This window comes from Arthrobacter sp. Y3221157, from assembly GCF_059089865.1.
The window spans coordinates 1-55,718 of record NZ_JBNHFD010000006.1 but is presented as its reverse complement, the minus strand read 5'-3'; the positions used below and the strand labels follow the sequence as shown (position 1 = coordinate 55,718).

The window sequence follows — 55,718 nt, the reverse complement described above, 5'->3', positions numbered from 1 at the left end:
CAGTTCCTCCAGCAGTTCGGCCTTCCGCTCGTCGGATGCGAAGGACGAATGGATGGAGTTCGCGGCCAGGCGGGCCTTGTCAAAGTCTGAGAGATCGAAGACTGCCTTTAGCTGGGCAAAGTTGTCGTCCACGTAGCCGCCGAAGTATGCGGGATCGTCAGAATTGACCGAGACGTTCAGCCCCGCGGCGAGCATGGCCGGCAGCGGGTGGTCGGCGAGGGTGTCCACGGCACGGAGCCGGACGTTGGACAGCGGGCAGACCGTGAGCGGGGTCCGCGCATCCACCAGGCGCTCCACCAGGTCGGGATCCTCCATGCAGCGGATGCCGTGGTCGATGCGCTCCACGCCCAGGACGTCCAGGGCTTCGATGATGTACGACGGCGGCCCCTCCTCGCCTGCGTGCGCGGTCAGCCGGAGGCCTGCTTCGCGGGCCTTGGCATAGAGACGTTCGAATTTGGCAGGAGGATTGCCCACCTCGGCGGAGTCCAGGCCGATGGCCCCGATGGGCGCCTCCATGGCGAGCAGTCCGTCCAGTACCTCCAACGCCGAGTCCTCGGGGAGGTCGCGCAGGAAGGCGGCGATCAGCATGGTGGAGATGCCGAAGTCCTCCTGGGAAGTGGCCAGCACCGATGCCACACCGTTGACGCAGGTCTCCAGGGGAATACCGCGCGAAAGATGTGCCTGCGGGTCCATCATGATCTCGGCGTGCCGGACGCCGGCGGCAGCTGCGCGCTCAAGGTAGGCGTGGGTCATCGCAGCAAAGTCCTCTTCGGTCTGCAGCACGGCCATGTTGGCGTAGTACAGGTCCAGGAAGGATTGCAGGTCAGTGAACTCGTACTTTTCCCGCAGCTCGTCCAGCCCGGAGTACGGCAGCGTGATGCCGTTGCGTTCGGCCAGGGCGAAGATCAGCTCCGGCTGCAATGTTCCCTCGATATGCAGGTGCAGTTCGGCCACCGGGAGGACCCGGGCCGGGGCGCCGCCTTCTGATTCGTCAGCTTCAATTCCGGGCGCGGCGGTGCCGCCGGCAATGTTATCCATCCGGTCAGGATAGTGCCCCGGCAAAATTTCGCCCACCGCCGGATCACCGGCAGTCCGACACTCCCGGCAAGATCTCGATTTGATAACCCTCCGCCCATGTCCTAGCGTGAAATGCATACCCGCCCAGCGGGTGCATGAATGCCCGGTGCTGCCTCCACCAGAACTGCCCAGCGGCAGCCACCGAAGTTGACCTCTATTTGTCAGGGGCGGGCAGTGGCGCGACGATCTCCGGGGACGGAACCAGCGCCGGTGGCCTTCAGGAGCATCACCACATGAAAAACACCACCTTCCGTACTGTCGCGCGCCGTGGAGCCACCGTGGCAGCTATTTCCGCCGCAGGCCTGGCACTCTCCGCCACGGCAGCCAACGCGACCACCAGCACTTCCACGTGGGACGCTTTGGCTCAGTGTGAAAGCGGCGGCAACTGGGCCACCGATACCGGGAACGGGTACTCGGGCGGCCTGCAGTTCAGCCCCAGCACCTGGTCAGCATACGGCGGCACCGGCTCGGCGGCGGACGCCAGCCGCGAGCAGCAGATCGCCGTTGCGGAACAGGTCCAGGCCTCCCAGGGCTGGGGCGCCTGGCCCTCCTGTTCCGCGCAGCTCGGCCTGAGCGGCGGAGCCACCGGGACCGCACCGGTCCAGCAGGCACCGGTGCAGCAGGTGCCGGTCCAGCAGGTGCCGGTCCAAGCCGCCCACGTCCAGGCCGTTCCGGCAACCCAGGTTCCTGCCGCGAAGCACGCAACAACGGTGGCGCTCAGCGGAGAAACCTACACGCTGCAGGCCGGGGACACCCTCAGCATCGTGGCGGACAAGCTGGGCATCCAGGGCGGCTGGCAGCAGCTCGCGGACGCAAACCTGGACACCATCTCGGACCCGAACCTTGTCTTTGAAGGACAGGTCCTCCAGCTTCCCGCATAGAAAGCTGCCCGGCAGCCCATAGCTGCCCCAGCCCTTCGAGGCTTCCTAATCAGGTCGGCGATAGACAAATTCCGTTGACCAAAAAGACGACGCCGGCACGCCCCCACGAGGGGAGTGCCGGCGTCGTTCCCTTAATCCAGCAGCAGGCCTTAGCTGGCAGGCAGCTCGCGGACGATCCGCACCTTCCAGGCGGAGTCATCGCTCGTGTCCAGCAGGGCCACGGTGCCATGGGCCAGGTTCAGCGCCACCCGCTTGACGGCGAGCAGCTCCAGGTAGAGGTGCTCGTTCATCCGGCTGGGGGTATCGATCATGTACTTCACGGCGTCCCGGACCTTGCGGTAGTTGGCACTGCGTTCCCGGTGCATGTGCAGTTCCAGGGCCGACTTCTGCTTGATCCGCGGTTCGTGCCGGTTCAGCAGGGTGACGGCGGTGTGGACACCCACCACGAGGGCCAGCGAAACCGCATAGATCCACCATCCGCTCGAGAGCAGGAACAGCGGCAGGTTGCCGATGGCCACAATGGCGATCACCACGCGGAGCGCTGCGATGCGGCGCATGGTCTTGGCCACTGCGGCAATGCCGTCGCGGAAGCGGTGCTGCTCTTTGCGCGCGGCGTGGGGATCGATGGTGAACTCATCGAGGACCAGGATGCCCTTTGCTTCCGGAGCCAGCATCTGCCCGAAACGGGGCAGGCTGGGGGAGGAGTGTGCGGGGGTCTTTTCAGGTGTTAGTGTCATGAGGGAACTTCCAAAACGCGGGGGTGGTTGCGGAGATCTTAGTGGTTTCAACCTGCGCCCGTATGCATGCGTCCACTATTTGGACACCCGCAAGGCTCCCGCTGTGGCCGGCGGCACTGCAATTGGAACATCCGCCGGGTGCCGTCAGACTGAATGAATGCAAACCTTCCTCCCGTACCCTGACTTCCGGCAGAGCGCCGCAGCCTTGGACACCGCCCGGCTCGGCAAACAACGGGTCGAGGCGCTCCAGACGCTCCGCGCCCTGGTCATTCCCGGATACGGCTGGCAGACCCACCCGGCCATCCGCATGTGGATGGGCTACGTCCCGGCGCTGACCATGTACGGGCTGGCGATGGTGGATGAATGGACCAGGCGCGGGCACCCGGACAACACGCGAGCGAACATCACCGAGTTCGCACCGCAGGCGGCACACCCGGACTACGCCGGAAAGATTCCCATGCCCCCATGGCTGGGGGATCCGGAAGTCCACCTCAGCCACCGTTCCAAACTGGTCCACAAGGAACCCAAGTTCTACAGCCCGGTCTTCCCCGACGCGGTGCCCGACATGGATTACGTGTGGCCGGAACCCCGGCATGAGTTCTTGCCACGGGAGCCCGAGGGCGACATTCTTTGGATCCTCCGCGACCCGCACGACGCCGTCGATCCCCAGACGCTGGACACGGTGGCGCTTCCGCCCGTGGGCGGCAGCATCGGCGCGCCCGACCCCGACGACTACTCCCCCGTCTATCTTGAGGAGACTTCACGCCGCCCCTCCCGGCAACCACGGAAGGCCCCGGCCAAGCCGCAGGCGAAGAAGCCCACCCGCAAACGCCTGGCGCAGGAGGAGGCCTTTTCCACTCTTCCGGGCAAGACGCCGGTGGCTGTCCCGTTCGAACACGGACAGAAGTTTGCCGTGGGACAGGTGGTGGGGCGGCCCATCACCCTTGAGGACGGCAGGTTCGGCCGGCACTTCGAGGTCACGGAAATTATTGACCGGTCCGCGTTCGCCTACCCGGCCCTCCTCCAGGATCCGCGCGTGTTCTTCGCCGTTGAGGCTCCCTAGCCATGACCATCCTGCTGGCAGGCTGCGGCGACCTCGGCACGGAAGCGGGCCTTCGGTTCGCCGCACTGGGACACCCGGTGGTGGGCTGGCGCCGCTCCCCCGGGAAACTGCCTGCCGCCATCGAAGGTGTGGCGGCTGACCTGGGTGCCCCGGACCTGCCGAGCGTCCCCAGGGACACCACCGCCGTCGTCATTGCCGTTGCTGCCGACGCTCCCACCGAGGACGCGTACCGGGCGGCCTACCTGGGCGGCGTCACGCACGTGCTGGACGCTTTGGAGCGCGACGGCGTGCGGCCGGCGCGGGTGCTGTTTGTCTCGTCGACGGCGGTCTACGGGGACGCAGGCGGGGGTTGGGTGGACGAAGGCACTGCCCCGGCCCCGGGCGGATTCTCCGGGCGGGTGCTGGTGGAAGCCGAAGATGCGCTGCGGGCGCGGCTGGCAGGAACCGGAACCGCGGCTGTGTCCCTTCGGCTCGGCGGCATCTACGGCCCGGGCAGGACGCGGCTGATTGACCAGGTGCGCGGCGGTTCGGCCGTTGTCCCGGAAGATGTCCGCTACACCAACCGCATCCACCGCGACGACGCTGCCGCCGCGATTGTCCACCTGGTGTCGATGGCCGCCGATCCTGCTCCCGTCTACATCGGCGTGGACGATGACCCCGCAGACCTCGGCAGTGTGCTGCGGTTCCTGGCTGCCGCCATGGACCTGCCGGAACCGCCAGTGGGTGGTGCCGGACCCGCGCGCGGCGGGAACAAGCGCTGCAGCAACAGCCTGTTGCGGGGCACCGGCTTCACCTTCGCGTTCCCGTCATTCCGTGAGGGCTACCGGGACATCCTGGCCGGCAACGGCATCCGGCATCCGTAAATGCCGGCCGCTCCCCCGGCTGGCGTTTAGGCTTGCTGCTCAGGGACACGGCGGAGAGCGGAACGGGCAGGCATGGATTTTCGGCACATCATCGAGACGGTCGGCGAGTTCGTCGATTTCGCCGGGGTGGCCGTCATGGTCATCGGCGCCCTGGTGTCCATCCCCCTGGCGCTTCGCGGATACCGGCCGCGACGCCTCCGTGCCGGCAACGAGGAACTGAGCCTTTACCGGCTGTACCGGCAACTGCTGGGCAGATCCATCCTGCTCGGGCTCGAGCTGCTGGTGGCGGCCGACATCATCCGGACCGTGGCCGTCACCCCCACCTTCGAGAGCGTGGGCGTCCTGGCGGTCATCGTCCTGATCCGGACGTTCCTCAGTTTCTCGCTCGAACTGGAGATTACCGGGCGGTGGCCGTGGCAAAAGGAGTCCCCGAAGCCTGGCGATCCTGCCGCGGCACGTGCAGGCTAGGACCCCGTGGCCGGGTGCCAGTACCGCAGGCCACCGCTGGTGGCGCCGCCGGGCGCCACATCGATCATCGCGTACGGGAACGCCCGGCGGTCCGACTGGTCCGGTCCGCGGCCGCGGACGTCCGAACACCACGTGCCGGTGTTGATGTACCGGGTGGAGCAGTCCTCCAGCGGGGACTCCAGGGCCCTGTGCGTGTGGGCTGAAATGTACCAGGCCACCCCGGAACCGTAGGCCTCGAGGGTACGGGCAAACCGGCCCGCAGCAGCGGGCGCTTCCTCGCTGGCGATGCTGCGTCCGGCGGCCGCAAGAACCATGCGGGTGGCGGTGCGCGGAACCGCCGACACCGTCCGGAACCTGGACAGGCGCGCCAGATCACGAACCGCCGCCTCGTCCAGCGCAAGGCGCCGGGACTCGGTCTGCAGCAGCACGTCGTAGGCGCCCGACCTGACGCGCCGTTCCGCCCGCTCTGACGCCAGGCAGGCCCGGGCAACGGCGCCTGCACGGCTCAGGCGCGAGCCTGACGGTTGGGCGTGCCAGGCGGCGAGCGGCGGGAGGTCCAGCTCGTCGGTGCCGTTGACCGCTGTGCGGAGCACCTCCGGGATGCGGTGCAGGGCATGGTGCTGGTGCCCGTGCTCCGCGACGAGCACGTGGGGCACGTGCAGGAACCAGGGGTGGACCCGGACGCGCGTGGGCTCCAATGGTGACAGCAGTTCCGACAAGCTGGCGGCAACGGAGGGCCGGGCCAGCTCCACGTCATGGTTGCCGCACACGAAATGCAGCTGCACGCCGAGGGCCGCGCACTCCTGCAGAGCCCGGAACGTGCCATCGTGCCGGGCAAGGATGGCCTTGAGCCGTGCCAGGCTCTGGTCCTCACTGAAGCCGGCCAGCTCGAACGTGTCACCGACGAAGACCACGTGCCGCTCCGGCCCCGCAGCCGAAAGCACCTCGTTCCGCAGGAATCCGGGCAGTTCCCTACCGGGGTGGCGGGGATCGTCATCCGCAACACCCAGGTGAAGGTCGCTGAGGAGCCACCACCGCGCCGCGCGGCTCATGTGATCAGCTCCCACAAGCGCGGAACGAAAAGGAGCAGGAAAACCGTCCAAACGGCTGCGAGCGCGGCGCGGCTGACCGTCCGGCTGACCGTTCGGCCGAGGAGCCTCGCGCGTGCGGGCTGCCCTGAGTCCTGTCCGGTATGACGCACCTCGAGCGCGACCAGGGTGGTGAGCAGGACGGCGGCAGCAAGCAGTCCGGGAAGATCGATCATGCCGCGGCCTCCTTCCGTGCCCGTGCCAGGCAGGCGAGCACAGTGATGGCGCCCATCGCGATCACGCACGCCTGCCATGACCACACGGTGAGGTAGAACATCGCCGCGGAGACGGCCGTGAGCACGGCGAGGCCAAGCGCCAGGACCAGCAGCGCGAAGAACGCGGCGTCGGTCACCGGCGTGAGCCGGGCCAGTGCCTGCCCCGGGAGGAGAACGAGGACCGCAATCGCCACCAGCGCCTGCAGCGGTGCGGGCAGCCCGACGAGGGTTACCAGTGACAGCGCGATGGCTGCGAGTGCGAGCGCCAGGGTGGGCCGGCTGACTCCGCCGATCATGGTGTCACCCGGTACACGCGTGCGTCGGTGTTGCTGAACACCAGCTCCACGCCATCCTGCGCTTTTAGCCACTCTTCCATCTCCTGCATGTTGTGGGTGGTGCTGTCGCCCTGAAGCACGAGGCTGGCCTCTGCAGAACGCATGAGAAGCACGACGGCGCCGGCTGGGTTTTCACGGGCGTAGCCATAGAAGATCGGACCGCAGGTTGCCGCGGTCAAATCCTGCCGGCACAGGTCTTCGATGGCCCGGTAGGGGTGCTCGAGGTAGGTCTCGGTGCGCCACGGCGTCGGGTGGGCCGCCGAAAGAATTGCTGCTCCAGGCGGTGCCAAGCTCTCCGCTGTGGCAACGGCTGCCATCTCATCGTCCGTGAAGACGTCATACTCCGCGTTCCCGAACCGGCCTGTCACCGTCATCGCGGCCAACAGGCAGAAGGTGACGACAAGGACCCCAACCATCCGGAAAGAGGGGCGCATGTTGCTGCTCTCTTGGGGAAGCAGGGCTGAACAGACCAGCAGGGCAACGAAGGGCAGCGCGAACAGGGAGACGCGGATGAGCATCTCCCCTCCGTACATCTGCGCCGGAAAGAGCAGCAGGGGGCCTGCGGCGAAGAGGACGACCCTGACATCAAGCCGCCGTCTACGCCACTCGCGCAGGGCGCCCACCGCTGCGAGGACCCACAGCAGGACGGTGAGCACTACCCGAACCTGCACCACAAACACGTGGCCGGGAGTTCCGCTCACGCGCTCAGCGACGTTCGATTCCACCGCGGCGGACAGTCCTGCGTCCTCCATTGGGGGGTGCCCAATGAGGTAGGTACTGGCGGGATAGACCAGCCAAAGCACCAGGACAATAGCGGTGATAAGGGGCAGCCGGCCGGGCCACACATGTCCGCTCAGGGTAAGAACGGCGACGACCAGGAGCAGCATAAAGGGCGTCAGCTGGTGACTGGCACAAATAACTGCGATGAGCAGGAGTGCTACCGCGAGTGCACCCACCCGGAACCCCCGGCGGGGGTCGACGGGGGTTCGTTCCCGCCACCACACCGCAAGGTTGGCCGGCCGAAAACCCCGGAACCGGGAAGGACGCGCGCCCAACGGGCCGATCAGCAGCACAGCCAAGACGAGGTACAGGAAGAAGCCGAAGGCCTGGGGCGACAGGTAGTCCTGGTCCTGCCAGTTTCCGAGGCAGAAGATCCAGAGCGCGAGCCACCGCCGTCGCGGGTCCTGGGTCAGGTAGCTCAACAGCACGGCCACGGCAAGGAGCCACAGCCCCACGTTGAACACGGGTGCCCAGAGGGCAACAGTCACCGGATCAAGACCGCTTGCCTCAAATATCGTAGCCAGGAGGGCGAAGAACCCGGGCCAGTTAAAGTAGGCGTCGATGTTCGGGTTCACCGCCTGCATGTCCGCGAGTGCATCGGTTATCCCGAGGTGACGGAACGCGACCTCACCACGCGGAACGTCGGTCACGAACGCTGCGGTCCCGAAGAGCACCAGTACCTGCACCGCGAGGAGCCACATCATGACCAGGCGGCCCGCCGGGCCCGTCGCATCCCCCCGCAGCGCCACCACGAACGTGACGTTCAGAAGCAGGACCCCAATCCAGTACGGGTACGGGAGTTCGGCGGCGAGCCCCAGGTCGCTCTCCACTGGCAGGACCACAGCGGAGGCCGCCCCTACGGCAAGTGCCAGTGACACGAGGCCGGCCAGGGCGCACCACACGTCCCGTGGCTTCCAGCGTCCTTCAGTACGGCTGGTGGCTTCGATCGTGCTCGTCATGCCACCTCCTTCTTAACGCGCCGGAGGATGGCGAGGAGCCTGATACCCGCTGCCGCGGCTCCGGTGGAGAGAACCACCAGCCACGCCAGGGCCATCGCGCTCGAGCCCCTGTCGGCGGCCCAGAGCGCCGCGGTGCAGAGTGCAACCGCGAGCGTCGCGCCTACCGCGATGGCCTCCACATACCGGCCCCGGGCCCGGCACACGGCGTTGTATGCCTGCAGCACGGCGTACGCGACCACGCCGGCCGCCAGCAGCCGAAGGGCACCGGCAGACGCGTCGGCGTACTGCTCCCCCAGCAGGTGGAGCAGCGGGCGGGCGAAGACAACAAGGACTACGGCGGCCAGTCCGCCCACGGCGAGCGACCACCGGAGGGTGGACCAGGTTGTCGCGACCAGGCGTTCAGGCTCCCGCACGCCCTCCGCAAACTGGACGATGCCCATCAGCATCGGGGCTGTGTAGGCGGCCCATGCCATCATCCAAGCCGGATACCAGTAGGCGGCGGCCTCCGGTGCCACCATATGCGCTAAAAGAAGCGGCAGCAGCAGTCCGGGGGCACGCTCGCTCAGGGTCAGGAGCTGGTTCGGAATGCCCAGCATGAGCACGGCACGGCCATGTGCCGGACGCAGCGTGGGCCGCGGCCGATAACCGATAAGCTTTCGCAGCTGGACCGCACCGATGACGGCTGTCACGGCAGTCCCCAGGGTCCAGCAGGCCATCAGCAGGTCCACCGGGGCGGGATGCGCCTGCCAGGCCACAACGGCCACAGCCGCGAGCGAGACCACGCCGCCCACGGTGTACCTCAGGGTGGCGCTGGCACCTCGTCCCAATGCAACGAGCGCCTGGTCCAGCACCGTGCCCATTGTCCCTGTCACGGCGGCAAGGAGGAACATGAGCCAGAAGAGAGCAGATACCGACGCCGTTTCCGGTGCAACGGTCAGCTCCAGCACGAGGTAGCCGAGGGCCAGCACGGTACTGGCCAGCGCCACGATACCGAATGCGGCGTCCAGTACCCGGGCCGGCGGCTCCCCCCGACCCACGGAGACGATCACGGCCGAGCCCGCGCCAAGCACAGCGAGCTGTGCACAGATCAGCACCGCCGAAACTGCTGCCGTGGTGAGCCCCACCTCCCGCGCTGCTGCCGCGTGCGCGGCCACGATCCAGAAAGCGAAACCCGAGCCGGTCTGGGCGGCCTTGGCCAGGATGAGGCCGAGCGAGCTGCGCAGCGCGGAGTGCCGGACGACTGTTGAGACGTCCGTTGCAGCACCCCGCTGATCGCTCACGATGCGAAACCCTTCACCAATCCCGCGTAGTTGTACCAGCAGAAGGCGGCGTAGTACCGCAGCCACCGGGGCTGGCCGGAGGCGAGGCTCAGGGCGCTGCCGCGAACCGCGGCGGCGGCGGGCAGCAGAGCCAGCCTGGCCCCGCGCCAGCCATGCTTGCGGATCATCTTTCCCAGCCCGGTTCCGTCCATGAGGAACTGGTCCAGCGCGAAGTCGAAGTCGTCGGCGGCAAAACGGTGCTCGACGAAGACTTTCCGCGATACACCCGTCCGCAGCCCCGACTGCCGCATCCGCCAGCGCAGTTCGATGTCCTCACCCGACTTGAACGAGTCGTCGAAGCCCACGCCCATCATCAGTTCCCGGTCGACGATCGTCGCGACGAGCCCGAACCAGTTGCGGCTGCGGCCAGTGCGGTGGTGGTGTGCCAGTGCCTGCCCCCAGTAGCCAGGTCCGGCGACGCTTTCCAGGCCTGCCTGGAGGGCGTCGTAGCCGTCCTCCACCAGTTCCTGGAGCAGGTCGGCCACCCCCGACGGTCCGAAGACGACGTCGGCGTCGACAAGCAGGACCCAAGGCGTGTTGCTGCTACGGACCCCAAGCGTTCGTGCCCAGGGCAGGCCGCGCCCCTCGTCGCTCACCACCCGGGCTCCTGCTGCCCGGGCGATCTCGACGGTGCGGTCGGTGGAGAGTCCGTCCACCACGATGATCTCGGCGACACCGGACTTGCGCAGGGCTTCCAGGCAGCGCGGGAGCAGGTGTTCCGCGTTGCGCGCCGGAACAACAGCGGTGACGTCGGCAGTGCTGTGACCCACGGCCGCCACCCCTTATGCCTGCTCGTCGAGGACCGCGGGCAGCAGCTCCTCGAGATGGCGGACAATGTCATCGGATGCCTGGTCCGCCGACCACGCGGCCGGCACCTGCAGCAGATGGCAGGGGCGGCCGTCGAGGGCCTTGTTAAGCACAAGGCCCTTGGCCGCGAAGTGCTCGCGCCAGGGGACGACGGACGTGGCCGCCAGGCCGGTCACGACCCGCTGGGAGAAGCCGGCCATCTCGATGTGGAAGTTGCCCATCATCCGGTCGACCATCCAGTCGGTGGTCTTCTCAAGGATCCGCGTATGGCTGCCTTCGTACCGCTCGATGTAGATGGAAGCCGCGAGTGGTGCCGATGTAGTCACTTCCCGGCCGGGAAATGCCGCTCCTGCGTCAACCATGCGGTGCTCGGGGGACCACTTGCGGGAGAAGTCCGCGAGCCTCGGATAACGGATGACGTACGGGTGTACCAGTGTTGTGAGGCGGCCGACGCTCTGCGAGAGCGACGACGGGACGAGGGGTTTCCGGACACCTTCAAACAGGTGCGGATAGATGTTCCGGTGGTGCGGCTTGATGAACATCGGCTTTGCGTAACCGAGCAGGGTGGAGTCCTCGGCGAGGAAGGCCCAGTCGTCGCCCATGAACGACCATCCTTCGCGCCGCATCAGCTTTGCAGCGGTGCTCGTCTTGCCGGTCCCACCGGCCGCGGGAAGTGCAATCGCGTGACCCCGGTAGGCCATCGTTGCCGCGTGGATCATAGCGGCTCCCCGCTCCACCATCGCAGCATCGAGGACAGGCACTACCGACGTCAGCAGTTCACCCGCACCGTGGATGCGCCACTGCTCGGCGTCCCGGACCACCTGGACCCGGTCGGCATTGAAGCGCACGCTGTTGTCCGTGTACGCGAGCTCGTGCTCAAGGTGGCCTGCATCCGGCATCGGCTCCGGCCGGCCATCCACGATGATGTGGGCTGGCCGTTCGGCGTCGGTGGCGAAACACGCCAACATGGTCTTGAGCTGGTGGGCTGCCGGTGCCTGTGCATCAACGCTGATGTTGATGCGGCCGTGGATGTCAAAGTTGAGTGCTTTGTTCTGTCTAGTGCGCATGTTCGTCCCCTGTCTGGATGGTGTGTTGGTCGGATCGTGTTGCTTGACTGGACGGTGTCGGCCCCCGAGCCTTGCCGACGACGTTCACTGCACGTCCCGCCATGGACTCACGCCGGCCAGGACGGGCCGGTTCAGGGGGCGACCAGGCACATGGGCAAGCTGGCGTCCGCGGAGGTAGCCTGCCGATGTATAGGCCACGACCGCCACGAAGGCAGCCGCGCGGCCAAGTCCGGAACGATCTCCGCGGGTCCAGTCATAGATCCCTGAGAAGAAGGCCTTGGGCAGGACGCTGCGGACGTACCGGCGTTCCGGGCCGAGGGCCCGCTTGTGCCCCACGACGTGGCTGACCTGGGCCTTCGAAATTCCCTCCGACCAGGACCTTGAAAGCATGTAGCGGACGGTTCCCCGGCTTGCAGGCACGTGGTGGCGCACCAGCGCTGCCGGCTCGTAGACGATCCGGCTCCCGGGGGAACCCATCGTGGACCGGATGCAGATCTCGGTCTCCTCGCACCCCAATGGAGTGGAGCCGCGCCGGCCCAGGGAGTGGTTGAAACCGCCCACGGTTCTGATGACATCAAGCCGGAAGGACATGTTGGCACCGATGACGTTCCTGACTTCGGATGCCACCCGTGGTAAGCCCCGGTGGCTGCAGCCGACAATCCAGTCGAGCTCTTCTCCAAAGAAGCCGGGCCGTCCCGCTTCCCAGAGAGGCTCCACCCGGCCGCCCACGCCCAGCACCTCGGGATCGTCATAAAGGGCCATCAGGCGTTCCAGCCAGTCCGGTGCCGCCACGGCGTCGTCATCGAGGAAGGCGACCACGTCCGAGTCTGCCAGGCCCACGCCGGTGTTACGGGCACCGGAGAGCCCTCGCGGGCCGGTGTTCCTTGCGACAGTGACGTCGTCAACAGTCTTGGCCAGCCGCTCGTAAAGTTCCTCGTTGTGGTCGATGACCACCAGGACTTCCTTCGGCGTGAGGGTCTGCGCCCGAAGGGACTCGATGACATCCAGCAGCCAGTCCCACCGCTCGGCAGTGTAGGCGCAGATGATCACTGAGACAGTTGGAGAAGGTATGTACTCCATGTCAGGCCACGCTCACCACGGGAAGAACACTCAGCGGATCGGTAGGTGTCCGCGGGAAGCTCACGCTGGTGTAGGCGTACTTCACCCGGCGCAGCGCCTCGGGCCGCGCGCCGGCGGTGGGGGAATCCCACAGGAGGCACTCATGCGCCATCGTCCCCAGGACCCGCCAGCCGTCGCGAAAGGTCTGGAGGTTCGACACCCCGGAGATGCGGTCCAGCTCGAAGCTGGGAACCTCGGCGATTCGAAGGCCCGCCCTGGCGGCCCGGACAATCAGCTCGGTCTCGATTTCGAACCCGTCGGATTCCAGCTGGAGGACATCCAGGCACTCCCGCCGGAAGGCGATGTAGCCGTAGCAAAGGTCGGAATAGTTGCTGTGCAGAACCGCGTTGGCCAGCCCGGTCAGCGCACGGTTTCCTGTGCGCCGCAGCCACGTCAGGTCCTCCGATCCGCCACCCGTGACGTAGCGGGAACCCTTGACGAAGTCATAGTCATGCTGCAGTGGGGAAACGAACCAGCCGATTTCCTGTGGATCCATGCTTCCGTCGGCGTCCAGCATGACGATGATGTCACCGGTTGCGGCAGCAAATCCTGACCTTAGCGCCACCCCCTTGCCCTTGCGCTTCTCGTCCACCACCACGATGTCCTGGCGCACTGCCCGCGCCACTCCTACAGTGTTGTCCGTTGACCGGCCGTCGACGATTACCACCTCATCGACGTACAGCGGCATACGCCGAAGGACCCAGGGAATGTTCTGGGCCTCGTTCAGGGTCGGGATGACCACGCTGATCGATGCCCGCACCGGCGCTGCTGCGAGCTTGGAGAGCGTAATGGGTGGCTGGGTGGAGATAGACATATGCCGCACCTCTTCATGGCGTGTGGAGAACTCTGGCCAATGGGAAGCCCTGCTGAGTCAGCGCTTGTTGGGCCTTGGTCAGTTCCTTGGCCCGAGTAGGTTGAGCATATGGTTGCCCCGGCGGCTAATCACCAGTATTGAGTACTCGCCTTTTTAGTCGCGTTCTACTGGAGGGAATTGCCTGCTACGGGAGCTAGGAGGGCAGGGGCCAGGCCCAGCAATCCGTGCGGTACATTGGGGGACTTGTCCCGTGCGCAAGTTAGGTAGGGTGGGTACCCCGCCGCGAAGAGGTAGGGTGCGCCGGCCCAAACCGCCGCGGAACGGCCGGCGCGGAACGGCCATTGCGTCCAACAACGCCCAAACGGGGCGCCCTGAAGGGATCTTGCTATGGATCAGCGCTTGGATGCCGGGTCGCTCTGGCCCAATCCGCCTGAACTGCCACTGCCCACCATTATGGACCAGCGCTGGATTAACGCAATCTTTCTCCACTGGTTAATCCCGGAACCACAGGCTGCCCGGGGCGTTGACCTCCAGGCCGCGGGAGGTCAGGCGACGTCGCGCCAGCCCTGCCCCTCGGTAAAGGTGGCCACCAGCGTGCCAACGCCCGGCTGCAGTGAATTGGAGGGATCGAAGTACAGGCTCGCCTCTGAGGCCCGGCTGTGCGTGATCAGCTGTTCAGCTTCAAGCTTGGCCTCCGGCACAGTGGCGCCGATGATGCCGGTACGGGCGGGAAGCTCGGTGGTGTGTACCACCTCGGCGCCGGTCTGGGTCAGAGGAACGGTGGTGCCGGTATTGATCTCATCGTAGGGGAACGCAAACTCGGCATCGTCGGAGGCGGCAGGGATGGTGTACTCCAGGAAATAGGTCATGGATCCACCTTTGCAGATAGGCCCACGCTGCCGAAAGTCCGCGCACGCCCTCTCGCACAACGTCTTCCCACGTCAACACGGCCCTCCTATACTTACCGCATGTTGATGTCGCTGTGGTTCGGCGTCATAGCATCCAGTGCACTGATTCTGGGTGCCTTTATTGGTGTCCGGTTTGAGCTGCCCAAGCGCCTCCTGGCTATGCTGCTGGCCTTCGCCGCCGGTGCACTGATGACCGCCCTGGCTTTCGAACTGTTCGAGGATGCCTATGAACATGGCGGGATCGTCCGCGCAGCCATCGGGCTGATAGGTGGCGCAGTGGTGTTCACGGTCCTCAGCGCTCTGTTGGACCGGTGGGCGCAGCCCGGAAAGCAGGAGCAGGCGACACCTGCGGACGAGTTCGAAGGGAGCGCCAAGCTCGATACGGATGCCGCCGCGTCAGATAAACATGCCACTTCTGCCTCAACACGGGGAGCGGCAGGGCTGGCCTTGTTGGCCGCTGTCACCTTGGACGGCGTCCCGGAGAACGTTGCCCTGGGAATCGCGCTGGGAGAAGGCACCGGTGGGCTGGCCCTGCTCGCGGCAATTTTTGTCTCCAACTTCCCCGAGGCCCTGGTTGGCTCAGCATCCATGCGAAGCCAAGGACGCTCAACGGGCACCATCCTGGGTCTTTGGCTGGGGTGCGCGGCCCTGCTGGTCATCGCAGTTGTTGTCGGTGCGGGGCCGCTGTCCGGGACGGACCCCGAGGCCATCTCCATACCGTTGGCCTTCGCCGCCGGCGCCGTCATCGCATCCCTCGCGGACACCCTGATGCCGGAAGCCTATGAACACGGCGGCCCGGCAGTGGCCCTCAGCACGGCTGGCGGATTCGTCCTGGCCTTCGTCCTGTCCCTGGCCTAAGCCGATACCGGCCTATTTCCCCAGCCCTGCCCTGCGAAGCGCTTCTGCCATGGCTGTGTTCACGGGTTCCGGCTTCGATGACGATCCACGGCCGTCCGCGCCGCCGGAGGTGTTCCGGCCAGCGGTCTTTTGCGGGTCCTGGCGCCTGCGCCCGGGGTCCTGCTGTGCCCCGCGCCCGGCAGGCTGGCGGCGTCCGTCCGACTTCTCCGCAGCGGGCTTGCCCGCACCGGCACCACGGGCGGTTCTCCCACCTCCGGTGGGTTCGTCGTCGAGCCTCAACGTCAGGGAGATCCGCTTACGCTCCGGGTCAGCCTCCAGAACCTTCACCCGGACCACCTGGCCGGACTTAACTACCTCCCGGGGATCTGACACGAACCGGTTGGCCAGGGCGGACACGTGGACCAGCCCGTCCTGGTGGACGCCAACGTCCACGAACGCTCCGAACGCCGCGACGTTGGTCACGGTGCCCTCGAGCACCATTCCAGGCTTCAGGTCTGAAATTTTTTCAATGCCCTCGGAGAAGGTGGCGGCAGCAAAGGCAGGGCGCGGGTCCCGGCCGGGCTTGTCCAGTTCGGCCAGGATGTCGGTGACGGTGGGCAGGCCGAAGGTATCGTCCACAAAGTCCCTGGCATCCAGGGAGGAAGCGGGCGCGGACCCGGCCGCAACCAGGATCTTCCGCGCCACCGCATAGGACTCCGGATGGACGCTGGACGCGTCCAGCGGCTCCGCTCCCCCGGTGATCCGCAGGAAGCCCGCGCACTGCTCAAAAGCCTTGGCTCCCAGCCTTGGCACCTTCTTCAGGTCGGTGCGCCGGGCGAACGGGCCGTGCTCGTTCCGGTAGGCCACGATGTTTTCGCTCAGCAGGGGCCCGACGCCGGCAACCCGGCTGAGGAGCGCGGGTGAAGCGGTGTTGACGTCCACCCCGACGGCGTTGACGCAGTCCTCCACCACGGCATCGAGGCTGCGGTCAAGCTTCGACGCCGTCACGTCATGCTGGTACTGCCCCACGCCGATGGATTTGGGGTCGATCTTTACCAGTTCCGCGAGCGGATCCTGGAGCCGCCGCGCGATGGACACCGCGCCACGCAGCGAAACATCCATGCCCGGCAGTTCGGCGGCTGCGAGCGCTGATGCCGAGTACACGGACGCGCCAGCTTCGGACACCACCAGCTTCTGCGGCTTACGGTCCACGTCCGGCAGGAGCTTGATCAGCTCGGCGGCGAGCTTGTCCGTCTCCCGGGACGCGGTGCCGTTGCCGATGGCCACGAGTTCGACGGCGTGCTGGCGCGCCAGCTTCACCAGGGTGGCCAGGGCTTCGTCCCACTTCCTGGCGGGGGCGTGCGGGTACACGGTGTCGGTAGCCACCACTTTCCCGGTGCCATCCACCACAGCCACTTTGACCCCTGTGCGCAGGCCCGGGTCCAGGCCCAGCGTGGCACGGTTGCCGGCGGGGGCTGCGAGGAGAACGTCGCGCAGGTTGGCGGCGAATACGCGGACGGCTTCGTCCTCGGCTTCGGCGAACATCCTGCCGCGGAGGTCTGCCGTGAGGCGGGCCAGCACGCGGGACCGCCATGCCACCTGGGCGGTCTGCATCAGCCACGCGTCGGCGGGCCGGCCGCGGTCGGCGACCCCGAGGCACCTGGCAACCGCGGACTCGTACCGGGAGCGGGCGGCGGTGAGGGCGTCGTCGTCTGCGGGATCTGCCTCGGCAAGGTCGAGCTCGAGGATGCCGTCTTTCTCGCCGCGCAGCAGCGCGAGGACCCGGTGCGACGGCATGCCGGCGGGAGCCTGCGCGAACTCAAAATAGTCCGCGAACTTCTGGCCGTCCGCTTCCTTGCCCTTCTTCACGCGGGAAACCATGCGGCCCTGCGTCCAGAGCCGCTCGCGCAGGGTGGCGGCCAGGTCGGGATCCTGCGCCACGCGTTCCACCAGGATGGCGCGGGCACCGGCGAGCGCAGCGGCGGCGTCGCCGATCGCATGCTCGGTGTTGAGGTACTTTGCAGCCTCCTGCTCCGGGTGCAGGTCGGGCCGCTTGAGGAGGGCCTCGGCCAGCGGTTCCAAACCTGCTTCCCGGGCAATCTGCGCCTTGGTGCGCCGCTTGGACTTGAATGGCAGGTAGATGTCCTCCAGCCGGGACTTGGTGTCCGCTGCGAGGATCGCCTTGTTCAGCTCGGGGGTCAGCTGGCCCTGTGCCTCCACCGCCTCCAGAACGGTGCGACGGCGGTCCGCGAGCTCGCGGAGGTAGCGTAGGCGCTCCTCAAGGTCACGGAGCTGGGTGTCGTCCAGGGTCCCGGTGGCTTCCTTGCGGTACCGGGCGATGAACGGGACGGTGGACCCGCCGTCGAGCAGCTCCACCGCGGCCCTAACCTGCCATGCCTTGACGCCCAGCTCAGTGGCGATTTGGGAGTAGATGGCGTCGCCGGCAGTTGGCGCTGCAGAAGGAACGGACGTGGGTGCTTGGGGCAGTTGAGTCACCAGAACATCTTGCCTTACCCGCCTGCGCTGCTCCACCGCAGCCGGCGTAGGACCGGAGCATGGGGGGTTGGGGCCCGGAGCGGGTATTCCGCTCACGCCCGCAAAGTGCTGTAGTGGAGGTGCCGTCACTGGGACAAAGCTCAAGGAAGAGGCGCCATGCGCGAACTGCTGATTGTGTTTCAGGAGGGGTTCGAGGAAGCCAATATCACCGTGACGGTGAACGGTAAACAGGCGCGGCGGGACCTTGGGGTGTCCACCAATCCGATCCTTGGCATAGCGTCCGAGGTGTCCGTGGAACTTCCGGCGAAGGGCGCCCAGGTGGGCGTGGAGGTGACGAACCGCGGGCTCAAGGCGATCACGAAGGTCTCCGGCAAGCCGAAGAGCGTGCTCGTATCCATCGAGGACGGCAAGCTGGTGATGAGGGAAGGGACCGGCCGGGAAGCCGTTTTGTAGGCCCCTTCGGCCGCTGCGGTGCCTACTGTGGCGGAGGTCTGGCAAAAGTAAATTCGATGGAGTAGCATCTGATCACCGCCGGCTTCCAGAGGGGTCCGGCGGGCCACACCTGAATCGTAAGTCGGGCGGAAGTCGTCGGATGGCTTCCGGCCCCGCTGCCGGGACAGCACTCCGAGCAGCAACGACGGCGGCACCCACTGCAGGTGCCGCCGTCGCCATGTGTCCGGGCCGGCTAGCCCTGGTAGGCGGGGTAGTCGATGTACCCCTTGGCGCCTTCTGCGTAGAAGGTGGAGGCATCCGGCTCGTTGAGCGGAAGTGCTTCCTTCCAGCGCCGCGCCAGGTCCGGGTTGGCGATGGCAGGCCGGCCCACCACCACGGCGTCGGCGTGGCCGTCCGCAACCAGGTTTACCGCCTCTTCCCGGGTGGTGACCACACCGAATCCCGTGTTGACCAGGAAGGTGCCGCCGAAGCGGGCGCGGAGGTCCTGGACAAGTTCACCGGTGGGTTCGTGGTGCAGGATGCTCAGGTAGGCGAGGTTGAACGGGGCGATGCTGTCCACCAGGACTTCGTAGGTGGCGCGCACGTCCGCCGGATCGGTCTCGGCAATGCCCTGCACGTTGTGTTCCGGGGAAATGCGGATGCCCACGCGGTTGGCGCCCAGCGCTGCCACCACAGCGTTGACTGTCTCGATGACGAAACGGGCCCGGTTTTCCGGCGAGCCGCCGTAGCTGTCGTTACGGACGTTCGAGTTGGGTGCCAGGAATTCATGGAGCAGGTAGCCGTTGGCGGAGTGCAGCTCCACGCCGTCGAAGCCGGCCTCGACGGCGTTCAACGAGGCATCGACGATTTCCTGGATCAGCAGGGGCAGTTCGTCGGTGGTGAGGGCGTGCGGGACGGGGTACGGCTGCTTTCCGGAGGGGGTCCGGACATCACCCTCGATGGCGACGGCGCTGGGCGCCACAAGCTGGTGGCCTCCGGTGATGTCCGGGTGCGAAACCCGGCCGCCATGCATGATCTGCGCGAACATCCGGCCGCCTTCGGCGTGCACGGCGTCCGTGACCTTCTTCCAGCCTGTGATCTGTTCCTTGGTGAAGATGCCGGGCTGGCCCGGGTAGGAGCGGCCCGCGGGGCTGGGGTAGGTGCCTTCGCTGACGATGAGGCCCAGGGAGGCGCGCTGGCGGTAATGTTCGGCGACGAGCGGGCCGGGGACGCCTTCCTCACCGGAGCGGAGCCGGGTCAACGGCGCCATGACCAGGCGGTTGGGAAGTTCAAGCTCGCCGAGGGTGAGAGGGGAAAACAGCATGCGCAGTTCCTTTCGAAGGCTAAAGACGTACTGCCCATGCCAACTGGGGCGCGCGTACAACTATTCCGGATGCGATCGGCATCACAACCCGTTTGTGCTGGGCCAGGGGCTATTTGGATGCCGGCGCGCCGGGGCAGCCCTGGCCGTTCGGGTTGGTGTTGCAGTCGTCGGCGTAGTTGCGGGTCAGCGAGCGCCAGACGCTGATGGTCTGGGGCGGCGAACTGAACTGGCCCTGGCCCGGGATGGGCAGCGGCGGACCGGCGTTGACGGAGTAGGTGCCCTGGAAGGAAGTGGTCAGGACAACCTGGAAGTCGCCGGTCTGGCCGTAAGCGTGGCTGGTGCGGGTCTTTTCACCCCAGCGGTCCTGCGGCAGCGGGCCTCCCATGGACGGCTGGGGGCCGAAGACAGTGCCGTCGCCGTAGTTCCAGGTGTACTGGACAGGAGTGGCGACCACATGGACGGACTGGCCGAACATGGTGATGTCGAACTGCTGCTCAACTGCCTCGGCGTAGAAGTTGGTTTCAGCGCCGCGGAGCGTGTGCGGGCTTGGCTGTGCCGAAACGGTTCCGGCGTTGACGGGCAGGTTCTGGAATTCCCGCTGGATGTCCGCGGCAATGCGCGGCAGCAGGTCCTCCGGCGCTGCGTCATAGAGGCAGGTGGGGCCGGAGTGGGGAGCCCAGACGGCACCAGGCACTCCCCTGGGCCGGGACAACCACATAACCGGGATCCCGTCTTCACCGTCGGGGCCGTCCTTGCACTCCAGCTGCCTGCCCAGGCAAGGAGTGTCGAAGTCTCCCCCGCCAAGATGGCACTGGAGCTCGTATTTGTACTCGTTGGGGTCAGTGTTTCCGGAATCATGTGGTCCCGGCCCAATACCTCCATCAACGGAATCGCGTACCCATGCGTCCACATTCACCCCAGCGTTGCCAAAACCGGAATCGATTCCGCTCTCCGCCCAGGCCGGACTCGGAGCACTAGTCCATATCAGGATGATCACAAAGACAGCAGCACCTGCACGGTGAAAGATCTGCATCTTCATCAGCGGAGCGGGTGAAGGCCATCTACGCGCCAAGCGGAGTCATGGAATCCGACCAGCAAAACATTGCCTGTATTTGACGGCTCGGTTGCTGCTCTGAATTCCGTCCCGCTCGCTTCGCGGTAGCTAATAGTCTCCTGCAGAACCTGTATGACGACCTGGTAATTTCCGTCCGCAGACTTATCAAATGTAGTTGATGCCGCGGGGACGGTCAGTTTACCGCCTACTAACCATCGGTCTTCTCTATAGTTCGTCGTCAAGGAGTTCGTGATGTTTGAACAGTACTCGCAGTTGGGCGAAGTAAGAGCAGTAACGCCCGCAACATCACCGGTCTGGTAGGCGTAATTCAGCTGTTCAAACCAATACTTCGTGAACGCCTCGAGACCTTCCTTCGTCTCGGTCTTGGCAACCTCGGGCATGACGGGGACCGGGACGTTTTGGGCCGGGCCGGAGGCATCGGCGGGCTTGTAAACAGCGGTTGGTGACGGGGTGGGCGTTGGCGACGCGCTGGTAGTGGCCAGGTCAGTCGACGCAGGAGTGGTGGTCCCGCCCTGCCCGGGCGACTCCCCCGAATTGCATCCGGCGAGCCCAAGGGAGAGAGCAATTGCCAAACCGAGGGCTCCAGCCCGGAAACCACGTGACGTAACAACGTTCTGTAAAGCCATGGGCCGCTTTTCCCCCAGTAGTTATCAGACGGCGTGCTCCGGACAGTGCCTTAAGGGTAGCCCACGTCACAATGTGGCGATCAAACTTATCCACAGGCGAAGTCCGTCAGGAAAGCCGGTGCCGCCGAGCACCGAGTTTCCTTACAGCGATGTCACCAGCTGCGGAAGGTCACCGCTGCGCGGGCAGGACCAGCTTCCCGGTCTTGTCCGTGGGCAGGGCGAGTGACGAGACGTACTGCGGGCCGCCGTCGGGCGTGTCCTGGCCGGAGCGGACCACGTCCGGACGCTCGAACTCTATCCCGGTCACGTGGCAAAGGAGCTTGGCATCGCTGGGGTTCCCGTTGGCGTCGATGCCGTCGTCGGCGCGCCGGAGGTAGTAGCGGCCCTGTCAGGGTCGCTTTCGCCCGGGGAGGGGGTCCGGTGCGACGCTACCCAGCCGGGAAGACATCCCAGTCACGGAACTGTTTTCCCTGTGTTACGTCTTGACCGAAGCTGTCAACAAAACTGGCAGTCGGCCCTTGTGGCCATCCGACAAAAACAGGGAGGCAGTCCGGAACTAGCGTCGGCAGGGAAGCCATCCCAGTCAGCCGGAGGACCACCCATGACGACTCAACCGCAACTCCTGAAATATCCAATCCTCGAGACCGCCCGCAGGCAGGTCCTGGAACAGGGCCTCGGCCTGTCCGAAGCCCAGCTGGTCGAAGTCCTGCGCCTGCCGGATGAAGCCCTTTCCGCCGCCCTGGACCTGGCCCACCAGGTGCGCCTCCGGCACTGCGGCGAGGACGTGGAAGTGGAGGGCATCATCTCCATCAAGACCGGCGGCTGCCCCGAGGACTGCCACTTCTGCAGCCAGTCCGGCCTGTTCGACTCCCCAGTAAGGGGCGTCTGGCTGGACATCCCGGAACTGGTCAAGGCCGCCAAGGAAACCGCCGCCACGGGCGCCACCGAGTTCTGCATCGTGGCCGCCGTCCGCGGGCCGGACATCAAGCTCATGAACCAGATCAAGTTCGCGATCGACCGGATCAACGAGGAAGTGGACATCAACATCGCCTGCTCCCTGGGCATGCTGACCCGCCGGCAGGTGGACCAGCTGGCCAGCTGGGGCGTGCACCGCTACAACCACAACCTTGAAACCGCCCGGAGCTACTTCCGCCAGGTGGTCACCACCCACACCTACGAGGAGCGGCTGGAAACCTGCGCCATGGTCAAGGGCGCCGGAATGGAACTGTGTTGCGGGGCCCTCATCGGTATGGGTGAAACACTCGAACAGCGTGCTGAACTCGCGGCCCAGCTGGCCGCCCTGGATCCGCACGAGGTCCCGCTGAACTTCCTCAACCCCCGGCCGGGCACTCCGCTGGAGAACCAGCAGGTCATGGACGGCAAGGACGCCCTCCGCGCCATCGCCGCCTTCCGCCTCGCCATGCCACGGACCGTCCTGCGCTACGCCGGCGGCCGGGAGCTCACCCTTGGCGACCTCGGAACCCGGGACGGTCTGCTGGGCGGCATCAACGCCGTCATCGTCGGCAACTACCTCACCACCCTCGGCCGGCCGGCCACCGCCGACCTCAACCTCCTGGTGGACCTCAACATGCCCATCAAGGAACTCCAGAAGACGCTATGATCCCCACCGGCTCCCCGGGCTCGACGGGCCCGACCCCCTTCAGCTTCTGCGGGCACTGCGGCCTCCCCCCGGAGAAGGAAGCGTACGACGGCGGCAGCACACCGCCGTCGTCCCCACACCAGAACTGCGTGGTGCGGCTGGAACTGGAACCTCCGCGCTTTTGCGTCCAGTGCGGGCGCCGGCTCAAGGTGCAGGTTTTTCCCGCTGGCTGGTGGGCCCGCTGCTCGCGTCACGGCGAGACTTCGGCCGCCGCTGACAGTGACTGAGTCAAAAACAGCCAACCCTCTGGCATCTTTCTACAATGCGTAGAAGAATGGCTTCATGATGTTTGAACACGCAGACGGCCAACCCGTACTCGAACTCACCGATGGGCAGTCCTGGCACCTCCTGGAGAGCACCAAACACGGCAGGCTGGTGGTCTCGGTTGCGGGCGAACCGGATATCTTCCCGGTCAACTACGTAACCGCGGAGCGGAAGATCTACCTCCGGACGGCGCCGGGCAACAAGCTGGCACAGCTGACCATCAATTCCACCGTGCTCTTCGAAGCGGACGGCATCGTCTCCGACGAGGCCTGGTCCGTGGTGCTGCGCGGAACCGCCCGCGTGCTCAACAAATCGGCAGAGCTGGAGGCTGTGGAGGCGCTGGGCCTGAAGACCTGGGTGCCCACCCTTAAGGACTTTTACGTGGAGATCGAGCCAACGTCGGTCAGCGGCCGCCACTTCGTGTTCGGCGAACAGCCCGAGCGAGAGATCTGAGCGCTCCTAGACTTGGAGTATGGCGGACAAGCTGACTCCGGAGCGGCGCAGCTGGAACATGTCCCGGATCCGGGGCAAGAACACCAAGCCCGAACTGCTGGTCCGCAGGCTGCTCCATGCCAAGGGCTACCGCTACCGCCTGCACGGCAGGTCCGGCACGTCGCGGCTGCCCGGCAACCCGGACCTGGTGTTCGCCGGCCGCCGCAAAGTCATCTTCGTGAACGGCTGTTTCTGGCATTTCCACGATTGCCGGGTTGGACAGCACGCCCCAAAGGCGAACGCGGAATTCTGGGCCGCGAAGCGCTCCAGGACAAGGGAGCGCGACGCCGGCCAGCGCCGCCTGCTTGAGGACGCGGGATGGGAGGTCCTCACCGTCTGGGAGTGCGAGCTCAGGGACGGTTCTGCGCTGGAGGACCATCTGGTGCGCTTCCTCGAAAGCGGCAAGGACCAGCCTGCTTGTTGACGGGATTCAGCTGCGCCGCGCCAGCAAGGCGTTCCTGAGGGCGGACGCGGACGAGTCGCTGCTGTTGATGCGCCAGTCGGCTTCCTTCTCCAGGTGGAACCAGACGAAGCCCACCACGTCTGGCTGGGCAGCCAGGCGGCCGGAGTCGCAGTTTTTGCGTGCAGGAAGCACTGGCTCAAGTATTTGGCGCAGATCCCGGACTCCCATCAAGAAACCCACAATTATCCCCTGAAAGACTGCCGCCGAGTGCCAGTAGACCTAACCTGAAAGAGCACAGTCCCCAATAACCCGCGACGTTTCCGTCAATGGTTTCTCCCAGCTGAAAGGAGCGTCGTGAGCGCCTCAGATGATGCCCCCCGGCCGCTGGTGGACCAGTCCGTACTCGACCGCCTACGCGAGGAACTGCATGAGGACGAGGGGTACTGCAGGGTGTTCGTGGACAACTTCATCGAGTGCCTGCCAGAGCGCATCGACCGCCTCCGGCTGGCCTTGACCACAGGGGACCTGGAGGGGTCAGTGGACGCTGTCCTTAGCCTGAAGACGTCAAGCCAAATGGTGGGAGCCGAGCGGCTTGCCGACCTGGCCCTGGACCTCGAAGGCGAGATCCGCACCGACGCACGCTCGTCCGACGCCGCCGTCGTCCTTCCCCGGTTGGCCGCCACTTTCCTTAGGCCCATCAACCTGTGCAGCGGACTGACCATGCACCGGCTGCAGGCTCAGTGCTCGCTTGGTGCCAGCCGGTAGCCCACGCCGCGAACGGTTTGCAGCCAGCGCGGCTGCTGGGGGGAATCGCCAAGCTTCTTGCGGAGGTTGCCCATGTGGACTTCCACTGACCGTTCGTCGGCCTCGCTGATGTAGCTGCCGACGTCGTAATCCTCGTCCCGCAGCCGGCGCACCAGGTCGGCCTTGGTGCGGACCGTGCGGCCGGCTTCAAGCAAGGCGTGGAGCAGTTCGAACTCGGTGCGGGTGAGGTTCATTTCCTTCCCGTCGACCACCACGGTGCGGGAAGCGTAGCTGAGTTCCAGGCCGTTGTGGCTGTAGTTCCCGCGTTCCGTGTGTCCGTTGCCCTCGGCAGCCTCCACAGCGGACGCCTCAGTTTCCGCACCTGACCTGGGCCGGCGCATCATTGCGGCGATACGCGCGCGCAGCTCGCGCGGACGGAACGGCTTGGTGAGGTAGTCATCGGCGCCGGACTCCAGCCCGATCAGGGTGTCCAGTTCTTCCGTGCGGGCCGTGAGCATCACGATATAGGCGTCGGAGAACTCACGGATCTGCCGCGACACCTCAAAGCCGTCGATGTCCGGCAAGCCGAGGTCCAGGGTAATGACGTCCGGGTTCAGGGTCTTCGCGATGAGCACGCCCTCGGCGCCGCTGCTGGCCACTGTCACTTCGAAACCGGCCTGGGTCAGGACCGTGCGGACCAGTTCCCGGATGTCGTGGTCATCCTCGATGACCAGCCCTACACGTGCATCACTCATAGTGCCCCCTCAGCAGCCAACGTCAGAAGTATAGCTGCCTGCGGATATCCTGCTGGTATGGCCCTTTACACCCTCGCGCGAAAGTCGCCACGCAATGACTGATCCCGTCGCCTGGTCCTCGGGACGGCTGCGATTCTTCCGGCGTCCCTTCCACGAGTACCGGCTGCGGGACCGCGTAGCACTGAGCCAGATGCCGCTCTTTGTGACTACGTGCCTGACGGCTTTCCTGGTGTGGGTGTTCTTTCCCCAGGGAATCGGAAACCCCTTCTTCGTCACGTTCCTGGTCTCCCAGCTCGTCCTGATGGCGTCCTGCTACCTCGTCCCTTGGGAGCGGCTGCCGTACACGAGCTTCCTCATCATCCCGGTGCTCGACTTCGTCTCCATTGGGTTCGGGCGGGAAGGCGGCCTCGAGAGCCTGACCAGCATCGGCCTGCTCGCGGTGCTGCCAGTTATCTGGTTGTGCGCCTCGGGCTACTACCCCAGGTTGGCCCTCTGGCTGGCGTTCCTCGCCCCGCTGGCCATTCTGTGGGCGCCGCTGCTCATCAAGGGGACCTTTACCGCGCAGGACTTTGCCCGGACCCTGCTCCTCCCCGTCATCACGCTCGGGATCGGCGTCTCCGTGAGCGTTTTGACGCTGAGCATGATGCGGCAGCAGCGGGAGCTGGAGGAGAAGGACGCCCAACTGCAGGCCACCCTCCATTCCAGCCAGCGGCAGGAGTCGCTCCTCAATGCCGTCCTGGACACCGTCCACCTTGGCGTCCTTGCCGTTGACGCCGACGGGCATGACGTCCTGATGAACCGGAAGCAGCGGGCCAACCACGTCCTGGCCAGCCCCAAGGACAACGCGGACCCCAATGAGTCCCAGCTGCTGGTCTTCGGCGCCGACCGGAAAACCCCGGTTCCCGTGGAGGACCGCCCGGTCCGCCGCGCCGTGCTGGGCGAAACCTTCACCGACTACCTGGTTTGGCTGGGTGAGGGCCAGGAGCAGCGCGCCTTTGTGACGACAGCGCGTGCCATGAAGGATCCGGACGGCAAGTTTGCAGGCTCGGTGATTGCCTTCAGCGACGTGACGGACCTGGTGAACGCCCTGTCCGCAAAGGACGAATTTGTTTCCAGCGTCTCGCATGAGTTCCGAACCCCGCTGACGTCCATCCTGGGCTATGTGGAGATCCTGCTGGCCGAGGAGCAGGAAGACTCAGACCGGGAGATGCTGGAGATCATCCGCCGGAACTCCGAGCGCCTCCTGACCCTGGTGTCCGACCTGCTCGCGAGCCGCAACGGCCAGCTGATCGTCACGCCGCACACGGTGGATGTGGCCGAGCTGGTCCGTTCCAGCGTCTCCTCCGCGCTGCCCAAGGCCGCAGTGGCCGGAGTGGTCCTGGCGGCCGAGACGCCGGACAAGCTGGAAGCCCATGTGGATGGCGCCCGCATCTCCCAGGTCCTGGACAACCTGGTGTCCAACGCCATCAAATACTCCCCCGACGGCGGAAACGTCCTGGTCAGGCTGGCGCAGGAGGACGGGCAGCTGGCCTGCCGCGTCTCCGACACCGGCATGGGGATGACTGCGGAGGACACGTCCGAAGTGTTCGCCAAGTTCTTCCGCACCAGCAACGTCCGCCGCACCGCCATACCCGGCGTCGGCCTGGGCCTGCCCATCAGCAAGGCCATCGTAGAAGCGCACGGCGGGACGATCCAGGTGGACAGCCAGCTGGGCCAAGGCACCACCTTCACGTTCCGGGTCCCGGTCTAATCCCCACCCGCCCCCGGCATTACGGTGTGGACTGCCGGACCATCTCACCCCAGGACTGCCGGGCCAGCTCCCGGACCGAGGCCAGGATGTCCGACGGCGGCCGGGAAAGGTCCAGCGGAAACTCCACAATGTCGATGTCAGTGTTGAGGATCCGGCGGAGCTTCATCTCCCCCGCACCCGCGTAAACCAGCCAGGCGGTGGGCACGGCCAGGGCGGTGCAGTGCGCCAGCATCTGGTAGTGGTCGGCTGTCAGGGAGGCGCCGGCATCCGAAGCCGCCGCGTACTTGGCGTTGTACACCACCACGGGCCGTCCCCCCAGCAGATGAACGGCATCCGGCCGGACCTGCAGCCTGTCCGTGTCCCGCACCGCCTCGCTCAGCAGCGCGCTGTACCGCAGCCGCAGCTCCCCCGGGTATCCCGCCATGGCCTCCCGCAGCGCTGCGCCCACGAAGTCCTCGAACACCCGGGCCATGTCCACCACGAACGAGGCCGTCTGCTGCCCGCCCTCGCCCGCTTCGGCTGACGCGTTGCGGAGGATCACTTCCGCCAGGCGGAGCACCGCGTGGTAGCGCAGGTTCATCCGCGTGGGCCTCCACGGCGGCAGCGGTGCCCCCGCGGCAAGCCGCGTGACGGCGTCGAGCTTTCCCTTCAGCTGGCGGAGCCGGCTGAGCACCTCCGGGCGCACCCCCGGGACCTGGCCCATCCGCTCAAGTGCGGCGCGCAGGATCCGGTTCTCCGCGATGTCCTCGGTGAACTCGTCATAGGAGACCTCAAGGGGCACCAGCATGCCCGGCCGCCGGGAGATCTGGTCCGAGATCCGGATGCGCCCCTTGACGGTCCGCAGCGACTCGTCCACTGTCAGGTAGCCCTGCAACACGCCGCGGCCCAGGGCGCGCTCCGCCAGCTGTGCGAGCGACTCTGCCAGCGCGCTCCACAGCCCGCTGTCCTCGGCGGCGGCAACGGTCTCCGGCCGGAAACCCTGGTCCCCCGCGTAGCTGAGCAGGAACAGGAGGCGGCCGAGCCCCAGCCGGTCCTTGGGCCGCACATCCAGCTGGACCGTGGAGGTGCGGACGGAGCCCACCTTGCCCACCGGCTCGATCCGGTACAGGCCCATCCCCATGGGAGAGGCCTTGGCCAGGCCGCTGGAGTTCACGAATGAGGCGCTGGCAGGGTCCAGCCGTTCCACGATGCCCCGGGACAGTTCGTCCAGTACCAGGTGCCGCATTGAGGTAGCGCGGCTACCCGGCTGCAAGGCGTCCCAGCAGCTGGTCCAGTCCGAAGCGCTCCTCAAGCTGCGCCCGGGTGAGCTGGCCGTGGTAGTGCTCCTCCAGCAGCGGCATCAGCTCGTACTTCCAGATCCGGCGCAACCCGGCGGGAGTCTGGGCGGCCGGCTTCATGAAGTAGGACGGGCCGATCATCAGGTCCCGGTCCCACTCGTCGATGGCGCTGTTCAGGGCATCCAGCAGCAGCGCCGGGGTGGTGTCCAGCTGCCGGGCCTGCAGGAACCTCAGGAGTGAGCCCTTCACCGGTTCGGTCTGCGGGTGCAGTTCGATGAAGGAGAAGCGGCGGCGGATGGCGGCGTCCATCATTGCGATGGAACGGTCCGCGGTGTTCATGGTGCCGATGATGTAAAGATTGTCCGGCAGCGTGAACGGTTCGTTGGGACTGTACTGCAGGTAGATGCGGTCGTCCCGGTACTCGAGCAGGAAGTACAGCTCGCCGAACACCTTGGCCAGATTGGCCCGGTTCATCTCATCGATGATCAGGAAGTACGGCTTCTTCTCGTTTCCTGGCTTGGCGGCCTCCTCCGCGAGGCGCCGCAGCGGGCCCGCCACCAGCTTGAAGGACACCTGGCCGTCGTCGGTCTTGTCCGGCCGGTAGCCCTCGAAGAAGTCCTCGTAGGCGTAGGACGGGTGGAACTGCACCAGCTTGACGCGCTCGTCGGTGGTGTCGTCGGCCAGCTCCGCGGCGATGTGCTTGGCCAGGTAGGTTTTTCCGGTGCCGGGTGGGCCGTAGAGGACCAGCTGCCGGTTCTCCTCCAGCAGGTCCGCGATCTCCTGCAGGGGCTCCAGCTCCATGTGCAGCGAGTCGGCGAACTCGGGGGTCAGGCGGCGGAAGCCCTCCTGGACAGGAAGTACGACGGCGGCGCCTTCCGTTTCGCTGTCCGGTTCCGTTTCGGCTTCCGGCGGCAGGAGGGCCTGCAGGGCCGGCATCACGCGGGTCACGTCGACCACGATGCCCGCGGTGGCAAGCTGGCGCTGGACGTGCCGGGGCAGGCTCGCCGTGGCATGCCCCTCGTCAAACCAGCGCACCTTGCGGCGCAGCCGCCGGTTGTCGTCGTTGTAGTCGGGTTCGCCCAGCACGCCGCCCAGCCGCACGGTTCCGGCATGCTGGTACAGGACCAGGTCCCCTGGTTTCATGACGGTCAGGAAGGCGAAGACGGCGGTCTTGGTGTCCTCGCGTTCCACATAGCCAAGGTGCTTGTAGTCCTCGTCCACCGCATGCTGCACCACGCCGGCGGTGACTCCCGGGTCCAGCAGCCGGAGGTGCTCGACGTCGAGGGTCACCTTCTCCTCGTCCTGCCAGGCGGTGAGCAGTTCGGTGTTGTCGCCGTGGGTCCGCAACAGCCACGCCCGGTGCCCGGGATCGCCCACCTTGCGCCACTGGCTGACCAGCTGCCGGGCGTACCAGTCGATGCGCTGGCCCGCCTGCTCGTCGAGGTGCAGGCGGATGCGGTGGATATCGGCGGTGATGTCCTCTTCGCTGTCGCTCTTTGCCCCGCCCACCAGTGAGGCGAAGGCGTCCCGGATTTCCTGCCGCTCGACGTCCGCCACCACGGGTTCGAAGTAGCTGGGCCAGGCCAAAAACTCGATGCTGCGGCGAATAGCTGGCTGGTCGTGTGGCGTTCCGGCCGCCAGCCGGTGGAACTTGAGCGGGTCCTGCAGCGCCCCGGTGATGGCGGCAGGCGGCTGCTGGTCCACGTGCTGCACGAACCGGCACAGCCATTTCAGGTGGTCCCAGATGGTCCAGTTGAACTCCGCGGTCCGGTCCCGAATCACGCCGTGGTCCGTCATGCCCTGGTAGAGCTCTTCAGGCAGCTCAAGCGGCGGCTCCAGCCAGGAAGCGGCCTCTGCGACGCGGGCGCGCTTGACCTTGAGCGACTTCACTTCGTGGGCCAGCGGCAGGGACTGCAGGAAGAGCAGTTCGACGGCCAGCTGCTTGGCTTCCCGGGACGCGCCGTCGAGATTCTGCCGGAGGTTGGTCATCATGGGCGCCTTGGGGTCCGGCGCGCCGCGTTCCAGCCTGTCCGCCAGCTCTGCCGCCGCTTCCGACGTCCAGGTCAGGGTCCGTCCGTCCAGCGCCGACGGCTTGCCCTGCAGCCCGGGGCCGAGGACGAACCAGGCCGCGTCCTCTATTTCCCGTGAGATGCCGAGGGCGCGGGTCATGGCAGGAGTGGAGGCGGGGGTCATGGGTTCAAATTTACAGGGTGAAGCTGGATGGCTGCTCAAAGCCTTCGTGATGCACCCTGTCTAACCCCCACCAGCTCTTCCCGGGGAACGCTACGGCGCTCCCGTCCCCCGCTTCCGGCCGAAGATGAAGTACCCCATGGGGCCGATGAAATTTATGAAAGACGCTGCCCTCCAGGCCCCCTTTGGTCCGTTGATCAGTGCAGCGGGCCGCTTGGAGATGTCGCGTTGCGCTGCCACCAGCATCGACATCTGGACGATGCCTACCAGGATGGTGCCGATCTTGGCCGATGGTGACATCTCCTTCCAAGTCTTCTTCTTCCTGGCCGTGCGGGTCTTGTTCTTAGCCATCTGATCGTCCTTTCACTGTCGGGAGTTCCAGTCCAATAGGTCCGATGGCCCCTTGTCCAGAGCCTTTATGCCTGTTTAGTGCTTTACATGATGCGTGTAGGGTGCCATCCGGTCTTTCTGCTCCGGGGTCAGCCGCTGGACGCGTCCGGTGGCTTCGTCCACGAAGGCCAGATGTGTGCTGGCCTTCACGCAGTCCTCCCCGGTGACGGGGTCCTGGATAAGGTAGTGGATGTCAAAGCTGGCTCCCTTGACGGCACCGATCCAGACCTGCACGACGGCGGGGACGTTGCGGTACTCGAGGGTGCGGACATAGCGGATTTTGTGATCCACAACCAGGGCCATGGTCCCGTCCGGGACAGCGTTGAACAGGCTTACGCGCGGCTCGATCCCGGGCAGCCCGGCACCCTTCGGCGGCCCGAAAGCCCCGATCCGGGCCTCCTCCAGCATCCGGACGATCTGCACATTGTTGATGTGGCCGTAGGCATCCATGTCGCCCCAACGCATCGGCACCAGGACCTCGATCCGCTCGTGGCCGTCCGAGTCCTGCTGCTTCATGTCCTGCTTGATGTTCTGCTCCAATATCCCGCCCTGCACGCTCAGCTGTGTACCGCCGTCGAATCGTCTTCCGGCATCTCGCCGACGTCCGCCCCAGCGAACTGAGACGTATACAGCCGGTGGTAGGCGCCTTCGGCGGCAAGGAGGACCTTGTGGTTCCCCTGTTCCACGATCTTGCCGTCTTCCATCACCAGGATGGTATCGGCATCCCGGATGGTGGAAAGCCGGTGCGCGATCACGAAGCTGGTCCGGTCCGAACGGAGCGCGGCCATGGCCTTCTGCACCAGGACCTCGGTGCGGGTGTCCACGGAACTGGTCGCTTCGTCGAGGATGAGCAGGGAAGGGTTGGCCACGAAAGCCCTGGCAATGGTGATCAGCTGCTTCTCACCGGCGCTGACGTTGTTGCCTTCCTCGTCAATGACGGTGTTGTAGCCCTCGGGCAAGGCACGCACAAAGCGGTCCACGAACGTGGCCCTGGCGGCGGCCATGATCTCTTCCTCCGTGGCGTCCAGGTTGCCGTAGCGGATGTTGTCGTAGATGGACCCGCCGAACAGCCACGCATCCTGCAGTACCATCCCCACCTTTGACCGCAGCTCGGAGCGGCTGAGATGGGTGATATCCACCCCGTCCAGGGTGATGGAGCCGGAGTTGAGCTCGTAGAAACGCATCACCAGATTGACCAAAGTGGTCTTTCCGGCGCCGGTTGGCCCCACAATGGCCACCGTGTTGCCGGGCTCCGCGGTGAAGGACAGGTTCTCGATGAGTTTCCGGTCCTCGGTGTAGCTGAAGGTGACGTTCCGGAAGTCCACGTGCCCGTCGGTCTTGGCCGGCAGGTGTTCGGTGGGGGTCTCCGGGTCCTGCTCGTCGGCGTCCAGGAATTCGAACGCCCGTTCCGCGGAGGCCACGCCGGACTGGAGCATGTTGGCCATGCCCGCCATCTGGCCCAGCGGCTGGGTGAACTCGCGGGAGTACTGGATGAACGCGGTGGCGTCGCCCAGTGACATGGAACCGGAGGCAACCCGCAAGCCGCCCACCACCGCGATGCCCACATAGCTGAGGTAGGAGACGAACTGCATCACCGGGAAGATGATGCCGGACACGAACTGGGCGCCGAAGCTGGCCTTGTACAGGGCCTCGTTGCGTTCCTCGAACCGCTCCAGCATGTCGGCGTCCCGGCCAAAGACCCGCACCAGGTCATGCCCGGAGAAGGACTCTTCGATCTGGCCGTTGAGCGTGCCGGTGTTCTTCCACTGCGCGGAGAAGAGCTTCTGGCTGCGCACGCCGATCATGCCGGCGGCAACACCGGAGAGGGGCAGCGCGATGAGCGCGATCAGTGCCAGCTGCCAGGACACGATGAACATCATGATCACAATGCCCAGCACGGTGAGGAGGGAACTGATCAGCTGCGCGAAAGCCTGCTGGAGCGCCTGCTGGATGTTGTCGACGTCGTTGGTCACACGGGACAGGACGTCGCCGCGCTGGCGGGTGTCGAAGTAGTTAAGCGGCAGGCGGTTGAGCTTCTTTTCGGTATCGTCGCGGAGTCGGCGGATCACTTTCATGACGATGCGGTTCAGCACGTAGCCCTGCAGCCAGAGGAAGATGTTGGCCACGAAGTACATCAGCAGCACCACGGCGATGAGCATGGTCAGCTTGTCGAAGTCGATGCCGGCACCGGGAACCAGCTCCATCCGGGAGACCATGTCCGCGAAATTGTCCTGGCCCTGCTGGCGCAGCCCGTCCACGAACTGTTCCTTGCTGACGCCGGCGGGAAGCTGCTTGCCCACCACGCCGGCGAAGATGACATCCATCGCCTGGCCCAGGATCTTGGGGGCAATGACGTTGAGCACGACGGCGACGATCACCATGGCAACCACCACATAGATGCCCAACGCCTCGGGTTTCAACAGCCCCATAAGCCGCTTCGCTGACGGCCAGAAGTGTTCTGCCTTCTTCGCGGGCATCCCGCCGAACATGTCGCCGTCGGCCTCGGAGGGCTTGTACTCCTCCTCGACGAAGTCATCGTCCTGCAGGACCTCCGCGGCGGGAAGACCGGCCGCGGCCGGTCCTGGCGTTTCTTCGATGGACGTGGAGTCCTTCTTGCGGGGGCTCATGCCATTTCCTCCACGCTCAGCTGGGATTCAACGATTTCCTGGTAGGTCGGCGACGTTTCCAGCAGCTCCTCATGGGTTCCGCGGTCCACGATCCGGCCGTTGTCCAGCACCAGGATCTGGTCGGCCTCGGTGATGGTGGACACCCGCTGGGCCACGATGATGACCGTGGCGTCCGCGGTGGTCTGCTTCAGCGCGGCGCGCAGCCGGGCGTCGGTGGCTACATCAAGGGCGGAGAAAGAGTCGTCAAACAGGTACACCCGCGGCTTGGTGACCAGCGCCCGGGCGATGCATAGCCGCTGCCGCTGGCCGCCGGAAACGTTGGTTCCGCCCTGGGCGATCCTGGCGTTCAGGCCGTTCTTCTTGTCCCGGACGAACGCTTCGCCCTGGGCTACCCGCAGCGCGTCCCAGAGTTCCTGGTCCGTGGCCTCGGATTTCCCGAACCGCAGGTTGTGCTCGATGGTGCCGGAGAAGAGGTAGGGCCGCTGCGGCACCAGGGCCACCCGCTTGGTGATTTCCGCCCGGTCCAGCCTGTTGACGGGGACACCATCCAGGAGGACCTCCCCCTCGACGGGGTCATAGAGGCGGGGCAGGAGCGAGAGGAGGGAGGTCTTGCCCGAACCCGTGGATCCGATGACCGCCACCGTCTGGCCTGGCCGTGCGGTGAAGCTGATGTTGCTCAGGACCGGCGACTCCGCGCCCGGGTAGGCGAAGGTGACGTTGCGGTATTCCACCACACCCGCCAGGGATGCCGGTGCCTGGGGCTGTTCGGGGTCGTGGATGGAGGGTTCGACGGCGAGCACCTCGCCGATGCGGTCGGCGCAGATCGAGGCGCGCGGGATCATCATGGCCATGAAGGTGCCCATCATGACGGCCACCAGGATCTGCAGCAGGTACTGCAGGAAGGCGGTCAGCGCGCCCACCTGCATCTCGCCGGAGTCCACCCGCTGGCCCCCGAACCACAGCACCGCCGCCGTGGACAGGTGCAGGATCATGCTGATGGCAGGAAACATCAGGACGAACAGGGCGCCGATCTTCAGCGAGACGTCGGTGAGCTCCCGGTTGGCCTCGCCGAACCTGTCCGTCTCGTACGGTTCCCGGACGAAGGCCCGCACCACCCGGATGCCGATGATCTGCTCGCGGAGGACCGCATTGATGCGGTCGATCTTCTTCTGCATGGAGCGGAACAGCGGCATCAGCCGGACCACCAGGTACCCCACCACCACGGTGAGCAGCGGCACCGAGACCCACACCAGCCAGGACAGGTTGAGGTCCTCGCGCAGGGCCATGATGATGCCGCCGATGCACATGATAGGCGTGGCCACCATGAAGTTAAGTGCCATCAGCATCAGCATCTGCACCTGCTGGACATCGTTGGTGCCGCGGGTAATCAGCGTGGGGGCGCCAAAAGCGTTAACGTCCTTCGCCGAGAAGCTGGTGACCTTGCGGAACACGGCCCGGCGCAGGTCCCGGCCGAGCGCCATCGCAGCCTTGGAGCCGAAGTAGACGCCGGCGATGGCGGTCCCCACCTGGACGAACGCCACCAGCAACATGACCATGCCGGTGCGCCAGATGAAGTCGGTGTCCCCGCGGGACACCCCTTCGTCAATGATCTGGGCATTGAGGCTGGGAAGGTACAGCGCGGCGATGGTGGAGGCCAACTGGAAGGCGATGACCGCCACCAGGTAGGGCGTGTACGGCCTGGAAAACCTCCGTATGAGGGTGAGGAGCATGCCCGCGGATCCTTAGGGATAAAGTTCGGTAGGAAGAGAGTTAAGTAGTAGCAGCCGGGGCTGACATCCTTAGCTTTCCCACTCTACGAAACTCCTCCTGGGTGGGGAACAAACCCTGCCGAAGATCATCCGAGGGGAGTACCGCGGCGGGTCACTTGCCCGCTGTGGCAGGCTCCGGCGTCGTACCTTCCGGTGCGGGCTCGATGTCCACGGTGCGGCGCAGCGGCTTTTCCTTGATAAAGAGGACGGATATCAGCGCCACCACGGCAACAGCGGCGGAAATCAGGAACACTTCTGCAGTGGCATCGCCGTACGCTGCGCGCATGATCTCGCGGACCGGTTCGGGCATGTGCGCCAGGTCCAGGCTGCTGCCGGCGCTGCCGCCCTGGACGGGGATTCCGGCGGCGCTGAGCCCCCGGGTGGCCAGTTCGCTGACCCTGTTGGCGAGGACGGCACCCAGGACCGAGACGCCGATGGCGCCGCCCACGGAGCGGAAGAATGCCACCGAGGCGCTGGCGCTTCCGATGTCCGAAGCGCGGATGGTGTTCTGGACGGCCAGGACGAGGTTCTGCATCAGCATCCCCAGGCCGAGGCCCAGGACCGCGGTGAAGACGCCTGCGTGCCACAGTTCGGTGGTGTGGTCCATGGTGCCGGCCAGTCCCAGCCCGCCGATCAGCAGGATGGAACCGGCAACCAGGTAGCCCTTCCACTTGCCCGTCCGGGTAATAAGGAGCCCGGAGGCCACGGAGCCAGCCAGGTTGCCGGCGATCATGGGCAGGGTGAGCAGGCCGGCCTCGGTGGGCGTGGCGCCGCGGGCCACCTGAAAGTACTGGCCCAGGAAGGTGGACGATCCGAACATGGCCACGCCCACTGCCACGGAGGCCAGGATGGCCAGCGCGGTGGTGCGTTCGGAGATGATCTTCAGCGGAATGATGGGCTGTTCCACCTTGGACTCCACCAGCACCAGCAGCGCCAGCAGGAGGACGCCGCCTCCCACCATCAGGGCAGACTGCCAGGAGATCCAGTCGTAGTAGTCGGGGTTGCCGGCGAAGGAGACCCAGACCAGGAGCAGGCTCACGCCGGTGGTCAGCAGGATGGAGCCCAGCCAGTCGATCTTGGCCGGGCGCCGGACGTGCTGGATCTTGAGGGTGACCTGGAGCAGGATGAGGGCGACGACGGCGAGCGGCACGCACACGAAGAAGGTCCAGCGCCAGCCCAGCGGACTGTCGACGATGAATCCGCCCAGGAGAGGACCGCCCGCGGTTCCCACGGCCATGACGGCGCCCATGTAGCCGGAGTACTTGCCCCTGTTCCGGGGCGGAATCATGGTGCCGATGATGGCCTGGGCCAACGCAGTGAGGCCGCCCATGGCCACGCCCTGGATAACCCGGGCACCCAGCAGCAGCGGGATGGTTTCGGAGAGCCCGGCCATCACCGACCCGGCGACGAAGATGACGATACTGAGCTGGACGAGGAGCTTTTTGTTGAAGAGGTCGGCAAGCTTGCCCCAGATGGGGGTGGTGGCGGCGTTGGCCAGCAGCGCGGCCGTGATCACCCAGGCGAAGTCGGTCTGGGTGCCGTGCAGGTCGGACATGATGGTGGGCAGCGCGTTGGCCACGATGGTGCTGCTGAGGATGGCCGTGAAGAAGGCCGCCAGCAGCCCGGTGAGGGCCTCCATGATCTGGCGGTGTGACATCTCCGGCGCTGCCATCACTGGCGTGGAGGCTGCGTGGGCGGGGGCTGCGGCTTGGCTAACCATGGTTCTGCTCCTCGGTGGTTGGTGGCATGCCGGCCGCCGTTGCCCGGGCTGATTTCTTGAGTGATTCGGTGAGCTTGTGGAGGGTTTTCGCCGTGTTGCCGGCGTCCGCCTCGCTCCAGTCACGCAGGTAGTCCTGCAGGATTGCGGTCCGCTGCTCCTCGATCTGCCGGAGCTTGTCCTTTCCGGCCGGCGTAAGGGCCACCAGCTGGGCGCGGCCGTCGTCCGGATCCTGGCGCCGGACCACCAGGCCCTGCTCCTCGAGGTCAGCGATGTGGCGGCTGAGGACGGGGGCACTGACGCCTAACCGTTCCGCGAGCTTCGTGGCCCGGGACTCCCCCTCCCCCACGAACCGCAGTACGCCCTGGAGGGCCACTCCCGTGTCCTGGCCACGGACACCGGCCGCGGCAATGCAGCGGACGGCGCGCTGCAGGTCGAAGATCTGGTACACGAGGTCGGCTGCCGTATCCGGTGCTACTGCCATGGCTCAGGCACTCCTTACTTGTTTGCCTGAAGCAACTATATACGAAATTGATTGCTTTGGGAAACTATCTGCTCGGAGGCACGAAAAGACCCCGGCTCTGATGGAGCCGGGGTCTTCTGCTGGGTTCCGTTTCCGGTCAGGCGTCCAGGTGGGTGGGCCCAAACATCTTGAGGAGGGTTTCAACCACGACGACGTTCGGCCCGTCCGCGGCGAAGCCCGCCTTGAGCGCGTCCCCCACATCTTCAGGGGCCACTCGGGTTGCAGGCACACCGAAGGCTTCGGCGAGTTTGACGAAGTCGGGGCGGGCCAGCTCGGTGGCGGTGGCACTGCCGAAGGCACCCACCATGTACTCGCGCAGGATGCCGTAGCCGCCGTCGTCCACGATCAGCCAGGTGACCGGCACATTGTGCTGCTTCGCCGTTGCCAGTTCCGAAATGGAGTACATCGACGATCCGTCGCCGGACACGGCCAACACCCGGCCCGGCTTGCCCAGGGTCTCCAGACCTACGGCAGCGCCGATAGCCGCGGGAAAGCCGTAGCCCAGGCCGCCGGCGCCCTGCGCGGAGTGGAATTGCCCCTCGCGGGCGTCCCAGCAGGACCAGCCCCAGTACGCGGCGATGGTCATGTCCCAGAACGTCTGCATGTCCGCGGGCACCGCCTCGCGGATGTCGGCCATGAACTTCAGCTCCTTGGCCAGGTCCTGGGACTCCAGCCGGGCCTTGACTTTGGCCAGCGATTCCCTGACCAGCTCCTCCGGCGGCACCCCGTGCCAGCTCGGAGCTACGGCTCGCTCCGGGCTGAGCGCTTCGTCCAGGGCGGCGAGCGCCTGGCCGGCGTCGGCGCGGATGCCCAGGCCGGGGCGGTTTGACTCCAGGACGCGGGGTTCGGCGTCGATCTGGATGATCCTGCCGCGCGGCTCGAAGGTGAAGTAGTTCGAGGTGACCTCACCCAGCGACGAGCCGATGACCACCAGCACGTCCGCGTCCTCGAGCAGGTCCGTCATATAGCGGTCCTCGATCCAGGACTGCAGGGACAACTCGTGGTTCCACGGGAATGCGCCGTTCCCGCCGGGGGTGCAGATCACCGGTGCGCGCAATTTTTCGGCGATGGACAGCAGCGATTTCTCTGCGCGTCCACGGCGGGTCCCGCCGCCTGCGATGATCGCCGGGCGTTCGGCCGCCTCCAGCCACTTCACGGCCTCGCGCACCAGCTCCACCCGGGGAGGGTTGTCAGCGGCTTCGGCCAGGGCGTCTTCCACCGGCGGCACCATGATCGGGTCCAGCAGCACGTTCTGCGGGATCTCGATCCACACCGGGCCCTGCGGTGAGGAGATCGCCTCGGTCCAGGCGTCCTGGATGGCGGACGGGATGCCGGAGGCGTGCTGGATCAGCCGCTGGCTCTTGGTGACGTTCGCCGCCGACGCTTTCTGGTCATCGAGCTGGTGCAGCATGCCTTTGCGGCGGGCACCCAGGCCTTCGAGCGGGATCTGGCTGGCCACCACCACCATTGGAACGCCCGTCGCGTAGGCTTCCTGCAGGCCAGCCAGCGACGTCAGCGCTCCGGGCCCGGTGGAGAGGAACAGGACCCCCACTTCACCGGTGGCGCGGGAATACCCGTCCGCCGCAAAAGCGCTGTTGTTCTCCACCCGGGAGGAGACGAACTGCAGGTTGCCCCGGCCCATGGCGTCGAAGAGGCCCAGCGCGTGCTGGCCGGGTATGCCGAAGACAGTCTTGGCGCCCAGCGCCTCCAGCGTCTCGACGACGAGGTCCCCGCCGTTGCGGGCAGCGGCGCCCTTGGTGGGAGCTGCTGTTCCCGGGTCGAAGTCAATCATGGCCCTACTCCTTGCCGGCCGCCGCGAAGCCCGCCGGCCGGCGGATGTCCTGTCCCAGCGCCTGCGCGGCGTAGCCGGTGGCCGCGCCGAAGCGGTCTCCGGGCACCGCAATGTCTGCCATCAGGGTCACCAGCTCGTAGGCGACATGGCTGGCGGCGACGCCGGTGATCTCCGCGTGGTCGTATGCCGGGGCCACCTCCACCACGTCCGCGCCCACCAGGTTCATGCCGCGGAAGCCACGGATGATTTCCAGGAGTTCGCGGCTGGTGATGCCGCCGGCCTCGGGGGTGCCGGTGCCGGGTGCGTGGGCGGGGTCCAGGACGTCGATGTCCACGGAGATGTACAGCGGGCGGTTGCCGATCCTGTCCCGGACCTTGGCCACGGTCTCCAGGACGCCCTGGTAGTAGACGTCCGCGGAGGTGACGATGCCGAACCCGAAGCGGTGGTCGTCGTCAAGGTCCTTCTTGCCGTACAACGGGCCGCGGGTGCCGATGTGGCTGATGGCCTCGGTGTCCAGGATGCCTTCCTCGACGGCGCGGCGGAACGGTGTGCCGTGGGTGTACTCAGCGCCGAAGTAGGTGTCCCAGGTATCCAGGTGGGCATCGAAGTGAAGCATGGCAATGGGTTCGCCGGCCCGTTCGGCGGCGGCGCGGAGCAGGGGCAGCGCGATGGTGTGGTCACCGCCGAGGGTTACCAGCTTGCTGCCGTTGGCCGTGAGGTCCAGGGCATTCTGCTGGACGGTTTCAATGGCCTCGTTGATGTTGAAGGGGTTGACCGCCATGTCGCCGGCGTCCGCCACCTGGACGTTTTCGAAGGGGCTGACATCCCAGGCCGGGTTGTAGGGGCGGAGAAGGCGGCTTGCTTCGCGGATATGGTTGGCGCCGAAGCGTGCGCCAGGCCGGTAGGAGACGCCGGAATCGAAGGGTACGCCCACTACCGTCACGTCCGCTTTGGCTACCTGGTCCAGCCGGGGAAGGCGGGCATAGGTGGCAGCGCCGGCGTAGCGGGGAATGCGGGATGAGTCGATGGGGCCAAGGTTGCCGTTGGCTTCGATGCGCAGCTCTTCCATGGGAGGCCTCTCCTTCAAGGAGTCGTATGACTGATGTGACTGCCATCATACACCCTGGTTTTCCTATGCGCACCAAGTGTTTACCAGGGGCCTCCTCCGGGTATCGTCCTCCCCGATTACTCCTAAACGCCCCGATCCGTCGCCACACTGGGCCAGCAATCCGGGACCGGTCCGCCACGATACGCAGGAGTAACCGGGCAGGACAGAACTTCCCGCCCCAAGAATGTCCACATAGAACCAACTTCTGCTTACAGCCCGAGACTGAGCGGCATCAACTGACGTCATGGAGATTCTCGACTACCTAAGACAAAGCGGCGGAGTAGCCCGCTCAGGACAACTCCTCGACGCGGGGTACTCCCGGCGGGATATCAGGCGGCTTGCAGGGCTCGGCACCATGCAACCCCGCCGCGGGGTCTTCGTTCTCCCTGGTTGCAACGAAGGTTTCCGGTCGGCCATCGAACACAACGGGCGGCTTACGTGCGCCAGCGCCGCTGACCACTACGGGCTATGGCAGCGGCAGCCACCGGATCGCCTGCACCTTGCCTGCAACCACGGCCATGGCTCCGGCTTCGTCCGCCACCGCACAGTGCGGTTCCCAGGCCATCCCCATCTGCCGGTTGCCGCCGTGGAAGACGTGGCTCTTCACGCCCTGGGGTGCCTGCCGCCACCAGCATCGACGGCCATCGCCACGTCGGCGATCCGGCTTCACGGCGTACCGCGCGCGCTCCTCAGGGCCCAATTGCTTGCCGACCGATCGGGAACAGTACGCCGCGCGCTGTGGGAGCTGGATTTGCGGGCGGAATCCATTGTTGAGGTCGACGCCCAGCACCTGCTCCGGAAAAGCGGCATCAGCTTTGAGTCGCAGGTATTCCTGCCGGGGATCGGGCGGGTTGACCTGCTGCTGGCCGGTTTCCTGATCGTGGAAATCGACGGCTACGCCTTCCACTCCAAACGGGCCGACATGTTGCGCGACCGGGACCGTAACAACAACTCGGCGGTCAAAGGGTACGCGGTCCTGCGCTATATGCCAGAGCACATCTGGTTCAATCCGTCACGGGTCATAGCCGAAATCAAGGCGGTGCTGTCAAACGGTGGCAGCCGCCCCGTGCTGTGATGTGCAGTCCGGCCCAGTTACTACGGCCGGACCTCCCCACGCCATCGCTCGAGATGGGCGGGCCAGGCAGTAACCGGGAGGGAACGCGCGGAAGGAGCTAGCGGCTGGCAGCCGGGACAAGCACCCAGAGCACCTCAACCGGCTTGTCGGTCGGGTTGATCCAGGTGTGCGGTTCCCGGCCCGGGAAGGTGACCGTATCTCCGGTCTCAAGGTCGTACTGCTCGTTGGTGAGGATCAGACGGATGCTGCCTTTGATCACGTGGAGTACGTCCACGTCGCAGTCCACGGCGTAAAGCTCCGACTCGCCGCGGCCATGCGGCTCAATGCAGGCCTGGATGATCTGGATGCGCCGCTCCGAGCGGGCGGTCAGCAGACGCTCCACGATGCCCTGTCCGCCCAGGGAAATGCGCGGACCGTCGTTGCGCTTGGTCAAATGCGTTTCCGGCGCGGCGAAAAGGTCCCCGATGGAGATGGACAGCACCTGGCACAGGGTGACCAGGGAAGCAACGGAGGGGGAGGTCAGATCGCGCTCAACCCGGCTGAGGAAGCCCTTGGTCAACCCCGTCGCGTCGGCAACCTGCTCGATGGTGAGCCGCTGGGCCTGCCGGGCGGCACGGATCCTGGATCCGATGGCAACGGGAACGTTGCTCGGCTCAACTGGCAGTGCCTTCATGTACGAACCTTTCACGGCCGGCAGCCCGGCCCACTCTGGAGCAATACTAATGGCCACTCCGCTGTATGACGCTTCCGTGGCGCGCCCGGACCGCGCGCCACTCCGCCCTTGACTGTTACTACCATCACAGCCTCCGCCCCGGCGGTGGAACAGCTCCAAGGAACCGAACATGGACGTAAGTGTCATCAACATCGCCATTGTGGCGGTGTACCTGCTCGCAATGCTGGCTTTTGGCTGGTGGGGCAAATCCCGTACGAAGAACAACAGCGACTTCCTGGTGGCGGGCCGCCGCCTGGCGCCATTTCTACACCGGCACCATGGCCGCCGTCGTCCTGGGCGGTGCCTCCACAGTGGGCGGCGTGGGGCTGGGCTACAAGTTCGGCATTTCCGGCATGTGGCTGGTGGTCGCCATTGGCGCGGGCGTGCTACTCCTGAGCCTCCTCTTTGCCGGAACCATCCAGAAGCTGAAGATCTGCACGGTTTCGCAGATGCTGACGCTGCGCTATGGCAGCCGGCCAACTGAAGCCTCCGGCATTGTCATGCTCGCCTACACCCTGATGCTGTGTGCCACCTCCACGGGCGCCTACGCCACCATCTTCGTGGTGCTGTTCGGCCTGGACCGGGCACTCGCCATTGCCATTGGCGGCGCCATCGTCCTGGTCTACTCGACCGTGGGCGGCATGTGGTCCATCACGCTGGCCGACCAGGTGCAGTTCGTCATCAAGACGGTGGGCATCTTCTTCCTGATGCTGCCCTTCACGATGAACGCCGCCGGAGGCATTGACGGGATCCGCAGCCGCGTGGACGAGAGCTTCTTCCAGATCGACGGCATCGGCCTCCAGACGATCATCACCTACTTCGTGGTCTACACCCTGGGCCTGCTCATCGGCCAGGACATCTGGCAGCGCGTTTTCAGGCCGCGGTTGCTGCCATGATGTCCACCGCTTCGGGCGCACTCATCGCAGCCGCCACCGTTGCCCGGGCCGACGTCCTGCCGTTCGTGGCCAGCTGGTTCGGCAAGGACATCAGCACGGAGGACACGGACAACCCGGAGCACGACGCCAAGGCCGACCGCATCTGGGTCCTGACGCTGGGCATCATCGCCATCGCCATTGCCATCATCGCCAAGGACGTTGTGGCAGCGCTGACCATCGCCTACGACATCCTGGTGGGCGGCCTCCTGGTGGCCATCCTTGGCGGCCTGGTCTGGAAGCGCGGCAGCGGCATCGCCCCAGCAGCCTTCATGGCGGCCGGCTCGGTGGTGACCCTGGGCACCACGATCATCCTGGAAATCAACGCTAAGGCACCACTGGAGGGCATCTACGCCAACGAGCCCATCTACTACGGGCTGATTGCCTCCGCGGTGGTCTACATCGCCGTCTCGCTCGCCACCCCGCCCACCGACCCGCAGGTAATGCGCAACTGGCAGCGCCGGGTCGCCGGCCAGGAGGCGGAGGAAACCCCGGCCGAAGCTGTCACTGGCCCCTGACCCAGGCACCACGCACGACGGCGGCGCCTCCTTTCGCAATCCAGCGAAGGGAAGCGCCGCCGTCGTCAGTTATTGTTCGGTTTCGCGGACCTCGTCCGGGTCCGCCAGGGGGACGGGCCGGTCCTCGGCATCGATGATGACCGGAGGCGCCTGGACCACCGGCTCCTCCTCGTCCAGGAATTCGTCCTCTGCATCCCAGTCGTCCTCTACCGGTGCATCCTCGGCGTAGTCGTAGGCGGGGTCCGCTTCAACGGCGTCCAGGTGCGGCATGTCCGGGTGCTGTCCGGTGGTGCTCATAATCCAACCTCCGTTTGTTCGCCTGACGTGCTCTTTTCGTGAGGGCGCTGGCTGCGCCACACCTTCATCACAACACTGCGGGGGAGGCGGGTCAATAGTCCCGCGGAGCCCTGCCGGGGCCTGCCGGATGGGTTCCGGGTTGAGGCAGACCGAAACCTTCCAGCGAGGTTTACCGGCCAAAAAACACCGGATTTTCGCAGTAAGCTGGGCTCTGCAATGGGGCCGCACATGCCCTGTCCAGCCCAGGAGTTTCCGTGTCACAGCACGCCCAGCCGAATCCCGCCCGCCCCTCCCCCGTACGGTCCAGTGACGCCACGCCGGTCCCCGGATCCGGCCCGGCCCGGCAGCAGGGGCCCGAAGGCGAACGTCCGGCCCCGACGGCTGCAGACATCAAGCGGTGGCGCCAATACCTCGCCGACGAGCGTGCCGAGGCCGCCGTCTACCGCGATCTGGCACAGAACCGGCAGGGCGAGGAACGGGAGATCCTTTTGGCGCTGGCCGAGGCGGAGGGCCGGCATGAGGCCCATTGGCTGGCACTGCTGGGCGACCAGGCAGGCAAGGCGCGGCAGGCCTCGTTCCGCAGCCGGTTCGTCGGCTTCCTGGCCAGGCATTTCGGCTCTGTGTTCGTGCTGGCACTGGCCCAGCGGGCCGAGGGCCGCTCCCCTTACGCCAAAGATCCCAACGCCACCGCTGCCATGGCCGCGGACGAGCAAATCCATGAAGAAGTTGTCCGCGGGCTGGCGACGCGCGGGCGCAACCGCCTGGCCGGAAGCTTCCGTGCCGCTGTCTTCGGCGCCAATGACGGCCTGGTCAGCAACCTGTCCCTGGTAATGGGCATGGCCGCCTCCGGGGTCGCCAGCAGCGTTGTGCTGCTCAGCGGCATCGCGGGCCTGCTCGCAGGCGCCATGTCCATGGGCGCCGGCGAGTTCATCTCGGTCCGGTCCCAGCGGGAGCTGTTGGCTGCAACCCGCCCCACCCAGATCACCCTGGCCGCCGCCCCCAAACTGGATATCGAGCACAACGAACTCCTCCTGGTCTACCTGGCCCGGGGCATGTCCCATGAAGCGGCCGAACACCGCGTCCAGGAACGCATGGGACTGCTGTCCTGCGACTGCGACCCGAGCCTGTCGCTGCAGCCGGAACTGCCCGAGAACGAGGACCAGCACGAGGCCGTCGGCACCGCATGGGGCGCGGCACTGTCCAGCTTCTGCTTCTTCGCCTCCGGCGCTGTCGTCCCCATCCTGCCGTTCATCTTCGGCCTGACCGGAGTGGCGGCCCTGGTGGTGGCCGGCGTCCTGGTGGGCATCGCCCTGCTGGCCACCGGCGGCATCGTGGGCCTGCTCTCCGGCACGTCCCCCCTGACGCGGGGACTGCGCCAGCTTGGCATCGGACTGGGAGCAGCCGCGGTCACCTACCTGCTGGGGCTGGTCTTCGGCACCGTGGTGGCTTGATGGCTGGCATTGCCGCCCTGGCGCGGACCACATGACCGAGACCCGTCCGCCGCGCCACGCCGGCGACAAACCCCGCGCGGTGCTGGGATACCGGTCCGTCCTGGCAGGCGCTCTCCTGTTGGCGGCAGTATCAGGCGGCGCGCTGGTGCTGGACGATCCCCGGGTCAGGCACCTCCTGGACGTCCGGATCGGCCCCGGGAATCCGCAGGCCAAGCCAAAGGAAGGCAGCAACCCTTCGGGTGGCGCCGTCGCGCCCCAACCTGCCGAAGCCCACGTTGACACTCCTCCCCCGGGCTATGAGGAAGCAGACGCCCCGCTGGGTACCCCCAGGCCGCCCGCCGTCGGCAGCGACTCCTACCGTTTCCTGGCCGTCAATGGCGACGGCAGTCCCGTAGGGTATTCGCCCTGCCGCCCGCTCCACTATGTGGTCAACGCGGACCTTGCCCCGGCCGGCTCGGAGCGGCTGGTTCCGGACGCCATCGCCACGATCTCGGCGGCAACGGGCATTTCGTTCATCTACGACGGCACCACCGATGAGCAGCCGTCACCGCAGCGGCCGCCGTTCCAGCCTGATGCCTACGGCGAGCGCTGGGCGCCGCTGCTCATTGCCTGGACGACGCCCGAGGTCGCCCCGCAGCTCGAGGGGAAAGTGATCGGCACCGGCGGCAGCACCCATTTTAGCTACGACGGCGGACCCAAGACGTTCGTCACCGGCGGCCTGGACCTGGACGCGCCGCAGATCGCCAACGAACTGCTGAATCCGGACGGCCACCTGTACGCAACCGCGGTGATCCTGCATGAGCTAAGCCACGTGATGGGCCTGGACCATGTGGAAGACCCCCGGCAGCTCATGTACCCGGAGATCGGCACACCGGAGGGGTTGTCCGCCGGTGACCTGAACGGCCTCTACGAACTGGGCAAGGCGCAGTGCCGGAAGGACCTCTGAGCAGCCGGACTCGACGCCGCTAACCCCCGAGGACTGCCACGGCCTCGTCCACGCTGTCCACCAGGAATATCCGCTCTTCCATGGCCCGGCCCGACGCCATCTTGCGCAGCAGGGGCCACGCCGGATATTCCTGTTCCCAGTGGCGCCTGCCCACCAGGATCATCGGCGTGACCTTCTCCCTGGCCCCGTAGTAGTTCTCGCAGGCGTCCTGGAAGATCTCTTGGATGGTGCCTGCCGCGCCGGGCAGGAAGACGATCCCGCCTTGGCACAGTTCCAGCAGGATGGCTTCGCGGATGGCATTGGCAAAGTACTTGGCGATGGCGGTGGCGAAGTAGTTGGGCGGCTCGTGGCCGTAGAACCAAGTGGGGATTCCCAGTGACGGCGTTCCGCCCGGAAAGCGTTCGACGACGGCGGCCGCCGCGCGTGCCCACGCCGAGACCGAGGGACGGAAGCCGGGAACGGCGGCGAGCATGTCCAGCGCAGCCGGGAGCGCGCCGTCGTCCGCTTGGCTGAGGTAGGCGCCAAGGTTGGCCGCCTCCATGGCACCCGGTCCCCCGCCCGTGGCAACGGAGAATCCGTTTTGCGCCAGGAGCCTGCCGAGCCTTGCCGCCGCCGCATAGTCCACGCTGCCCCGCTGGGCCGCGTGTCCGCCCATGACGCCCACCGTCGGGCGCCCGGACCAGGGAGGGGATGCTGCCAGTTCTTCCAGAGCGTCACCAACGGCATGGTCGTGCAGGGCCGACGCGAGCGTCGCGTCCACCCGGTGGCGCAGCCCCGGTTGGATGCTCCACTGGTAGATCCGGGCGTCGGGCAGGTCCTCGTAGCGCGCTTCCGCCAGGCCTGCGTAGAGCTCCCCGGGCGAGTACAGCGTGGAGCGGTATGGGTTGAAAGGAACCCCCGCAAGCCGGGGAAAGATCAGCGCGCCGCGCCGCCGCAGGCCGTCTTCCACCCCGTCGTCGAACATGCAGCCCATGAACAGCGCGCCCGCCACGTCAAGGCCGTCAAGAACCGTGGACCTGCCGCGCAGGTCCAGGGACTGGGCGTGCCAGCCCTGCAGGTGAACCGCGCCGGCAGATACCAGCCGGTCAAAACTTTCGAGGTCCTCCACCTCCAGGCTGTGGGGATTGGGGCCCAGGTTTCCGGAGAGATTCATGCGCGCCGCCACCTTCCGCTGCTCATCTCCACAGCGTAACCAGAAGTCATTCCTGTACAGCAAGACGCCGGACACCACGCCCGCCAACGAATACCAGGCGTCCATGCTCGAAACCGGGGAAGCTTGGATCTTGAATCCCCCGGAAGCTGGTTGTACTCTTAAACAACCAAAAGGTTGATAAAGCAGTTAGTTGATCAAGAGGCTGGTATGGACTCCGACAGCGTGGCATTGGACTCGGCCTTCATGGCCCTGGCCGATCCTGTTCGGCGGAGCATCATTGCCCGGCTCAGCCGGGGCCCGGCCACCGTGAATGAATTGGCGGAACCATTCGAAATTTCCAAGCAGGCAGTTTCGAAGCACATCCAGGTCCTCGAGCAGGCGCAGTTGGTCACCCGCACCAGGGAAGCCCAGCGCAGGCCCGTCCACCTGAATCCTGCACGGCTGGAGGCGCTCACCGCCTGGATCGACCAGTACAGGCTGGTCCGGGAGGGGCAGTTCCGCAGCCTGGATGCCGTGCTTCAATCCAGCGCCGGGCATGACGGCGCCAAGGCAAAGGACAAGAAATGACCAACGCACTGAAGCTCTCCGTTCCCGAAGGTGTGCCCTTCATCGACTACGAGCGCGAGTTCGATTTCCCTGTCGCGGACGTGTTCCGGGCCCACAAGGAGCCGGACCTGATTGTGCAGTGGCTCGGCCCGCGGGGGTACAAGATGGAGATCGGCCACTACGACTTCCGGACCGGAGGCAGCTACAGCTACCTGCACACGGGACCGGACGGTGTCCCCTATGAGTTCAAGGGCATCTTCCACACTGTGCGCGAGAACGAATTCGCCATCCAGACCTTCGAGTTCGGCGGATACCCGGACGTGGTCAGCCTGGAATTCATGACGTTCGAGGACCTCGGAAACGGCCGGACCCGGCTCCGTGGACACTCGGTCTACCCCAGCCAGGAAGCCCGGGACGGGATGGCCCAGTCCGGCATGGAGGGCGGCATGAGCGAGGGCTACGAGAGGCTCGATGAGTTGCTGAGCAGCGCCAAGGTCTAAGGGGCGCCAGAAGGGCGACGACGGGCGGCGCCTCACTGGGAAAGACGCCGCCCGTCGTCGTGCTTAGAACAAACGCGGGGCCCCTCCACGGCCGCTCCGAAAAGTGGAACGGCCGGGGAGTGACCCCGCAGTGTCTGTAAGGAGAGCCTAGAGGGCTGCGTATACCTCGCGCAGCAGCTTGGCGGTCTCGGACGGCGTCTTGCCGACCTTCACGCCGGCAGCCTCGAGGGCTTCCTTCTTGGCCTGGGCGGTACCGGCGGAACCGGAGACGATGGCACCGGCGTGGCCCATGGTCTTGCCTTCCGGAGCGGTGAAGCCTGCCACGTAGCCGACAACCGGCTTGGTGACATTGGCCTTGATGAAGTCGGCGGCACGCTCTTCGGCGTCGCCACCGATCTCACCGATCATGACGATTGCCTTGGTCTCGGGGTCAGCCTCGAATGCGGCCAGGGCATCGATGTGCGTGGTGCCGATGACGGGGTCACCGCCGATGCCGATGGCGGTGGAGAAGCCAAGGTCGCGCAGTTCGTACATCATCTGGTAGGTCAGGGTGCCGGACTTGGAAACCAGGCCGATGGGGCCCTTGCCCGTGATGTTGGCGGGGGTGATGCCCACCAGAGCCTCGCCGGGAGTGATGATGCCGGGGCAGTTCGGTCCGATGATACGGGTGACCTGGTTGCCGTCGGCGTCCACCTTGGACTGGGCAAGTGCCCAGAATTCGGCGGAGTCCTGGACCGGAACACCCTCGGTGATGACAACCACGAGGCCGATGCCGGCTTCGATGGCTTCCACAACGGCGTTCTTGGTGAAGGCCGGCGGAACGAACACGATGGAGACGTCGGCGCCGGTTTCCGCCATGGCTTCCTTAACGGTGCCGTAGACGTTGATTTCCTGGTCGCCGTGCAGCACCGTGGTGCCGGCCTTGCGGGCGTTGACGCCGCCAACAATGTTGGTTCCGGCCTTCAGCATCAGGGCGGTGTGCTTGGTGCCTTCGCCGCCGGTAATGCCCTGGACGATGACCTTGGAGTCCTTGTTCAGATAGATAGACATGGTGCGTCCCTTTACTTAGCTGCGTTGGCGAGCTCGGCGGCCTTGTCGGCGCCCTCGTCCATGGTGGCGGCCAGGGTAACCAGCGGGTGGTTGGCCTCGTTCAGGATGCGGCGGCCTTCCTCGACGTTGTTGCCGTCAAGGCGGACTACCAGCGGCTTGTTCGCGGTGTGGCCGAGCTCTGCCAGTGCGCCGACGATGCCCTTCGCGACGGCGTCGCAGGCGGTGATGCCGCCGAAGACGTTGACGAACACGGACTTGACCTGCTCGTCGCCGAGGATGACGTCCAGGCCGGCAGCCATGACCTCGGCGGAGGCTCCGCCGCCGATGTCCAGGAAGTTTGCGGGCTTGACGTTGCCGTGGTTTTCACCGGCGTACGCAACGACGTCGAGGGTGGACATCACGAGGCCGGCGCCGTTGCCGATGATGCCGACTTCGCCGTCGAGCTTGACGTAGTTGAGGTCCTGCGCCTTCGCCTTGGCCTCAAGGGGATCGGCAGCGTCCTTGTCCTCGAGCAGCGCGTGCTTGGCGTGCCGGAACTCTGCGTTTTCGTCCAGGGAGACCTTGCCGTCAAGGGCGATGATCTCGCCGGCGCCGGTCCGGACGAGCGGGTTGACCTCCACCAGGGTTGCGTCTTCCTTCTTGAAGACGTCCCAGAGCTTGAGGATGACGTCGGCCACCTTGCCGCGCAGTTCCTCAGCGAAGCCGGCCGTGGCGACGATTTCGTCGGCCTTGGCCTGGTCGATGCCGACAGCGGGGTCGATGGCAACCTTGGCCAGCGCCTCCGGGCGTTCGACGGCGAGCTGCTCGATGTCCATGCCGCCTTCAACCGAGCACATGGCCAGGTAGTTGCGGTTGGCCCGGTCCAGCAGGACGGAGAAGTAGAATTCCTCGGCGATGTCCGCACCCTGGGCAATCATCACCTTTTTGACGGTGTGGCCCTTGATGTCCATGCCCAGGATGTTGGTGGCGTGCTCGAGTGCCTCGTCAGCGGACTTTGCGACCTTCACGCCGCCGGCCTTGCCGCGGCCGCCGATCTTGACCTGTGCCTTGACGACGGTGACGCCGCCAATCTTTTCGGCAGCTGCCTTTGCTTCTTCTGGGGTGTACGCCACGATGCCGGCCAGCACGGGTACACCGTGCGCCTCGAACATATCGCGCGCCTGGTATTCAAACAGGTCCACGGTTTAGTGTCCTTCTACGTCGAAGTAGTTTCTGTACAGTCGGACACCATCGATAGACGATGACCGGGCTGCGGATTGCACGCACCGGCGGCCTGTCTGGAAACGAGCCACGCGGCGTAATGCTCCTCTGGGAACTCTAGTCCTTCATGGGGACCGGCCCGTCCAAGACTACCGCTTATGTGAGTAAGGACACTATTCTATGAGGCGTAGAAAAACCGCGGATTTACGGGGTTTTTGGGGCATCGGCCGGTGCCGGGGAGGCCACTCCCCCGTGCCCGGGAATCAGTTCGTAGCGCTCAGGTGACACGAAGAATCCGACGCCGGCAGAGACGTTTCCGCATGCCACGCCGCCGTTGTAGGCCGAGCACCGCAGCCCGTTGCGTTCCAGGTTCTGCCCCTCGGCCAGGACCGGCAGCTGGACCAGCGCACCTGTGCGGCTGCCCTTGGGCCCGTAGGTCGCCTCCATTTGTGTGACGCCGGACCGGCACTCCCCGTACCAGGCCTTGTCCGGCGTGAGTAGGGCAACGCCGCCGAGATAACCGAGCCTGTAGCCGTTTGTTTCATACGGGAGGTTGATGTGCTCCCCTCGGGCGGACGTGAGAGAGCATGCCACAGTGCGGTCTTCGGTGATGAACGAGAGCATGTCCTCACCATCGGAAAAATCCTGGGGGTTGGCCAGGGCGGCCTGTTCCAGCTGGTCCATGGGCGCGGGCGGAGGCGGCGGCACGTAGCCGGGATCCTCCGTGGTGACAGTGCTTCCTGGCAGCTGCCAGGAAAAGGGCGGCGAGAATCCCCCGAACAGTCCGTCGCATTGCCCGCATTATGCTTCATGACTGCGCGCTCCTGGATCCGCCCACGCTTTCTATAACTTCTGCTGCGGCCTGGGCAGGATCATGCCGGGCAAAGTCATGCTGCATCTGTTGCGCCCGGTTTTTCCACTTCGGATCGGACAGGATGGAACGCACGGCTGCTCGAATCTTCTCCGGCGATGGGGAGTCGGTCCGCAGGTCGATGCCGGCACCGGCAAAGTCCACGCGCGCGTTGACGTCGCTCTTGCCTTCATTGATCCCGGACACCACCAGCGGGACCCCCTTGGAGAGGGCCAACTGCACCCCGCCGAACCCGCCGTTGGTGACGAAGACGTCCGTGGACTCAAAGACGGTGGCGAAGTCCACATAGTCCCGGATATGGATGTTCGGCTGCGGGTAGCGGTCGCGCAGCTCCATGGTTTCCCTACCGCCGGTGGCCACAATGACCAGGGCGTCCAGATCCTTGAGTGCCTCCAGCGCGGGCTTGATGAGCTTGTTCTGGTCGGCGTTATCCACGGTCCCCTGGGTGACCACAATTGTTGTGCCGTATCCCAGCGGCAACGGTTCCTGCGGCGTTGCATCGGGGCGCCGGTAGGGCAGGACTGCCCCCACATAGTGGACCCGGGGATTGATGTTGCGGCGGGGGAAGTCCAGGGACAGGGTGCCGGCCTGGATGATGGCTGCCGAGCAGCGGTAGGGCTCGTCCATCAGCCTGCCCCCTTTGGGAACTTCCTGCCCGTAGAGGTTGTGCTGATGCCGGTAGCTCCGGCTCGCCGGGCGGAGAATGACCTTATCCGACAGCAGCCCGGCGGCTGCCTGAAGGACCTTCTGTACGGGGTTCCGTGGTGGCCGGAAGCCGAAGAACAGCGGGGGCACCAGGGGATCGCTTTCCATGTTGGGGATTACCACGAAGCTGACCACCGGCTTCCCCATGAGGTGGGCCACCAGCCGCTGGACAAACATGGAGCTGTCCACCACCAGGGCATCAAGCGGAAAGTCCTGGTTGATGTCCCGAAGGTCCTCAAAGAAGTTGCTGATGTTGCTGGCGAATATTTTCTCCCCGTCAAAGCCAATGGCGCGGGGACCTTTGAGCTTGGCCCGTTCCGGATACAGCTCGAAGAGGTTGTCGGCCCGGTGCTCAATCGCCCGTTCGAAGGGATAGTGGGGAATTCCAAGTTCCAGCAGCTTTCCCGCAAACACCGGGCCTGTGTACCAGCGGACGTCGTGGCCGCGCTCCTTCAGCTTCATGGCCACCCCCGTCATCGGGTTGAAGTGGCCGTCGATTGCCTGGCACGCGAACAGGATGTTCATGGTCCCACTCCGGCTTCGAGGTCGGGTGCTGGGGGAAGGGTTCCTGAACTGTAATACCGGCGGGCGGAAGCGGGCAAGGGCCCGCTCCCGCGGTTCCTGGGCGTTCCTAGGCGTCCAGCTTGGTTAGCGGCGCGTAGCGAAGCAGGAGCCGCTTCTCGCCGACGTCGAACTTCACCTTGGCCACGGTCTTGTCCCCGGCACCTTCCAGGGCAAGGACGGTCCCGTTGCCGAAGCTTGTGTGGTTCACCTTGTCCCCCACTGTGACGGCGATGATTTCCTTTTGCGGCTGCACCCGGTTCCGGGCAATGACCGCGGGAACGTCGGCGTCGAAGCCGGCAGCGGCACCGCGGGAGGTACCCGCGCCCCAGAAGGATCCGCTGTACTTGCCGGAGCCGATGGACCCGCCGCCGCTCCAGGCTGCCTGCCTGCTGGTGCCCTCCCGCTTCCACTCCAGGAGTTCGGCAGGGATTTCCTCGAGGAACTGGCTGGCGGGGTTGTACTGGCTCTGGCCCCACATGCTGCGGACCTCGGATCGGGTGACGTAGAGCCGGTTCCTGGCACGGGTGAGCCCCACGTATGCAAGCCTCCGTTCTTCGGCCAGTTCCTTGGGGTCCGTGGCCGAGCGCTGGTGCGGGAACAGTCCGTGCTCCATGCCGGTCAGGAACACCACGGGGAATTCAAGCCCCTTAGCGGTGTGGAGCGTCATCAGGGTGACGACGCCCAGCCGTTTGGCCTCGGCCACCGCGGAATCGATGTCGGCGCCCGGGGCGTCCGGGATCTGGTCGGCATCGGCCACCAGGGACACCTGCTCCAGGAACGCCTCCAGGGTCCCTTCCGGGTTGTCGCGCTCATATTCACGGACGACGGCCACGAGTTCCGCCAGGTTCTCCACCCGGGACTCATCCTGGGGATCGCTGCTTGCCCGCAATGCCGCCAGGTAGCCGGTTTGCTCCAGGACCGCTTCGAGGGCGGCGGCGGCGCCGGAACCGGCTGCCACCTCGGCGAGGTCGTCCAGCAACTTCACGAATCCAAGGACGGCGTTGACGGAGCGGGTGGCCATGCCCGGAGCCTGTTCGGCGCGGCGGGCGGCGGCCATGAACGAAATCCGCTCACGCTGGGCAAGGGCGGCGACGGCGCCTTCGGCGCGGTCACCGATCCCCCGTTTGGGTTCGTTGAGGACACGTCGGAGGTTGACGTCGTCGTCGGGGTTGACCAGGACCCGGAGGTACGCGAGGGCGTCCTTGATTTCCTTGCGCTCGTAGAACCGGGTGCCGCCCACCACCTTGTACGGCAGGCCCACCCGGACCAGGACGTCCTCAATGGACCGGGACTGGGCATTGGTCCGGTAGAAGATGGCGACGTCACCCGGGCGCAGGTTGTCCTCGTCCTGGAGCCGGTCGATCTCCTTGGCAATGAACTGGGCTTCGTCGTGCTCGTTCTCGCCCACGTAGCCGATGATCTTGTGGCCTTCCCCCTCTGCGGTCCACAGCCGCTTTTCGGGGCGGTTGGGGTTGCGGGAGATGACTGAGTTCGCAGCACTGAGGATGTTCTGCGTGGAGCGGTAGTTCTGCTCCAGCTTGATGGTGCGGGCCTCGGGGTAGTCCTTCTCGAATTCGACGATGTTGCGGATGTCTGCACCACGGAAGGCGTAGATGGACTGGTCCGAGTCGCCCACCACGGTGAGCTCCGACGCCCCGGGTCCCTCCCCCACGATCTCGCGCACCAGGGCGTACTGCGCATGGTTGGTGTCCTGGTATTCGTCCACCAGGACGTGCCGGAACCGGCGGCGGTAGGACTCGGCGAGCGCCGGGAACGCGCGGAACATGAACACGGTCTCGGCGATGAGGTCGTCAAAGTCCATGGCGTTGGCCTGGCGGAGCCGCTGCGTGTAGCCCTTGTAGACCTCGGCGACGGCCTGCTCGAAGGGATCGTTGTAGTTTGCGGCCGAGGCGTAGGAATCGGCGTCGATAAGCTCGTTCTTGAGCGCCGAGATCTTGTGCTGGATGGCCTTGGGGGCGAACTTCTTGGGGTCCAGGTCCAGCGCCTTGGACACCTGGGTGACCAGCCGCAGGGAATCCGCGGAATCGTAGATGGAGAAGTTGGACTTCAAGCCCACATTCGCAGCTTCCTGGCGCAGGATCCGCACACAGGACGAGTGGAACGTTGAAATCCACATGATCTTGGCGCGTCCGCCCACCAGCGCCTCGATGCGCTCCCGCATTTCCGCCGCGGCCTTGTTGGTGAACGTGATGGCCAGGATTTCACCGTGATGGGCACGGCCGGTGGCGATCAGGTAGGCAATACGGTTACTGAGGACGCGGGTCTTGCCGGACCCTGCACCGGCCACGATCAGCAGCGCGGAACCGGCGTGCTTGACCGCTTCCTCCTGCTGCGGGTTGAGCCCCTCCAGGAGCTTGGCGGCGTCGAGCCGGGACTTGCCAGGGTGCTGCCCCGGGCCGCCAGCGGGGTGCCCGCCGCCTGCCTCC

The 55,718-nt window shown here is 65.9% G+C and carries 50 protein-coding genes and 5 pseudogenes (1 of these 55 running past the window's edge); 18 read left to right on the top strand and 37 right to left on the bottom strand.

Features of this window, described 5'->3' with window-relative positions; genetic code table 11:
- A protein-coding gene (locus AC5RTT_RS03570; protein WP_494144030.1) for an adenosine deaminase crosses the window boundary here: on the bottom strand, positions 1 to 1,038 show its 5' portion. It extends 24 nt beyond the left edge of the window; the window shows 1,038 of its 1,062 coding nt (coding positions 1–1,038); it begins with the start codon at positions 1,036 to 1,038; the stop codon falls past the left edge of the window.
- Positions 1,039 to 1,310: 272 nt separating this feature from the next.
- On the opposite strand from AC5RTT_RS03570, the gene AC5RTT_RS03565 reads away from it, so the two are divergent.
- Positions 1,311 to 1,958, top strand: coding sequence for a transglycosylase family protein (locus AC5RTT_RS03565; RefSeq protein ID WP_494144029.1), 648 nt, complete (start codon positions 1,311 to 1,313; stop codon positions 1,956 to 1,958).
- 149 nt (positions 1,959 to 2,107) lie between these two features.
- Here the strand turns inward: AC5RTT_RS03565 and AC5RTT_RS03560 are convergent, their stop codons facing one another.
- Positions 2,108 to 2,695 (bottom strand): hypothetical protein, encoded by a 588-nt coding sequence (locus tag AC5RTT_RS03560; protein ID WP_494052864.1) that lies wholly within the window; start codon positions 2,693 to 2,695, stop codon positions 2,108 to 2,110.
- Positions 2,696 to 2,852: 157 nt separating this feature from the next.
- On the opposite strand from AC5RTT_RS03560, the gene AC5RTT_RS03555 reads away from it, so the two are divergent.
- From AC5RTT_RS03555 to AC5RTT_RS03545, 3 genes are all read left to right on the top strand, one after another.
- A complete protein-coding gene (locus tag AC5RTT_RS03555) occupies positions 2,853 to 3,758 on the top strand; it encodes an MSMEG_6728 family protein (RefSeq protein WP_494144028.1) in 906 nt (301 codons plus the stop codon).
- A gap of 2 nt (positions 3,759 to 3,760) precedes the next feature.
- A complete protein-coding gene (locus AC5RTT_RS03550) occupies positions 3,761 to 4,621 on the top strand; it encodes an NAD-dependent epimerase/dehydratase family protein (protein WP_494144027.1) in 861 nt (286 codons plus the stop codon).
- Between the two features lie 72 nt (positions 4,622 to 4,693).
- Entirely contained in the window at positions 4,694 to 5,089 is a 396-nt protein-coding gene (locus AC5RTT_RS03545) for a DUF1622 domain-containing protein (protein ID WP_494011641.1), read from the top strand.
- Here the strand turns inward: AC5RTT_RS03545 and AC5RTT_RS03540 are convergent.
- From AC5RTT_RS03540 to AC5RTT_RS03495, 10 genes are all read right to left on the bottom strand, one after another.
- A complete protein-coding gene (locus AC5RTT_RS03540; protein WP_494144026.1) occupies positions 5,086 to 6,141 on the bottom strand; it encodes a metallophosphoesterase family protein in 1,056 nt (351 codons plus the stop codon). The two genes, AC5RTT_RS03545 and AC5RTT_RS03540, sit on opposite strands and share 4 nt — an antisense overlap.
- Positions 6,138 to 6,353: a hypothetical protein gene (locus AC5RTT_RS03535; protein WP_494144025.1), complete on the bottom strand. Its 216-nt coding sequence runs from the start codon at positions 6,351 to 6,353 to the stop codon at positions 6,138 to 6,140. The genes AC5RTT_RS03540 and AC5RTT_RS03535 overlap by 4 nt, the downstream gene beginning before the upstream one ends.
- The gene (locus AC5RTT_RS03530; RefSeq protein ID WP_494144024.1) at positions 6,350 to 6,688 is read right to left on the bottom strand and encodes a hypothetical protein; all 339 of its coding nucleotides are present in this window, start codon (positions 6,686 to 6,688) and stop codon (positions 6,350 to 6,352) included. The genes AC5RTT_RS03535 and AC5RTT_RS03530 overlap by 4 nt, the downstream gene beginning before the upstream one ends.
- Positions 6,685 to 8,466, bottom strand: coding sequence for a glycosyltransferase (locus AC5RTT_RS03525; protein ID WP_494144023.1), 1,782 nt, complete (start codon positions 8,464 to 8,466; stop codon positions 6,685 to 6,687). Before AC5RTT_RS03525 ends, AC5RTT_RS03530 begins: the two co-directional genes overlap by 4 nt.
- Positions 8,463 to 9,746, bottom strand: coding sequence for a lipopolysaccharide biosynthesis protein (locus AC5RTT_RS03520; protein ID WP_494144022.1), 1,284 nt, complete (start codon positions 9,744 to 9,746; stop codon positions 8,463 to 8,465). Before AC5RTT_RS03520 ends, AC5RTT_RS03525 begins: the two co-directional genes overlap by 4 nt.
- Positions 9,743 to 10,555 (bottom strand): glycosyltransferase family 2 protein, encoded by an 813-nt coding sequence (locus AC5RTT_RS03515; RefSeq protein WP_494144021.1) that lies wholly within the window; start codon positions 10,553 to 10,555, stop codon positions 9,743 to 9,745. Before AC5RTT_RS03515 ends, AC5RTT_RS03520 begins: the two co-directional genes overlap by 4 nt.
- A gap of 12 nt (positions 10,556 to 10,567) precedes the next feature.
- The gene (locus tag AC5RTT_RS03510) at positions 10,568 to 11,659 is read right to left on the bottom strand and encodes a hypothetical protein (protein ID WP_494144020.1); all 1,092 of its coding nucleotides are present in this window, start codon (positions 11,657 to 11,659) and stop codon (positions 10,568 to 10,570) included.
- A gap of 84 nt (positions 11,660 to 11,743) precedes the next feature.
- Positions 11,744 to 12,739 carry a glycosyltransferase family 2 protein gene (locus AC5RTT_RS03505; RefSeq protein WP_494144019.1) on the bottom strand — a complete coding sequence of 332 codons (996 nt, stop codon included), beginning with the start codon at positions 12,737 to 12,739 and terminating at the stop codon, positions 11,744 to 11,746.
- A 1-nt stretch (position 12,740) separates the two neighbouring features.
- Positions 12,741 to 13,592, bottom strand: a complete 852-nt coding sequence (locus AC5RTT_RS03500; protein WP_494144018.1) for a glycosyltransferase family 2 protein — start codon at positions 13,590 to 13,592, stop codon at positions 12,741 to 12,743.
- 545 nt (positions 13,593 to 14,137) lie between these two features.
- The gene (locus tag AC5RTT_RS03495) at positions 14,138 to 14,461 is read right to left on the bottom strand and encodes a hypothetical protein (RefSeq protein ID WP_494144017.1); all 324 of its coding nucleotides are present in this window, start codon (positions 14,459 to 14,461) and stop codon (positions 14,138 to 14,140) included.
- Positions 14,462 to 14,560: 99 nt separating this feature from the next.
- Between AC5RTT_RS03495 and AC5RTT_RS03490 the strand changes: the two genes are divergently transcribed.
- A complete protein-coding gene (locus AC5RTT_RS03490; protein ID WP_494104130.1) occupies positions 14,561 to 15,358 on the top strand; it encodes a ZIP family metal transporter in 798 nt (265 codons plus the stop codon).
- 12 nt (positions 15,359 to 15,370) lie between these two features.
- Here AC5RTT_RS03490 and AC5RTT_RS03485 read toward each other — a convergent pair whose 3' ends face one another.
- Positions 15,371 to 17,833 (bottom strand): Tex family protein, encoded by a 2,463-nt coding sequence (locus AC5RTT_RS03485; RefSeq protein ID WP_494144016.1) that lies wholly within the window; start codon positions 17,831 to 17,833, stop codon positions 15,371 to 15,373.
- 156 nt (positions 17,834 to 17,989) lie between these two features.
- Between AC5RTT_RS03485 and AC5RTT_RS03480 the strand changes: the two genes are divergently transcribed.
- On the top strand, positions 17,990 to 18,286 hold the full coding sequence (locus AC5RTT_RS03480) for a hypothetical protein (RefSeq protein ID WP_494011654.1): 297 nt from the start codon (positions 17,990 to 17,992) through the stop codon (positions 18,284 to 18,286).
- Positions 18,287 to 18,518: 232 nt separating this feature from the next.
- Here the strand turns inward: AC5RTT_RS03480 and AC5RTT_RS03475 are convergent, their stop codons facing one another.
- The 4 genes and pseudogenes from AC5RTT_RS03475 to AC5RTT_RS03460 form a co-directional block, all read right to left on the bottom strand.
- Positions 18,519 to 19,589, bottom strand: coding sequence for an alkene reductase (locus AC5RTT_RS03475; RefSeq protein WP_494144015.1), 1,071 nt, complete (start codon positions 19,587 to 19,589; stop codon positions 18,519 to 18,521).
- A gap of 109 nt (positions 19,590 to 19,698) precedes the next feature.
- Positions 19,699 to 20,505 (bottom strand): hypothetical protein, encoded by an 807-nt coding sequence (locus AC5RTT_RS03470; protein ID WP_494144014.1) that lies wholly within the window; start codon positions 20,503 to 20,505, stop codon positions 19,699 to 19,701.
- 122 nt (positions 20,506 to 20,627) lie between these two features.
- Positions 20,628 to 21,290: a DUF6318 family protein gene (locus AC5RTT_RS03465; RefSeq protein WP_494144013.1), complete on the bottom strand. Its 663-nt coding sequence runs from the start codon at positions 21,288 to 21,290 to the stop codon at positions 20,628 to 20,630.
- A 169-nt stretch (positions 21,291 to 21,459) separates the two neighbouring features.
- A pseudogene (locus AC5RTT_RS03460) lies at positions 21,460 to 21,678 on the bottom strand (hypothetical protein); the annotation flags it as partial.
- A 213-nt stretch (positions 21,679 to 21,891) separates the two neighbouring features.
- Here AC5RTT_RS03460 and bioB point away from each other — a divergent pair.
- From bioB to AC5RTT_RS03440, 4 genes are read left to right on the top strand one after another with little or no spacing between them, the layout of a single operon-like run.
- Positions 21,892 to 22,911: a biotin synthase BioB gene (bioB, locus tag AC5RTT_RS03455; RefSeq protein ID WP_494144012.1), complete on the top strand. Its 1,020-nt coding sequence runs from the start codon at positions 21,892 to 21,894 to the stop codon at positions 22,909 to 22,911.
- Positions 22,908 to 23,177: a biotin synthase auxiliary protein BsaP gene (gene bsaP / locus AC5RTT_RS03450; protein ID WP_494144011.1), complete on the top strand. Its 270-nt coding sequence runs from the start codon at positions 22,908 to 22,910 to the stop codon at positions 23,175 to 23,177. The genes bioB and bsaP overlap by 4 nt, the downstream gene beginning before the upstream one ends.
- Positions 23,178 to 23,232: 55 nt before the next feature.
- The gene (locus AC5RTT_RS03445; RefSeq protein ID WP_494144010.1) at positions 23,233 to 23,667 is read left to right on the top strand and encodes a pyridoxamine 5'-phosphate oxidase family protein; all 435 of its coding nucleotides are present in this window, start codon (positions 23,233 to 23,235) and stop codon (positions 23,665 to 23,667) included.
- Positions 23,668 to 23,686: 19 nt separating this feature from the next.
- Positions 23,687 to 24,130, top strand: a complete 444-nt coding sequence (locus AC5RTT_RS03440) for a very short patch repair endonuclease (RefSeq protein WP_494144009.1) — start codon at positions 23,687 to 23,689, stop codon at positions 24,128 to 24,130.
- Between the two features lie 6 nt (positions 24,131 to 24,136).
- On the opposite strand, the pseudogene AC5RTT_RS03435 reads toward AC5RTT_RS03440, so the two are convergent.
- Positions 24,137 to 24,265, bottom strand: a pseudogene (locus AC5RTT_RS03435) (beta-mannanase); the annotation flags it as partial.
- Positions 24,266 to 24,463: 198 nt separating this feature from the next.
- Here AC5RTT_RS03435 and AC5RTT_RS03430 point away from each other — a divergent pair.
- Positions 24,464 to 24,874, top strand: coding sequence for an Hpt domain-containing protein (locus tag AC5RTT_RS03430; protein WP_494144008.1), 411 nt, complete (start codon positions 24,464 to 24,466; stop codon positions 24,872 to 24,874).
- Here AC5RTT_RS03430 and AC5RTT_RS03425 read toward each other — a convergent pair.
- Positions 24,847 to 25,608 carry a response regulator transcription factor gene (locus tag AC5RTT_RS03425; RefSeq protein ID WP_494144007.1) on the bottom strand — a complete coding sequence of 254 codons (762 nt, stop codon included), beginning with the start codon at positions 25,606 to 25,608 and terminating at the stop codon, positions 24,847 to 24,849. The genes AC5RTT_RS03430 and AC5RTT_RS03425 overlap by 28 nt on opposite strands.
- Positions 25,609 to 25,702: 94 nt before the next feature.
- Here AC5RTT_RS03425 and AC5RTT_RS03420 point away from each other — a divergent pair, with 94 nt between their 5' ends.
- Positions 25,703 to 27,358 carry a sensor histidine kinase gene (locus tag AC5RTT_RS03420; RefSeq protein WP_494144006.1) on the top strand — a complete coding sequence of 552 codons (1,656 nt, stop codon included), beginning with the start codon at positions 25,703 to 25,705 and terminating at the stop codon, positions 27,356 to 27,358.
- Between the two features lie 19 nt (positions 27,359 to 27,377).
- Here the strand turns inward: AC5RTT_RS03420 and AC5RTT_RS03415 are convergent, their stop codons facing one another.
- From AC5RTT_RS03415 to speB, 10 genes and pseudogenes are all read right to left on the bottom strand, one after another.
- Positions 27,378 to 28,583, bottom strand: a complete 1,206-nt coding sequence (locus tag AC5RTT_RS03415) for a 5-methylcytosine restriction system specificity protein McrC (RefSeq protein WP_494144005.1) — start codon at positions 28,581 to 28,583, stop codon at positions 27,378 to 27,380.
- 13 nt (positions 28,584 to 28,596) lie between these two features.
- Positions 28,597 to 30,828 (bottom strand): McrB family protein, encoded by a 2,232-nt coding sequence (locus AC5RTT_RS03410; RefSeq protein ID WP_494144004.1) that lies wholly within the window; start codon positions 30,826 to 30,828, stop codon positions 28,597 to 28,599.
- Between the two features lie 90 nt (positions 30,829 to 30,918).
- Entirely contained in the window at positions 30,919 to 31,176 is a 258-nt protein-coding gene (locus AC5RTT_RS03405) for a hypothetical protein (RefSeq protein ID WP_494144003.1), read from the bottom strand.
- Between the two features lie 75 nt (positions 31,177 to 31,251).
- The gene (locus tag AC5RTT_RS03400; protein WP_494011727.1) at positions 31,252 to 31,680 is read right to left on the bottom strand and encodes an acyl-CoA thioesterase; all 429 of its coding nucleotides are present in this window, start codon (positions 31,678 to 31,680) and stop codon (positions 31,252 to 31,254) included.
- A 92-nt stretch (positions 31,681 to 31,772) separates the two neighbouring features.
- Positions 31,773 to 33,842 carry an ABC transporter ATP-binding protein gene (locus AC5RTT_RS03395; RefSeq protein WP_494144002.1) on the bottom strand — a complete coding sequence of 690 codons (2,070 nt, stop codon included), beginning with the start codon at positions 33,840 to 33,842 and terminating at the stop codon, positions 31,773 to 31,775.
- Positions 33,839 to 35,572, bottom strand: a complete 1,734-nt coding sequence (locus tag AC5RTT_RS03390; protein ID WP_494144001.1) for an ABC transporter ATP-binding protein — start codon at positions 35,570 to 35,572, stop codon at positions 33,839 to 33,841. Before AC5RTT_RS03390 ends, AC5RTT_RS03395 begins: the two co-directional genes overlap by 4 nt.
- Positions 35,573 to 35,729: 157 nt before the next feature.
- A pseudogene (locus tag AC5RTT_RS03385) lies at positions 35,730 to 37,268 on the bottom strand (MFS transporter); the annotation flags it as partial.
- Positions 37,269 to 37,323: 55 nt separating this feature from the next.
- A complete protein-coding gene (locus AC5RTT_RS03380) occupies positions 37,324 to 37,812 on the bottom strand; it encodes a MarR family winged helix-turn-helix transcriptional regulator (protein WP_494144000.1) in 489 nt (162 codons plus the stop codon).
- A gap of 136 nt (positions 37,813 to 37,948) precedes the next feature.
- The gene (locus tag AC5RTT_RS03375) at positions 37,949 to 39,643 is read right to left on the bottom strand and encodes a thiamine pyrophosphate-binding protein (RefSeq protein WP_494143999.1); all 1,695 of its coding nucleotides are present in this window, start codon (positions 39,641 to 39,643) and stop codon (positions 37,949 to 37,951) included.
- A gap of 4 nt (positions 39,644 to 39,647) precedes the next feature.
- On the bottom strand, positions 39,648 to 40,712 hold the full coding sequence (speB, locus tag AC5RTT_RS03370; protein WP_494011672.1) for an agmatinase: 1,065 nt from the start codon (positions 40,710 to 40,712) through the stop codon (positions 39,648 to 39,650).
- Between the two features lie 283 nt (positions 40,713 to 40,995).
- Here speB and AC5RTT_RS03365 point away from each other — a divergent pair, with 283 nt between their 5' ends.
- A complete protein-coding gene (locus AC5RTT_RS03365; RefSeq protein ID WP_494143998.1) occupies positions 40,996 to 41,826 on the top strand; it encodes a DUF559 domain-containing protein in 831 nt (276 codons plus the stop codon).
- A gap of 97 nt (positions 41,827 to 41,923) precedes the next feature.
- Here AC5RTT_RS03365 and AC5RTT_RS03360 read toward each other — a convergent pair whose 3' ends face one another.
- Positions 41,924 to 42,499, bottom strand: coding sequence for a helix-turn-helix domain-containing protein (locus AC5RTT_RS03360; protein WP_494143997.1), 576 nt, complete (start codon positions 42,497 to 42,499; stop codon positions 41,924 to 41,926).
- Positions 42,500 to 42,668: 169 nt separating this feature from the next.
- On the opposite strand from AC5RTT_RS03360, the pseudogene AC5RTT_RS03355 reads away from it, so the two are divergent.
- Positions 42,669 to 43,988: pseudogene (locus AC5RTT_RS03355) on the top strand (sodium:solute symporter family transporter).
- Positions 43,989 to 44,057: 69 nt separating this feature from the next.
- On the opposite strand, the gene AC5RTT_RS03350 reads toward AC5RTT_RS03355, so the two are convergent.
- The gene (locus AC5RTT_RS03350) at positions 44,058 to 44,285 is read right to left on the bottom strand and encodes a hypothetical protein (protein WP_494052836.1); all 228 of its coding nucleotides are present in this window, start codon (positions 44,283 to 44,285) and stop codon (positions 44,058 to 44,060) included.
- A 254-nt stretch (positions 44,286 to 44,539) separates the two neighbouring features.
- On the opposite strand from AC5RTT_RS03350, the gene AC5RTT_RS03345 reads away from it, so the two are divergent.
- Positions 44,540 to 45,736, top strand: coding sequence for a VIT1/CCC1 transporter family protein (locus tag AC5RTT_RS03345; protein WP_494143996.1), 1,197 nt, complete (start codon positions 44,540 to 44,542; stop codon positions 45,734 to 45,736).
- A gap of 31 nt (positions 45,737 to 45,767) precedes the next feature.
- Complete coding sequence (locus AC5RTT_RS03340; protein WP_494143995.1) at positions 45,768 to 46,682, top strand: matrixin family metalloprotease; 915 nt, start codon at positions 45,768 to 45,770, stop codon at positions 46,680 to 46,682.
- Positions 46,683 to 46,701: 19 nt separating this feature from the next.
- Here AC5RTT_RS03340 and AC5RTT_RS03335 read toward each other — a convergent pair whose 3' ends face one another.
- Entirely contained in the window at positions 46,702 to 47,835 is a 1,134-nt protein-coding gene (locus AC5RTT_RS03335) for an LOG family protein (protein ID WP_494143994.1), read from the bottom strand.
- Between the two features lie 207 nt (positions 47,836 to 48,042).
- On the opposite strand from AC5RTT_RS03335, the gene AC5RTT_RS03330 reads away from it, so the two are divergent.
- Together AC5RTT_RS03330 and AC5RTT_RS03325 are read left to right on the top strand one after the other, a co-directional pair.
- Positions 48,043 to 48,402: an ArsR/SmtB family transcription factor gene (locus tag AC5RTT_RS03330; RefSeq protein ID WP_494143993.1), complete on the top strand. Its 360-nt coding sequence runs from the start codon at positions 48,043 to 48,045 to the stop codon at positions 48,400 to 48,402.
- On the top strand, positions 48,399 to 48,881 hold the full coding sequence (locus AC5RTT_RS03325) for an SRPBCC family protein (RefSeq protein ID WP_494143992.1): 483 nt from the start codon (positions 48,399 to 48,401) through the stop codon (positions 48,879 to 48,881). Before AC5RTT_RS03330 ends, AC5RTT_RS03325 begins: the two co-directional genes overlap by 4 nt.
- A 147-nt stretch (positions 48,882 to 49,028) precedes the next feature.
- Here AC5RTT_RS03325 and sucD read toward each other — a convergent pair whose 3' ends face one another.
- From sucD to pcrA, 5 genes and pseudogenes are all read right to left on the bottom strand, one after another.
- Entirely contained in the window at positions 49,029 to 49,931 is a 903-nt protein-coding gene (gene sucD / locus AC5RTT_RS03320) for a succinate--CoA ligase subunit alpha (protein ID WP_494011683.1), read from the bottom strand.
- An 11-nt stretch (positions 49,932 to 49,942) separates the two neighbouring features.
- Positions 49,943 to 51,112, bottom strand: coding sequence for an ADP-forming succinate--CoA ligase subunit beta (gene sucC / locus AC5RTT_RS03315; RefSeq protein ID WP_494011684.1), 1,170 nt, complete (start codon positions 51,110 to 51,112; stop codon positions 49,943 to 49,945).
- 223 nt (positions 51,113 to 51,335) lie between these two features.
- A pseudogene (locus AC5RTT_RS03310) lies at positions 51,336 to 51,933 on the bottom strand (hypothetical protein).
- Positions 51,934 to 51,939: 6 nt separating this feature from the next.
- Positions 51,940 to 53,232 (bottom strand): glycosyltransferase, encoded by a 1,293-nt coding sequence (locus tag AC5RTT_RS03305; protein WP_494143991.1) that lies wholly within the window; start codon positions 53,230 to 53,232, stop codon positions 51,940 to 51,942.
- Positions 53,233 to 53,338: 106 nt separating this feature from the next.
- A partial coding sequence (gene pcrA / locus AC5RTT_RS03300) for a DNA helicase PcrA (protein WP_494143990.1) occupies positions 53,339 to 55,718 on the bottom strand: 2,380 nt, incomplete at its 5' end.

Bases quoted from the DNA above. Each gene is read 5' to 3' on its own strand.
- AC5RTT_RS03565 (WP_494144029.1), top strand. From the start codon at position 1,311: ATGAAAAACACCACCTTCCGTACTGTCGCGCGCCGTGGAGCCACCGTG.
- AC5RTT_RS03560 (WP_494052864.1), bottom strand. From the start codon at position 2,695: ATGACACTAACACCTGAAAAGACCCCCGCACACTCCTCCCCCAGCCTG.
- AC5RTT_RS03555 (WP_494144028.1), top strand. From the start codon at position 2,853: ATGCAAACCTTCCTCCCGTACCCTGACTTCCGGCAGAGCGCCGCAGCC.
- AC5RTT_RS03550 (WP_494144027.1), top strand. From the start codon at position 3,761: ATGACCATCCTGCTGGCAGGCTGCGGCGACCTCGGCACGGAAGCGGGC.
- AC5RTT_RS03545 (WP_494011641.1), top strand. From the start codon at position 4,694: ATGGATTTTCGGCACATCATCGAGACGGTCGGCGAGTTCGTCGATTTC.
- AC5RTT_RS03540 (WP_494144026.1), bottom strand. From the start codon at position 6,141: ATGAGCCGCGCGGCGCGGTGGTGGCTCCTCAGCGACCTTCACCTGGGT.
- AC5RTT_RS03535 (WP_494144025.1), bottom strand. From the start codon at position 6,353: ATGATCGATCTTCCCGGACTGCTTGCTGCCGCCGTCCTGCTCACCACC.
- AC5RTT_RS03530 (WP_494144024.1), bottom strand. From the start codon at position 6,688: ATGATCGGCGGAGTCAGCCGGCCCACCCTGGCGCTCGCACTCGCAGCC.
- AC5RTT_RS03525 (WP_494144023.1), bottom strand. From the start codon at position 8,466: ATGACGAGCACGATCGAAGCCACCAGCCGTACTGAAGGACGCTGGAAG.
- AC5RTT_RS03510 (WP_494144020.1), bottom strand. From the start codon at position 11,659: ATGCGCACTAGACAGAACAAAGCACTCAACTTTGACATCCACGGCCGC.
- AC5RTT_RS03505 (WP_494144019.1), bottom strand. From the start codon at position 12,739: ATGGAGTACATACCTTCTCCAACTGTCTCAGTGATCATCTGCGCCTAC.
- AC5RTT_RS03500 (WP_494144018.1), bottom strand. From the start codon at position 13,592: ATGTCTATCTCCACCCAGCCACCCATTACGCTCTCCAAGCTCGCAGCA.
- AC5RTT_RS03495 (WP_494144017.1), bottom strand. From the start codon at position 14,461: ATGACCTATTTCCTGGAGTACACCATCCCTGCCGCCTCCGACGATGCC.
- AC5RTT_RS03490 (WP_494104130.1), top strand. From the start codon at position 14,561: ATGTTGATGTCGCTGTGGTTCGGCGTCATAGCATCCAGTGCACTGATT.
- AC5RTT_RS03480 (WP_494011654.1), top strand. From the start codon at position 17,990: ATGCGCGAACTGCTGATTGTGTTTCAGGAGGGGTTCGAGGAAGCCAAT.
- AC5RTT_RS03475 (WP_494144015.1), bottom strand. From the start codon at position 19,589: ATGCTGTTTTCCCCTCTCACCCTCGGCGAGCTTGAACTTCCCAACCGC.
- AC5RTT_RS03465 (WP_494144013.1), bottom strand. From the start codon at position 21,290: ATGGCTTTACAGAACGTTGTTACGTCACGTGGTTTCCGGGCTGGAGCC.
- bioB (WP_494144012.1), top strand. From the start codon at position 21,892: ATGACGACTCAACCGCAACTCCTGAAATATCCAATCCTCGAGACCGCC.
- bsaP (WP_494144011.1), top strand. From the start codon at position 22,908: ATGATCCCCACCGGCTCCCCGGGCTCGACGGGCCCGACCCCCTTCAGC.
- AC5RTT_RS03445 (WP_494144010.1), top strand. From the start codon at position 23,233: ATGATGTTTGAACACGCAGACGGCCAACCCGTACTCGAACTCACCGAT.
- AC5RTT_RS03440 (WP_494144009.1), top strand. From the start codon at position 23,687: ATGGCGGACAAGCTGACTCCGGAGCGGCGCAGCTGGAACATGTCCCGG.
- AC5RTT_RS03425 (WP_494144007.1), bottom strand. From the start codon at position 25,608: ATGAGTGATGCACGTGTAGGGCTGGTCATCGAGGATGACCACGACATC.
- AC5RTT_RS03420 (WP_494144006.1), top strand. From the start codon at position 25,703: ATGACTGATCCCGTCGCCTGGTCCTCGGGACGGCTGCGATTCTTCCGG.
- AC5RTT_RS03415 (WP_494144005.1), bottom strand. From the start codon at position 28,583: ATGCGGCACCTGGTACTGGACGAACTGTCCCGGGGCATCGTGGAACGG.
- AC5RTT_RS03410 (WP_494144004.1), bottom strand. From the start codon at position 30,828: ATGACCCCCGCCTCCACTCCTGCCATGACCCGCGCCCTCGGCATCTCA.
- AC5RTT_RS03405 (WP_494144003.1), bottom strand. From the start codon at position 31,176: ATGGCTAAGAACAAGACCCGCACGGCCAGGAAGAAGAAGACTTGGAAG.
- AC5RTT_RS03400 (WP_494011727.1), bottom strand. From the start codon at position 31,680: ATGCGTTGGGGCGACATGGATGCCTACGGCCACATCAACAATGTGCAG.
- AC5RTT_RS03395 (WP_494144002.1), bottom strand. From the start codon at position 33,842: ATGAGCCCCCGCAAGAAGGACTCCACGTCCATCGAAGAAACGCCAGGA.
- AC5RTT_RS03390 (WP_494144001.1), bottom strand. From the start codon at position 35,572: ATGCTCCTCACCCTCATACGGAGGTTTTCCAGGCCGTACACGCCCTAC.
- AC5RTT_RS03380 (WP_494144000.1), bottom strand. From the start codon at position 37,812: ATGGCAGTAGCACCGGATACGGCAGCCGACCTCGTGTACCAGATCTTC.
- AC5RTT_RS03375 (WP_494143999.1), bottom strand. From the start codon at position 39,643: ATGATTGACTTCGACCCGGGAACAGCAGCTCCCACCAAGGGCGCCGCT.
- speB (WP_494011672.1), bottom strand. From the start codon at position 40,712: ATGGAAGAGCTGCGCATCGAAGCCAACGGCAACCTTGGCCCCATCGAC.
- AC5RTT_RS03365 (WP_494143998.1), top strand. From the start codon at position 40,996: ATGGAGATTCTCGACTACCTAAGACAAAGCGGCGGAGTAGCCCGCTCA.
- AC5RTT_RS03360 (WP_494143997.1), bottom strand. From the start codon at position 42,499: ATGAAGGCACTGCCAGTTGAGCCGAGCAACGTTCCCGTTGCCATCGGA.
- AC5RTT_RS03350 (WP_494052836.1), bottom strand. From the start codon at position 44,285: ATGAGCACCACCGGACAGCACCCGGACATGCCGCACCTGGACGCCGTT.
- AC5RTT_RS03340 (WP_494143995.1), top strand. From the start codon at position 45,768: ATGACCGAGACCCGTCCGCCGCGCCACGCCGGCGACAAACCCCGCGCG.
- AC5RTT_RS03335 (WP_494143994.1), bottom strand. From the start codon at position 47,835: ATGAATCTCTCCGGAAACCTGGGCCCCAATCCCCACAGCCTGGAGGTG.
- AC5RTT_RS03330 (WP_494143993.1), top strand. From the start codon at position 48,043: ATGGACTCCGACAGCGTGGCATTGGACTCGGCCTTCATGGCCCTGGCC.
- AC5RTT_RS03325 (WP_494143992.1), top strand. From the start codon at position 48,399: ATGACCAACGCACTGAAGCTCTCCGTTCCCGAAGGTGTGCCCTTCATC.
- sucD (WP_494011683.1), bottom strand. From the start codon at position 49,931: ATGTCTATCTATCTGAACAAGGACTCCAAGGTCATCGTCCAGGGCATT.
- AC5RTT_RS03305 (WP_494143991.1), bottom strand. From the start codon at position 53,232: ATGAACATCCTGTTCGCGTGCCAGGCAATCGACGGCCACTTCAACCCG.